Source organism: Streptomyces sp. NPDC046925, from assembly GCF_040644915.1.
Classification (GTDB): Bacteria; Actinomycetota; Actinomycetes; order Streptomycetales; family Streptomycetaceae; genus Streptomyces.
The window spans coordinates 229,926-287,596 of sequence record NZ_JBEYWZ010000001.1 but is presented as its reverse complement, the minus strand read 5'-3'; the positions used below and the strand labels follow the sequence as shown (position 1 = coordinate 287,596).

General features: G+C 69.1%; 43 protein-coding genes (2 of these 43 cut by a window edge). 19 read left to right on the top strand and 24 right to left on the bottom strand.

From position 1 onward, the window contains the following. Positions 1-1,798: the 5' portion of a bifunctional salicylyl-CoA 5-hydroxylase/oxidoreductase gene (locus ABZ906_RS01130; protein WP_361375912.1), read on the bottom strand. 506 nt of this gene lie to the left of the window's left edge; the window shows 1,798 of its 2,304 coding nt (coding positions 1-1,798); it begins with the start codon at positions 1,796-1,798; the stop codon falls past the left edge of the window. A gap of 2 nt (positions 1,799-1,800) precedes the next feature. Then, positions 1,801-2,628 (bottom strand): enoyl-CoA hydratase family protein, encoded by an 828-nt coding sequence (locus tag ABZ906_RS01125; protein WP_361194949.1) that lies wholly within the window; start codon positions 2,626-2,628, stop codon positions 1,801-1,803. Positions 2,629-2,912: 284 nt separating this feature from the next. On the opposite strand from ABZ906_RS01125, the gene ABZ906_RS01120 reads away from it, so the two are divergent. Continuing rightward, positions 2,913-3,329, top strand: a complete 417-nt coding sequence (locus ABZ906_RS01120; protein ID WP_361375909.1) for an ATP-binding protein — start codon at positions 2,913-2,915, stop codon at positions 3,327-3,329. On the opposite strand, the gene ABZ906_RS01115 is transcribed toward ABZ906_RS01120, so the two are convergent. The 6 genes from ABZ906_RS01115 to ABZ906_RS01090 all read right to left on the bottom strand — a co-directional run bounded on the left by ABZ906_RS01115 (position 3,310) and on the right by ABZ906_RS01090 (position 12,004). Then, complete coding sequence (locus tag ABZ906_RS01115; RefSeq protein WP_361194953.1) at positions 3,310-4,755, bottom strand: amino acid permease; 1,446 nt, start codon at positions 4,753-4,755, stop codon at positions 3,310-3,312. The genes ABZ906_RS01120 and ABZ906_RS01115 overlap by 20 nt on opposite strands. 102 nt (positions 4,756-4,857) lie before the next feature. Next, positions 4,858-5,856, bottom strand: coding sequence for an ornithine carbamoyltransferase (gene argF / locus ABZ906_RS01110; protein ID WP_361375907.1), 999 nt, complete (start codon positions 5,854-5,856; stop codon positions 4,858-4,860). 148 nt (positions 5,857-6,004) lie between these two features. After that, entirely contained in the window at positions 6,005-7,231 is a 1,227-nt protein-coding gene (locus tag ABZ906_RS01105) for an arginine deiminase (protein WP_361194957.1), read from the bottom strand. A gap of 44 nt (positions 7,232-7,275) precedes the next feature. Beyond that, entirely contained in the window at positions 7,276-9,864 is a 2,589-nt protein-coding gene (locus ABZ906_RS01100; RefSeq protein ID WP_361375904.1) for a polynucleotide kinase-phosphatase, read from the bottom strand. Then, positions 9,861-11,381 carry a 3' terminal RNA ribose 2'-O-methyltransferase Hen1 gene (locus ABZ906_RS01095; protein WP_361375901.1) on the bottom strand — a complete coding sequence of 507 codons (1,521 nt, stop codon included), beginning with the start codon at positions 11,379-11,381 and terminating at the stop codon, positions 9,861-9,863. Before ABZ906_RS01095 ends, ABZ906_RS01100 begins: the two co-directional genes overlap by 4 nt. A gap of 179 nt (positions 11,382-11,560) precedes the next feature. Further along, on the bottom strand, positions 11,561-12,004 hold the full coding sequence (locus tag ABZ906_RS01090) for a cold shock domain-containing protein (protein WP_361375898.1): 444 nt from the start codon (positions 12,002-12,004) through the stop codon (positions 11,561-11,563). A gap of 121 nt (positions 12,005-12,125) precedes the next feature. Between ABZ906_RS01090 and ABZ906_RS01085 the strand changes: the two genes are divergently transcribed. Both ABZ906_RS01085 and ABZ906_RS01080 read left to right on the top strand, forming a co-directional pair. Next, positions 12,126-13,049, top strand: coding sequence for an LLM class F420-dependent oxidoreductase (locus ABZ906_RS01085; RefSeq protein ID WP_361375895.1), 924 nt, complete (start codon positions 12,126-12,128; stop codon positions 13,047-13,049). Between the two features lie 204 nt (positions 13,050-13,253). After that, on the top strand, positions 13,254-13,475 hold the full coding sequence (locus ABZ906_RS01080) for a hypothetical protein (protein ID WP_361194966.1): 222 nt from the start codon (positions 13,254-13,256) through the stop codon (positions 13,473-13,475). Between the two features lie 65 nt (positions 13,476-13,540). Here the strand turns inward: ABZ906_RS01080 and ABZ906_RS01075 are convergent, their stop codons facing one another. The 6 genes from ABZ906_RS01075 to ABZ906_RS01050 form a co-directional block, all read right to left on the bottom strand. Continuing rightward, positions 13,541-14,029 carry a DUF6099 family protein gene (locus ABZ906_RS01075; protein ID WP_361195031.1) on the bottom strand — a complete coding sequence of 163 codons (489 nt, stop codon included), beginning with the start codon at positions 14,027-14,029 and terminating at the stop codon, positions 13,541-13,543. A 205-nt stretch (positions 14,030-14,234) separates the two neighbouring features. Continuing rightward, positions 14,235-14,558: a nucleotide pyrophosphohydrolase gene (locus ABZ906_RS01070; RefSeq protein ID WP_361375892.1), complete on the bottom strand. Its 324-nt coding sequence runs from the start codon at positions 14,556-14,558 to the stop codon at positions 14,235-14,237. Then, positions 14,555-15,721, bottom strand: coding sequence for an ATP-binding protein (locus ABZ906_RS01065; protein ID WP_361194970.1), 1,167 nt, complete (start codon positions 15,719-15,721; stop codon positions 14,555-14,557). Before ABZ906_RS01065 ends, ABZ906_RS01070 begins: the two co-directional genes overlap by 4 nt. Before the next feature lie 162 nt (positions 15,722-15,883). Further along, the gene (locus ABZ906_RS01060; RefSeq protein ID WP_361194972.1) at positions 15,884-16,264 is read right to left on the bottom strand and encodes a cell division protein SepF; all 381 of its coding nucleotides are present in this window, start codon (positions 16,262-16,264) and stop codon (positions 15,884-15,886) included. A 118-nt stretch (positions 16,265-16,382) separates the two neighbouring features. Further along, on the bottom strand, positions 16,383-17,648 hold the full coding sequence (gene fes, locus ABZ906_RS01055; RefSeq protein ID WP_361375889.1) for an enterochelin esterase: 1,266 nt from the start codon (positions 17,646-17,648) through the stop codon (positions 16,383-16,385). Between the two features lie 114 nt (positions 17,649-17,762). Continuing rightward, positions 17,763-18,989, bottom strand: coding sequence for an epoxide hydrolase family protein (locus ABZ906_RS01050; protein WP_361375886.1), 1,227 nt, complete (start codon positions 18,987-18,989; stop codon positions 17,763-17,765). Positions 18,990-19,085: 96 nt separating this feature from the next. On the opposite strand from ABZ906_RS01050, the gene ABZ906_RS01045 reads away from it, so the two are divergent. The 6 genes from ABZ906_RS01045 to ABZ906_RS01020 all read left to right on the top strand — a co-directional run bounded on the left by ABZ906_RS01045 (position 19,086) and on the right by ABZ906_RS01020 (position 25,081). Beyond that, entirely contained in the window at positions 19,086-19,892 is an 807-nt protein-coding gene (locus tag ABZ906_RS01045) for an arylamine N-acetyltransferase (RefSeq protein ID WP_361375883.1), read from the top strand. 127 nt (positions 19,893-20,019) lie between these two features. Further along, positions 20,020-20,427: a helix-turn-helix transcriptional regulator gene (locus ABZ906_RS01040; protein WP_361194979.1), complete on the top strand. Its 408-nt coding sequence runs from the start codon at positions 20,020-20,022 to the stop codon at positions 20,425-20,427. 78 nt (positions 20,428-20,505) lie between these two features. Further along, positions 20,506-21,321: a molybdate ABC transporter substrate-binding protein gene (gene modA, locus ABZ906_RS01035; RefSeq protein ID WP_361375880.1), complete on the top strand. Its 816-nt coding sequence runs from the start codon at positions 20,506-20,508 to the stop codon at positions 21,319-21,321. Between the two features lie 172 nt (positions 21,322-21,493). Next, entirely contained in the window at positions 21,494-23,533 is a 2,040-nt protein-coding gene (locus tag ABZ906_RS01030) for an ABC transporter permease (protein ID WP_361375877.1), read from the top strand. A 182-nt stretch (positions 23,534-23,715) separates the two neighbouring features. Further along, positions 23,716-24,579: an MEDS domain-containing protein gene (locus ABZ906_RS01025; RefSeq protein ID WP_361375874.1), complete on the top strand. Its 864-nt coding sequence runs from the start codon at positions 23,716-23,718 to the stop codon at positions 24,577-24,579. Between the two features lies 1 nt (position 24,580). Then, positions 24,581-25,081, top strand: coding sequence for an ATP-binding protein (locus ABZ906_RS01020; protein ID WP_361375871.1), 501 nt, complete (start codon positions 24,581-24,583; stop codon positions 25,079-25,081). Positions 25,082-25,132: 51 nt separating this feature from the next. On the opposite strand, the gene ABZ906_RS01015 is transcribed toward ABZ906_RS01020, so the two are convergent. After that, positions 25,133-26,185 carry a LacI family DNA-binding transcriptional regulator gene (locus ABZ906_RS01015; protein WP_361375868.1) on the bottom strand — a complete coding sequence of 351 codons (1,053 nt, stop codon included), beginning with the start codon at positions 26,183-26,185 and terminating at the stop codon, positions 25,133-25,135. A gap of 383 nt (positions 26,186-26,568) precedes the next feature. Between ABZ906_RS01015 and ABZ906_RS01010 the strand changes: the two genes are divergently transcribed. The 4 genes from ABZ906_RS01010 to ABZ906_RS00995 all read left to right on the top strand — a co-directional run bounded on the left by ABZ906_RS01010 (position 26,569) and on the right by ABZ906_RS00995 (position 32,082). Then, positions 26,569-28,383, top strand: coding sequence for a coagulation factor 5/8 type domain-containing protein (locus ABZ906_RS01010; RefSeq protein WP_361375865.1), 1,815 nt, complete (start codon positions 26,569-26,571; stop codon positions 28,381-28,383). 46 nt (positions 28,384-28,429) lie between these two features. Next, positions 28,430-30,340, top strand: coding sequence for a discoidin domain-containing protein (locus tag ABZ906_RS01005; protein WP_361375862.1), 1,911 nt, complete (start codon positions 28,430-28,432; stop codon positions 30,338-30,340). Between the two features lie 127 nt (positions 30,341-30,467). Then, entirely contained in the window at positions 30,468-31,388 is a 921-nt protein-coding gene (locus tag ABZ906_RS01000) for a DUF1996 domain-containing protein (protein ID WP_361375859.1), read from the top strand. 109 nt (positions 31,389-31,497) lie between these two features. Next, complete coding sequence (locus ABZ906_RS00995; RefSeq protein ID WP_361375856.1) at positions 31,498-32,082, top strand: DUF305 domain-containing protein; 585 nt, start codon at positions 31,498-31,500, stop codon at positions 32,080-32,082. Positions 32,083-32,671: 589 nt separating this feature from the next. On the opposite strand, the gene ABZ906_RS00990 is transcribed toward ABZ906_RS00995, so the two are convergent. The 7 genes from ABZ906_RS00990 to ABZ906_RS00960 all read right to left on the bottom strand — a co-directional run bounded on the left by ABZ906_RS00990 (position 32,672) and on the right by ABZ906_RS00960 (position 41,802). Beyond that, complete coding sequence (locus ABZ906_RS00990) at positions 32,672-34,792, bottom strand: hypothetical protein (RefSeq protein WP_361375853.1); 2,121 nt, start codon at positions 34,790-34,792, stop codon at positions 32,672-32,674. Between the two features lie 62 nt (positions 34,793-34,854). Beyond that, positions 34,855-35,682 carry a hypothetical protein gene (locus tag ABZ906_RS00985; RefSeq protein WP_361375850.1) on the bottom strand — a complete coding sequence of 276 codons (828 nt, stop codon included), beginning with the start codon at positions 35,680-35,682 and terminating at the stop codon, positions 34,855-34,857. 17 nt (positions 35,683-35,699) lie between these two features. Then, positions 35,700-36,536, bottom strand: a complete 837-nt coding sequence (locus tag ABZ906_RS00980; protein WP_361375847.1) for a vWA domain-containing protein — start codon at positions 36,534-36,536, stop codon at positions 35,700-35,702. Positions 36,537-36,724: 188 nt separating this feature from the next. Further along, positions 36,725-40,423: an AAA domain-containing protein gene (locus ABZ906_RS00975; protein WP_361375844.1), complete on the bottom strand. Its 3,699-nt coding sequence runs from the start codon at positions 40,421-40,423 to the stop codon at positions 36,725-36,727. Then, positions 40,420-40,827 carry a hypothetical protein gene (locus tag ABZ906_RS00970; RefSeq protein ID WP_361375841.1) on the bottom strand — a complete coding sequence of 136 codons (408 nt, stop codon included), beginning with the start codon at positions 40,825-40,827 and terminating at the stop codon, positions 40,420-40,422. Before ABZ906_RS00970 ends, ABZ906_RS00975 begins: the two co-directional genes overlap by 4 nt. A gap of 88 nt (positions 40,828-40,915) precedes the next feature. Next, positions 40,916-41,467 carry a restriction endonuclease gene (locus tag ABZ906_RS00965; protein ID WP_361375838.1) on the bottom strand — a complete coding sequence of 184 codons (552 nt, stop codon included), beginning with the start codon at positions 41,465-41,467 and terminating at the stop codon, positions 40,916-40,918. Positions 41,468-41,580: 113 nt separating this feature from the next. Beyond that, positions 41,581-41,802 carry a hypothetical protein gene (locus tag ABZ906_RS00960; RefSeq protein WP_361375835.1) on the bottom strand — a complete coding sequence of 74 codons (222 nt, stop codon included), beginning with the start codon at positions 41,800-41,802 and terminating at the stop codon, positions 41,581-41,583. A 294-nt stretch (positions 41,803-42,096) separates the two neighbouring features. Here ABZ906_RS00960 and pglW point away from each other — a divergent pair, with 294 nt between their 5' ends. Further along, entirely contained in the window at positions 42,097-46,824 is a 4,728-nt protein-coding gene (gene pglW, locus ABZ906_RS00955) for a BREX system serine/threonine kinase PglW (RefSeq protein WP_361375832.1), read from the top strand. Beyond that, positions 46,796-50,428: a BREX-2 system adenine-specific DNA-methyltransferase PglX gene (gene pglX / locus ABZ906_RS00950; protein ID WP_361375829.1), complete on the top strand. Its 3,633-nt coding sequence runs from the start codon at positions 46,796-46,798 to the stop codon at positions 50,426-50,428. The genes pglW and pglX overlap by 29 nt, the downstream gene beginning before the upstream one ends. A gap of 64 nt (positions 50,429-50,492) precedes the next feature. Here the strand turns inward: pglX and ABZ906_RS00945 are convergent, their stop codons facing one another. After that, complete coding sequence (locus ABZ906_RS00945) at positions 50,493-50,702, bottom strand: DUF397 domain-containing protein (RefSeq protein WP_361375826.1); 210 nt, start codon at positions 50,700-50,702, stop codon at positions 50,493-50,495. Continuing rightward, complete coding sequence (locus ABZ906_RS00940; RefSeq protein WP_361375823.1) at positions 50,684-51,526, bottom strand: helix-turn-helix transcriptional regulator; 843 nt, start codon at positions 51,524-51,526, stop codon at positions 50,684-50,686. The genes ABZ906_RS00945 and ABZ906_RS00940 overlap by 19 nt, the downstream gene beginning before the upstream one ends. A gap of 209 nt (positions 51,527-51,735) precedes the next feature. Between ABZ906_RS00940 and ABZ906_RS00935 the strand changes: the two genes are divergently transcribed. The 4 genes from ABZ906_RS00935 to ABZ906_RS00920 form a co-directional block, all read left to right on the top strand. Then, complete coding sequence (locus ABZ906_RS00935; RefSeq protein WP_361375820.1) at positions 51,736-52,032, top strand: hypothetical protein; 297 nt, start codon at positions 51,736-51,738, stop codon at positions 52,030-52,032. Next, positions 52,029-52,292 carry a hypothetical protein gene (locus ABZ906_RS00930; protein ID WP_361375817.1) on the top strand — a complete coding sequence of 88 codons (264 nt, stop codon included), beginning with the start codon at positions 52,029-52,031 and terminating at the stop codon, positions 52,290-52,292. Before ABZ906_RS00935 ends, ABZ906_RS00930 begins: the two co-directional genes overlap by 4 nt. Positions 52,293-52,448: 156 nt before the next feature. Continuing rightward, on the top strand, positions 52,449-54,389 hold the full coding sequence (locus tag ABZ906_RS00925) for a DUF2075 domain-containing protein (RefSeq protein WP_361375814.1): 1,941 nt from the start codon (positions 52,449-52,451) through the stop codon (positions 54,387-54,389). A 94-nt stretch (positions 54,390-54,483) separates the two neighbouring features. Continuing rightward, positions 54,484-57,671 carry the 5' portion of a DUF6079 family protein gene (locus ABZ906_RS00920; RefSeq protein WP_361375812.1) on the top strand. Its footprint extends 700 nt past the window's final position, so 3,188 of the gene's 3,888 nt are visible here — the first part of the coding sequence; it begins with the start codon at positions 54,484-54,486; its stop codon lies beyond the right edge, outside the window.

Below are 57,671 nucleotides of genomic sequence, written 5' to 3'. Positions count from 1 at the left end.
AGCGCAGGCGGTTCTCCGGGGAGCCGCCGTACTCGTCCGTCCGGTGGTTGGTCAGCGGCGAGAGGAAACCGGAGAGCAGATAGCCGTGCGCGCAGTGCAGTTCCAGGAGGTCGAATCCGCTGCGCTCGGCCCGGCGTGCCGCCTCGGTGAACTGCTCGCGGATCTCGGTGAGCCCGGCGCGGTCAAGCTCGTGCGGGCGCTGGCTGTTCGCCTTGTACGGGAGGGGCGAAGGGGCGACCAGCGGCCAGTTGCCCTCGTCGAGGGGTTCGTCGATGCCCTCCCACATCAGCTTCGTCGAACCCTTGCGGCCCGAGTGCCCGAGCTGGACGCCGATCGCGGTGCCGGGTGCCTGCGCGTGCGCGAAGTCCGTGACGCGGCGCCAGGCGTCGGCCTGCTCGTCGGTGTAGAGCCCGGCGCAGCCCGGCGTGATGCGGCCGCGCTCGCTGACGCACACCATCTCCGTCATGACCAGGCCCGCGCCGCCGAGTGCCCGCGCACCCAGGTGGACGAGGTGGAAGTCACCGGGGACGCCGTCCGTCGCGGAGTACATGTCCATGGGCGACACGACCACGCGGTTGCGCAGGGTGAGGTCGCGAAGCCGGAAGGGCGTGAACATCGGCGGCGTGCCGTCCGGGCAGCCGAAGTCCCGCTCGACGGACTCGGTGAAGCGGGCGTCGCGCAGGCGTAGGTTGTCGTGCGTGACGCGGCGGCTGCGGGTGAGGAGATTGAAGGCGAACTGGCGCGGCGGCTGGCCGAGATAGTCGGGCAGACGCTCGAACCACTCCAGGCTGGCGCGGGCCGCGCGCTGCGTGGACTCGACGACGGGGCGGCGCTCCGTCTCGTACGCGGCGAGGGCCTCGGGGATGCCGGGCTGCTCCTGGAGGCAGGCGGCGAGCGCGAGGGCGTCCTCGACGGCGAGCTTGGTGCCGGAGCCGATGGAGAAGTGCGCGGTGTGGGCGGCGTCGCCGAGCAGCACGGTGTTGCCGTGCGACCAGCGTTCGTTGACGACCGTGCGGAAGTTGATCCAGGAGGACTTGTTGCCGCGCAGGGCCCGGCCGCCGAGCGCGTCGGCGAAGATCTTCGCGCAGCGTTCGGTCGACTCCTCCTCGTCGAGCTCCGCGAATCCGGCCGCCTCCCACACCTCTTCGCGCATCTCGACGATGACCGTGGACTCGCCGGTCCCTGCGGTCGAGAACGGATAGCCGTGCAGCTGCATCACGCCGTGCTCGGTCTTGGCGATCTCGAAGCGGAAGGCGTCGAAGGCGAAGTCGGCGGCGAGCCAGATGTAGCGGCAGCGGTGCGTCTCGACGCTCGGCCCGAAGGCCCCGGCCTGCGCCTCGCGCGTGAGGCTGTGCACGCCGTCCGCCGCGATCACCAGGTCGTACGAGGCGGAGAGCTCGGCGGCGGGCGGCGCCTCGGCGCTGAAGCGCAGGTCGACGCCGAGCTCCCGGCACCGCTCGTGCAGGATGCCGAGCAGCCTGCGCCGGCCGAGCGCCGCGAAGCCGTGTCCGCCCGAGGTGTGGCGGCTCCCCCGGTGCACGATGTCGATGTCGTCCCAGCGCACGAACTCCGCCTGGAGCGCGGCATAGACGACGGGGTCGGCGTGCTCGATGCCGCCGAGTGTCTCGTCCGAGAGGACGACCCCGAAGCCGAACGTGTCGTCCGGAGCGTTGCGCTCCCAGACGGTGATCTCGCGCTCCGGGTCGAGCCGCTTGAGGAGGGCGGCGGCGTACAGCCCGCCGGGTCCGCCGCCGATGACGGCGACGCGGTGTGCGGAGTCGTGCCTGGAGGCCGTCATGGTCAGCGCCCCTGCCACTTCGGCGGGCGCTTGTCCGTGAACGCCGCGTGGAATTCCTTGTAGTCCTCGCCGGTCATGAGCAGGGCCTGCGTCGCCGCGTCCAGCTCGACGGCGGCGGCGAGCGGCATGTCCAGTTCGGAGGTCAGCAGCGCCTTGGTCTGCGCGTACGCGAGAGCGGGGCCGTCCGCGAGGCGGCGCGCGAGGGCCCTGGCGGACTCGTGGGCCTTGCCCTCGTCCGTCAGCTCGCTGATCAGGCCGATCCGTTCGGCCTCGGGGGCGCGGACCGGGTCGCCCAGCATCAGGATGCGGGTGGCGTGGCCGAGGCCGACGACGCGGGGCAGGAGGTAGGCGGCGCCCATGTCGCCGCCCGAGAGGCCGACCCGCGTGAAGAGGAAGGCGAACCGCGCCGAGGGGTCCGCCACCCGGAAGTCCGCGGCGAGGGCGAGCACGGCTCCCGCGCCCGCGGCCACCCCGTGCACCGCGGCGATCACCGGGAAGGGGCACTCCCGGATGGCCCGTACGACCTGCCCCGTCATGCGGTTGAAGTCGAGCAGCTGGGAGGTGTCCATGCCGAGGGTCGCGCCGATGATCTCGTCGACGTCACCGCCCGAGCAGAAGCCGCGCCCTTCTCCGCCGAGCACCAGGGCGCGCACGGATTTGTCGCGGGACAGCTCGGCCAGGAGGTCGCGCAGGTCGGCGTAGGCGCCGAAGGTGAGCGCGTTCAGCTTGTCGGGGCGGTCGAGGGTGACCGTGGCGACGCCCTCGGCCACTTCCAGGCGGATGTGCTGCCATGCGGGGGTGCGGGGGGCGGAGCCGGTGAAGGGACTCATGACGACGTGCGGCCTCCTCGGTAGGGGCGGCGGCGGTCTGCGTACCGGTGGTGTCTCTGCCCTTCGAAGTTATCACTCGTCCGTGACCGTCGTCACGAGTACGCGATAAACCCCGTGGGTAGAGAGCTCCGAGGAGAACCAAAATCCTGATATGCACGTCTTGTCACCCACACCGCCCAAGGGCCGGACGTCCCGGAAATGCCCGACCGTCGACCCTGTCGACATAGCGCTTAAGATTCGTACGGTTGAAAGCAGGACCTCCTGCTGCCCTGAACGGACCCGCCTTGCACGAACCTCCCGCTCCCGCCTCGTGGCGCATCGCGCTGCCGCACACCGCTGCGGCCGTTCCGATCGCCCGTGCGCTGGTGCGTACCGCGCTCGCGGAGATCGAGTCGCCCGCCGACAGCGATACCGCCGAGCTGCTCACGGCCGAGCTGGTGGCGAACGCGGTGGAGCACACCTCCGGGCAGGACCCGATAGAGCTCGTCATAGAGCTTCTGCCGACCGGCTGCCAGGTGGAGGTCCACGACTCGAACCCGCAGCCGCCCGGCGACCTCAGCGATCCCGGGCCGATGTGCGAGCCGGACCCCTGGCAGGAGCACGGGCGCGGCCTGCTCCTGATCCGCACCCTCAGCTCGTCCTGCGGTCACCGCCCGACCGACTCCGGCAAGGCGGTCTGGTTCACGCTCCCCGCGGCGTGACGGCATCGGCCTCCGCGGCCTTGCCGAGCCGTGAGTGACGGCGGCCGTACAGCGCGTACACCAACGCGCCCACGACCAGGAACACGGCGAACTGCACCCACGTCGTCCAGCCCGTGCCCCAGATCAGGTAGAGGCAGAAGCCCACGCCCAGGATCGGGCTCACGGGATACAGCGGCACCCGGAAGGTGCGCTTCAGCTCAGGCGCCGAGCGGCGCAGCGCGAGCACCGCGACATTCACCACGACCATGATCCCCAGCGTGCCGATCGTCGTCAGGTTGACCACCGCGTCGAGCGACGAGAAGGCGGCGGGGACGGCGAAGACCGCCGCGACGATCCAGGTGTTGGCGACCGGCGTCGAGGTCTTCGGCGAGACGCGCTCGAAGACGCGCGGGATGAGCCCGTCACGGGACATCGACATCAGGATGCGGGTCTGCCCGTACATCACGGCGAGCACGACGGACGCGATGGCCACGACCGCGCCGAAGGCGATGATCCCGCCGCCGACCGCCGAGTCGGTGACCTCGTTGACGACCAGCGAGAGGGCCGCGGGCTTGTCGGCGACCGCGTCGGCGCCCAGTGCGCCGATCGCGCCGAGTGCGACGGCGACGTACAGCAGGGTGACGACGCCGATGCAGACCAGGATGGCGATCGGGATGTTGCGCCGGGGGTTCTTGACCTCTTCGCCCGCCGTGGTGATGGCGTCGAAGCCGATGAAGGAGAAGAACGCGAGCGAGGCGCCCGCGGTGATGCCGGAGGCCCCGGCGCCCGCGAAGGGCGTGAGATTGCCGGCCTTGAACGCGGTGAACGCGATCGCCAGGAAGAGCAGCAGGATGCCGATCTTGAGCACGGCCATGGCGGCGGTCGCCCGCGCGCTCTCGCGGATGCCGCGCACGAGCAGCACCGCGGCGAGGAGGATCACGATCACGGCGGGCAGGTTCACGGCGCCGCCCTCGCCGGGTCCGGCACTGAGCGCGTCGGGCAGGTGCCAGCCGGTGAGGCTTTCGAGCAGCTCGTTCAGGTACTGGCTCCAGCCGACCGCCACGGCGGAGACGGAGACGCCGTACTCCAGGAGCAGGCACCAGCCGACGAGGAACGCGGTGCGCTCGCCGAGCGAGGCGTACGCGAAGGAGTACGAGCTGCCGGAGACCGGGATCGCGCCGCCCAGCTCGGCGAACGAGAAGGCCGTGAAGATGCAGGTCACGGCGGCCAGGAAGTACGAGACGGCGACCGCGGGGCCCGCCTCGGCGACGCTGTCGGAGAGGCCGACGAAGATGCCGGTGCCGACGATCGCGCCGACGCCGAAGCACACCAGCTGGAACAGGCCCATGGTGCGCTTGAGGCCGTGGCCTTCGAGGTCGGCGCCCGATTCGGCGACGAGGAGTTCGGGGGACTTGATGCGGAGTCCTGCCGGACCGGTCGAGCGCATGCGGTGGTTCTCATTTCGGTGGTGCGGGGAGCGGCTGGGGTGTGCCGCGAAAAAGCGGGGCCGGGGGAAGGTGTTCCCCGGCCCCACCAGTGTGTGCGTCGGTCAGGCGAGTGTCGCGACGAGGATCGCCTTGATCGTGTGCAGGCGGTTCTCCGCCTCGTCGAAGACGACGGAGTGCGCCGACTCGAAGACCTCGTCGGTGACCTCGAGAGAGCTTAGACCGTACTGGGCGTGGATCTCGCGGCCGACCTTCGTGCCCAGGTCGTGGAAGGCCGGGAGGCAGTGCAGGAACTTCACGTCGGCGTTGCCCGTGGCGCGCAGGACGTCCATCGTCACGGCGTACGGCGCGAGGGCCTCGATGCGCTCGGCCCAGATCTCCTTGGGCTCGCCCATGGAGACCCAGACGTCGGTCACGACGAAGTCGGCGCCCGCGACGCCCCCTGCGACGTCCTCGCTGAGCGTGATCCGGGCACCGCTGCTCTCGGCGAGCTCGCGCGCCCTGGCGACGATCTCCTCGGCGGGCCAGTAGGCCTTCGGCGCCACGATGCGTACGTCCATGCCGAGCAGTGCGGCGGTGATGAGGTACGAGTTGCCCATGTTGAAGCGGGCGTCACCGAGATAGGCGAAGGCGATTTCGGTGAGGGGCTTGGCGCTGTGCTCGGTCATCGTGAGGACGTCGGCGAGCATCTGGGTGGGGTGCCAGTCGTCGGTCAGGCCGTTGTAGACGGGCACGCCCGCGTAGGCGCCGAGCTCCTCGACGGTCGACTGGGCGTCGCCGCGGAACTGGATGGCGTCGAACATCCGCCCGAGGACCCGCGCGGTGTCCTTCGGGGACTCCTTGTGCCCTATCTGCGAACCCGCGGGGTCGAGATACGTGGTGGAGGCGCCCTGGTCCGCCGCGGCGACCTCGAAGGCGCAGCGTGTACGCGTCGAGGTCTTCTCGAAGATCAGCGCGATGTTCTTGCCGCGCAGCGCCTGCACCTCGGTCCCCGCCTTCCTGGCCGCCTTCAGCTCGGCGGCAAGGTCGATCAGGCCGCGGAACTCCTCGGCGGTGAAGTCCAGCTCCTTGAGGAAGTGGCGGCCGGTGAGGTCGATGGCCATGATGGCGCTCCAGGGGTACGCGTACGGGACTATTGGAAGTCTATACGATGCTCCACATTTCTATACAGGCGCGTGTTCTGGCAGGCCGGGCCGAACGGGCTCCTGCCCCGGCGGGCTCGTGCTCCCGCGAGCTCTTGCTCCGGCGGGCTCAGTCGACGGGATCACGCTGCACCGGGCAGCTCATGCACCGCGGACCGCCCCGGCCGCGCCCCAGCTCGCTCCCCAGGATCTCGATCACCTCGATGCCCTCCTTGCGCAGGTACGTGTTCGTCGTCGAGTTCCTTTCGTACGCGACGACCACGCCCGGCTCGACCGCGAGGACGTTGCAGCCGTCGTCCCACTGCTCGCGCGCGGCGGCGTGCACGTCCTGGGTGGCCGTGAGGACCCGGATGCCGCTCAGGCCGAGCGCCGCGGCTATCGCCCGGTGCATGTGCTCGGGCGGATGGTCGGTGACCTTCAGCTCGCGGCCGTCGACACCCGGCTCGATGGTGTACGAGCGGAGCATGCCCAGGCCCGCGTACTGCGTGAAGGTGTCCCTGTCGATCATCGTCATCACCGTGTCGAGATGCATGAACGCGCGCCCCTTCGGCATGTCCAGGGCCACGATCGTCTGCGCGGAGCCCGCGGCGAAGAGCTTGTGCGCCAGCATCTCGACGGCCTGCGGGGTGGTGCGCTCGCTCATGCCGATCAGGACCGCGCCCCGGCCGATCACCAGGACGTCACCGCCCTCGATGGTGGAGGGGTAGTCCGACTGCCCGCGGGACCAGACGTGGAAGTCCTCGGCCCGGAAGAGCGGGTGGTGGCGGTAGATCGCCTCGAAGTGCACGGTCTCGCGCTGCCGGGCGGGCCAGCGCATGGCGTTGATGGAGACGCCGTCGTATATCCAGGCCGAGGTGTCGCGCGTGAAGAGGTGGTTGGGCAGCGGGCCGAGCAGGAAGTCGTCCAGGTCCATGCAGTGGAAGCGCACGGACGTCGGCTCCGGGTGGCGCTCCAGGAACTCCCGCTTCGTCATCCCGCCGATCAGCGCCTCGGCGAGCTCGGCGGAGGGCAACGTCTCGAACGCGGAGCGCAGATGGTCCGTCGCGAGCGGCCCGTACTCCTTCTCGTCGAAGACCCGGTCAAGGACGAGGAGGCGGGCGCCGGGCTCGTCCAGCGTCTCGGTCAGCAGATCGCCGAAGAGGTGGACGGCCACCCCGCGGTCGCGCAGCACGTCGGCGAATCCGTCATGCTCCTGGCGGGCTCTGCGCACCCACAGGACGTCGTCGAAGAGCAACGCGTCCTTGTTGGTCGGGGTGAGCCGCTTGAGCTCCAGATCAGGGCGGTGCAGGATCACGCGGCGCAGCCGCCCGGCCTCGGAGTCGACATGGAATCCCATGGAGTCCATCTTTCCCCGGCCGGGCGGCAGTTGCCCCCGGTTGGCTAAAGCCGCGGGTCCACCGGCTCCGACTCCAGCGCGAGGACCGCGAACACGGCCTCGTGCACCCGCCAGAGCGGCTCGCCCGCCGCGAGACGGTCGAGGGCTTCGAGCCCGAGCGCGTACTCACGGATCGCGAGCGAGCGCTTGTGGCCGAGGAAGCGGCCGCGCAGCTTGTCGAGGTGGTCGGGGCGGGTGTACTCCGGGCCGTAGATGATCCGGAGGTACTCCCGTCCGCGGCACTTGATGCCGGGCTGGACGATCCGGCCCTTCCCGTCGCGGACCAGCGCCTCGACCGGCTTGACGACCATGCCCTCGCCGCCGCGGCTGGTCATCTCCAGCCACCAGTCGATGCCCGCCTGGACGGACGCCTCGTCGCCGGTCTCCACATAGAGCCGCCGGGTGGTCTGCAGGAGGCCGGTGCCGTCGTGCTCCACCATGCGGTCGATCAGGGCCAACTGCTCGTCGTGCGGGAGCGCGGCGAGGCTGCGGCCCTGGACGGCCAGGATCTGGAACGGCGCCAGACGCACGCCCTCCAGGCCTTCGGTCGGCCAGCAGTAGCGGCGGTAGGCGTCCGTGAACGCCGCCGCGTCCACGGCCCGTTCGCGCTGCCTGGCCAGGAGCTCTCCGGTGTCGACGCCCCGTGCCGTCGCCGCTTCCAGGGCGGCTATCGCGCCGGGGAAGACGGCACCGGAGGCGGCGCCCACGGCTGCGTACTGCGTGCGGAGCAGGCCGGACGCCTTGAGCGACCAGGGCATCAGCTCCGCGTCGAGCAGCAGCCAGTCCGTGTCGAGCTCCTGCCACAGGCCCGCTTCGGTGACGGCCGTGCGCACGCGGCCGAGTATCTCCTCGGTCATCTCCGTGCCCGCGGCGGAGCCGCTGATGGACTGCGTGAAGAAGGGGCGGCCCGTGCGGGTGCAGAGGGAGCCGGTCGGTCCGTCCACGCCGAAGCGCTCGCGGGCCACGTCCGCGTCGCGGCACACCAGGGCCACGGCGCGCGAGCCCATGTGCTTCTCCTCGCACACGACCCGGGCGACCCCGTCCTGCGCGTACGACGCGAAGGCCTCGGCCGGGTGCTCAAGGAAGCCCTCGCGCTGCGACGTGGCGGTCGGGGCCATCGTCGGCGGGAGGTAGGGAAGGAGCCGTGGGTCGACGGCGAAACGGCTCATGACCTCCAGGGCCGCCGCCGCGTTCTCCTCGCGCACGGAGACGCGTCCCGCCTGCCCGGTCTCGACGACCCGGCGACCGTGCACGTCGTTCAGGTCGAGCGGCCGGCCGTCGTGACCGCCCGGGGCCTCCGTACCGAGCGGCTTCGCCGGCTCGTACCAGACCTGCTCCGCCGGTACGTCGACGAGCTCGCGCTCCGGCCAGCGCAGCGCGGTGAGCTTGCCGCCGAACACGGCGCCGGTGTCCAGGCAGATGGTGTTGTTGAGCCAGGTCGCGGTGGGCACGGGGGTGTGGCCGTAGACCACGGCGGCGCTGCCGCGGTAGTCCTCCGCCCACGGGTAGCGCACGGGCAGGCCGAACTCGTCGGTCTCGCCGGTCGTGTCTCCGTAGAGCGCGTGGGAGCGCACCCGGCCCGACGTACGCCCGTGGTACTTCTCGGGCAGGCCCGCGTGGCAGACGACGAGCTTGCCGCCGTCGAGGACGTAGTGCGAGACGAGCCCGTCCACGAACTCCCGCACGCTCGCGCGGAACTCCTCGCTCTCCGCGTCCAGCTGCTCGATGGTCTCGGCGAGTCCGTGGGTGTGCTGGACCTTGCGGCCCTTGAGGTGGCGGCCGAGCTTGTTCTCGTGGTTGCCCGGTACGCAGAGGGCGGTGCCGTCGCCGACCATCGACATCACGCGGCGCAGCACGCCCGGGGAGTCCGGGCCGCGGTCGACGAGGTCGCCGACGAAAACGGCGGTACGGCCCTCGGGGTGGGCGCCGTCCGCATAACCGAGCTTGCCGAGCAGGGTCTCCAGCTCGGCGGCGCAGCCGTGGATGTCGCCGATGATGTCGAAGGGGCCCGTGAGGTGGGAGAGGTCGTTGTAACGCTTCTCGGTGACGATGGTGGCGCCGTCGATCTCCTCCACTCCCCTGAGGACGTGGACCTTCCGGAACCCCTCGCGCTCCAGGTGCTTGAGGGAGCGGCGCAGCTCGCGCTGGTGGCGCTGGATGACGCGGCGCGGCATGCCGGCCCGGTCGGCGCGCTCGGCGTTGCGCGCGGCGCAGACCTCCTCGGGCACGTCAAGGACGATGGCGATGGGCAGCACGTCGTGCTCCCTGGCCAGCTGGATCAGCTGCTTGCGGCTCTCGCTCTGCACGTTGGTCGCGTCGACGACGGTGCGGCGGCCCGCGGCGAGGCGCTTGCCCGCGATGTAGTGCAGCACGTCGAAGGCGTCACGGCTCGCGCCCTGGTCGTTCTCGTCGTCGGCGACCAGGCCGCGGCAGAAGTCGCTGGAGAGCACCTCGGTGGGCTTGAAGTGCGTGCGCCCGAAGGTGGACTTGCCGGAGCCGGTGGCGCCGACGAGCACGACGAGGGAGAGGTCGGTGACGGGCAGCACGCGCCCGGCGGGAGTGGCTTCGGTACTGGTGCCGGTCTCCTTGATCATGCTGCCCGCACCTCCTTCACGTTCTTGTCGTTCTTGTTGTTCTTGTTGCTCGCGTCGCTCTTGCTGCTCGTGTCGTTCTGCGTGAACACGGCCATCTGGGTCGGCGGTCCCACCTCGGGGTCGTCGTCGCCGACGGGCACGAAGTCCACGTCGTAGCCATGTCGTCCGGCGACCTGGCGGGCCCAGGCGCGGAACTCCTCGCGCGTCCACTCGAACCGGTGGTCACCGTGCCGGACGTGCCCGGCGGGGAGGGTCTCCCAGCGGACGTTGTACTCGACGTTCGGTGTCGTCACGAGCACCGTGCGCGGCCGCGCGGAGCCGAACACCGCGTACTCCAGGGCGGGCAGCCGCTCCTCGTCGAGGTGCTCGATGACCTCGCTGAGCACGGCGGCGTCATACCCCTTGAGCCGCTTGTCGGTGTAGGCGAGCGAGCCCTGGAAGAGCTTGACGCGCTCGGCCTGCCGCTCGCCCATACGGTCGAGCTTGAGCCGCCGTGACGCGATGGTCAGCGCGCGCATCGACACATCGACACCGGCTATCTCGGTGAAGCGCGTGTCCTTCAGGAGCGCCTGCACCAACTGCCCCTGTCCGCAGCCGAGATCCAGCACGCGCCCGGCACCGGCGCCGGTCAGCGCCGCCAGGATCGCCTCGCGCCGCAGCACGGCAAGCGGCACGGGCTTCTCCTCCGTGTCGGTCTCGTCGTCGACCGCGTTGTCGAGGTCGTCGACGTCCGTGTCGTCCGCGTCGGCGAGCCGCACCAGTTCGAGCCGCTGCATGGCCTCGCTGGTCAGCGACCAGCGCCGCGACAGATAGCGGCTGGAGATGACCTTCTGCTCCGGGTGGTCCGCGAGCCAGCCCTCACCGGCGCGGAGAAGCTTGTCGACCTCGTCCGCCGATACCCAGTAGTGCTTGGCGTCGTCGAGCACGGGGAACAGGACATAGAGGTGCCGAAGCGCCTCGCCCAGGGTCAGCCTGCCGTCCGGCACTTCGAGCACGAGATGGACGTACCGCGAGTCGCCCCACTGCGGGAACTGCTCGTCGAGCGGAATCCGTGTCACCGTGACCGTCCAGCCCAGCGGCTCGAACAGCTTGTGCACCAGCTCCGCCCCGCCGCGCGCGGGCAGCGCGGGCACCTCGATCCGCAGCGGCAGCGGCTGCCCGGCACGCTCGGGCCTGGCCTTGCACACACCGCGCATCGCGCTGGAGAACACCGCGCTCAGCGCCACGGCGAGCAGCGACGAGGCGGCGTAGGGCCGGTCGTTCACGTACTGGGCGAGTGCCGCGTCGGGCGCCCCTCCGCGCCCCTTGCCCTTGCCGCGCCGCACCAGCGCCACGGGGTCGACCTCGAGCAGCAGCGCGGCGGTGCAGCGCTCCGCGGTCGCCTCGGGGTAGAGGACATGCGCGGTGCCGTAGGACGTGGAGAATCCCTGGGCTTTGTCGGGATGCTTGTGCAGCAGGAACCCGAGGTCGGTCGCGGGGTTCTCGGGGGTACCGGAGGTACTGATCGTCAGGAACACGGGTTTGCCTCGAAACGCAATCTGAACTGCGGAAACTTACGGCTGCGGCTCCAGCGCGCCTCTAGACCGTACAGCGAACACCTCTGCCACACTCAGGGGTTTTCGCCGCCCCTGATTCCCTTGATCCCCCGGGAGGACCGGCCCCGGCCGCGGTCGGGGAGACCGGCCCCGGCCCGCTCTCAGCCTTCCGCCCAGCCGTGGCTCTTGCCGTGCTGCACCAGTTGCTCGCGGAGCTGCTTGATCTGCTCGCCGGTCATCCACGGAGCGGTGCTGAGCAGCAGCTCGGTCAGCTCGAAGGAGTACTCCGCGACGCTGAGCACATCGCAGGTGGGCTCCTCGCCGTCGTCGAACCCCGCGGCGGCGGCCTGGATCGACGGCGGCATCTGTGCCCTGCTCCCGTACGGCGCCGAAGCCTGCTCCCCCTTGGGGAGGCGGACGGACGAGGCCTTGGGGCCGCGCTCGCCCTCCTCGATCTCGAACTCGACCCGCGCCCCCGCGTGCACCAAAGGCTCCGGGATCAGGAGGTCGTTGGCGTGCAGGAACACGTCTTCCCCGCCGTGCTCCGGGGCGATGAAGCCATATCCCCGCGCGCCGTCGAACCGGACAACTCTGCCAGCGACCATCTCGACCCCAACCCCCGCACCATCTCCGGGCCCCTTGCCCGGACCGACCAGTGCCGAAGCCTAACCGCCCGGCAACGGCGCGGCACTGAAACTGGATCCGGCGTCCGGGCAAGATAGCTGTATGGACCTTCGAATCTTCACCGAACCGCAGCAGGGCGCGACCTACGAGACGCTTCTGCGCGTCGCCAAGGCCACCGAGGACCTCGGCTACAGCGCCTTCTTCCGCTCCGACCACTATCTCGTGATGGGCTCCTCCGACGGCCTTCCCGGCCCCACGGACGCCTGGATCACGCTGGCGGGACTCGCCCGTGAGACCCGGCGGATCCGGCTCGGCACCCTGATGACCGCGGGTACGTTCCGACTGCCGGGCGTCCTCGCGATCCAGGTCGCTCAGGTCGACCAGATGTCGGGCGGCCGCATCGAGCTCGGCCTCGGCTCGGGGTGGTACGAGGCGGAGCACTCCGCGTACGGAATTCCCTTCCCCAAGGAGAAGTTCGGGCGTCTGGAAGAGCAACTCGCCATTGTCACGGGCCTGTGGGAGACCCCGGTGGGCGAGCGCTTCTCCTACGACGGCACCTACTACCAGCTCTCCGATTCGCCCGCCCTTCCCAAGCCCGCGCAGTCCAAGGTGCCCGTCCTCATCGGCGGTCACGGCGCCAAGAAGACGCCTGCCCTCGCGGCCCGCTATGCGAGCGAGTTCAACATTCCCTTTGCCTCTCTTGCCGATACCGAGCAGCAGTTCAAGCGCGTGCGGGCCGCCGCCGACGAGCACGGGCGCCCTGCGGATGACCTCACCTACTCCAACGCTCTGGTGGCCTGCGTCGGCAAGACGGACGCGGAGGTGAAGCGCCGCGCCGACTCGATCGGGCGCGAGGTGGAGGACCTGAAGGCGAACGGTCTCGCCGGTTCCCCGGCGGAGGTCGTCGAGCGGATCGCCGCTTACCAGGCCGTGGGTTCGCAGCGCATGTACCTCCAGATCCTCGACCTGGACGACCTGGACCACCTGGAGCTGATCTCCTCGCAGGTCATGCCGCAGCTGAGCTGAGCTCGGCACGACCGGCCCCCGGCCGGGTGAAATTCCGTCAACCCCGCATCCGGTACGGCTCCGCCCCAGTGACCCGTCGGCGCGGGTGGTCGTTGGCTCGTGCGGAGCCGGACCGCCCGGCACCCGCGCCGGCGGTCGCTGCTGGTGCGTCGCTTGCATCAGCTGCCCTCCGCCACCCGGAGGGCGAGGGCCGAGGAGGCCGTCATGTCCCAGGAAGCCGTACCCGAGCAGGAGGCCGCGCGCGAACCGTCCGCGCCGGAGCAGGGTCCACCCAAGGGCTTGCTGCAGCAGATGGATGAGCTGATGGCCGCGCTCAACGCGGATCTGACGCAGCTCGACGCCGATCTGCAGCAGTCCGCGCCGGAAGGCGACACCGCGCCGCCCGCGCCTCGTCCGCCCGTCGGCGACGAGCCCACCCGCTTCTGAGGGAACCGGTACTTCCCCGGCGTTCGTACCACCCGGCCGTCCGCGGTCCGTGTGACGGCGCCGGTTCATGCTGACCCCGCCGCCGAGTCGGGTTCGGGCAGGTGCTGTTCGCGCACCGCGAGCCTGCGCAGCATTTCGAGCACACGGTCCCTCGACTCGTCGGCGGCGTCGATCGCTTCCATGCACTGCCAGTACGCCCCCTCGCCGTCCGCGCCCATGGCCACGCCGACGAGCGCGATGCCCACCTCGCCGAGCAGTTCGTCGAGCCCTTGCAGGACGTCATACGCCTCGCCGATGCCGGTGAGCCGCGCCGCCCGTATCCCCTCGGTGCCGAGGCCGGGGCCGGGGCCGTCCAGGACGCCCCAGCATCTGCCGCCGACTTCGCTCAGGCCGAGCGCCTCGCCCCGTAACTCCGGCGGTCCCGCGATCGCGAGCCGGCTGCCGATCGCCTGCGCGAGGGTCTGGGACTGCCATACCTCGGTCACGATGTCCGACGAATCCTGGCTCCGCGCCAGGGCGTGTCTGCTCACCTCGATGAGCCGCATCGCCTCCATGAGCACCCCCACCCGTCCCGTGCGCAACCGCCGCACGTTCGCCTCAACCCCTCGGTCCACTACCCACAGTGAGGGCCAGCGGGGCGAAAAGCCAGAGTAACCCGGAAATCTGTGGACAAGTTGTCGACTGTGGACAACTTGTCCACTCCGGAGAGTGACGAATCTAGAGACTATGGATGGACATGGAGGGCCGGGAACGGCGAACTCACGTCGCGGGAAAGCGCAGTTCGTTCCGGTCGATCTTCGCGGCGAGCGCCGCGAGCGCGTCGATGCCGAGCACTTCGCAGAACTGCAGGAGATAGGCGAGCACGTCGGCGACCTCGTCCGTCACCCGGTGCGCCGATTCCGGTTCGTCCATCACCCGTGCCGATTCGTCGGGCGTCAACCACTGGAAGATCTCGACCAGTTCGGACGCTTCCACGCTGAGCGCGGCGACCAGATTCTTCGGCGTGTGGTACTGCTCCCAGTCCCGCTTCGCCGCGAAGTCGGCCAGCCTGCGCTGCAATCCCGCTACATCAAGTTCCGTCACGGCTTCAGGTCTACCACCGCGGCCCCGCCCGCCTGCGCGGCCCACGACGCGTCGCTCGCCGTCCCGACGAGACGGATGTGCCCGCGCTCGCAGGTGCGCGCCGCGAGATCGGCGAGCGCGCGCTTCTGCCGCAGGTCCAGGAAGTGATCGAGGCCGTCGGCGAGCACGGTGAGGCTCTGGTACGCCGACGGCACCTCGCTCACCGGATCCACCTCGAGCACTCCGGGTCCGGTGAGCAGCACCAGGGCGAGCGCCAGATATCGCAGCTCGCCGTCCCCCAACTGGCCGACGGGCGACCTGATCCCGCCGCCCCGGTCGACGTACGCCTGCACCGACCCGTCGTCGGCCACCTCCGCGAACACGTCGGCCACCGGGCCCGCACACCCTGCCCGGACCGCGGCCACCAGCCGCGCGTGACGACTGCCGCACTCCTCCCTCGTACGGAGAAGGACCTCGGCGAGGTTGTCGCAGCCGGTCAACAGGCGGCCCGCACCGAGCAGTCCGGGCGGCACGGGTAACCGCATGGCCCCGGGCCGGGGAGCGCACGGGAACACCGAGCGCAGCGCGACCACCACCTGCTCGGCCGCCGCGAGCACCAGACGCTGCCCGGCGGTCTTGCCCGCCACCCGCAAGGGAAGCAGCGCCGTGCCGAGCCGGTCGTCCGGCAAGGGGGCGCGCGTCACCGGCGTCATGCCTGCCGTATGCCACGCCGCCTGCACCGCGCGCCGCCCCGGATCACGCAGCGCCGTCTCCAGGAGAGTGAGCCCGCCCCTGGTCAGCCGCTCGCCCACCATGCGCAGTTCGGGCTCGGCCTGTACGGCGACGTCGAGCCGCACCGCCCCGACGGGACCGTCGACCGTGCAGCCGATCCGGAATCCGCGCCGGTGCTGCCCGTCGCCCCGCGCCCGGTCGGGCACGCAGGCCACGGGATCGGCGAAGACGTCGATGAGTTCCTCGCCCGCCCCGAGCCGCGCCAGCGCTCCGCAGGCGGCGAGCGCGGTGGACTTGCCACTGCCGCTGGGCCCCGTGACGACGGTCAGCGGGCCGAGCGGGAGCACGGCGCCCCGGTGCGAGGCGAAAGCCGAGAGCCGCAGTTCGGTGACGCGGCTCCGGTCCGGGCCCGACGGCGGTTCGGCGTCCGTCTCCGGGAGGTGCACAGTCATGCCCGGACGGTAGGTGGCGACGGCACTGGTGAACCGTTACGCCCAGGTGACCTTCCTACGGATGAGGGATTCGTCCGGGATTCCCGGCAGAACGACCAAAAGGCGGCTCCAAGCGGCTGTGAGTCCGTCCTCAGCCGCTCCGAGCCGCCTCGATGCCGGGTACTACGACTGCGCCGCCGCGACGAGCCCCTGCACCTCGGTGCCGGGAGGGGCGAGCAGGAAGACGTTCTTGTCGACCCGGTGCATCCCGCAGCCGAGCCCGAGGACCACGCCGCTGCTGAAGTCCAGGACGCGCTTGGCGACTTCCGTCTCGGCTCCCGTCAGGTCGAGCAGGACCGGTATCTGCGCCATCACGGTCTCGGCGACCTCGCGGGCATCGGCGAAGATGTTCACCCGCATCACCACAAAACGCCGCCGCGCCTCGGTCTCCGCGTCGGGCAGCGCGCGGTGTCCGGGCCACGAGGGCCATTCGTTGCGGCTGCGCAGCGGTACGACCTGGGCGAGCCCTTCCCACTGTTCATCGGTGACGTCGTGGCTGTTCAACGCTCCACCCCGTCCTGGCTCGCACTCGATATCTGCACCGGCTCATTCTTACGCGACCTCACCCGTTCGGCCCAACAGCGACACGAGGCGGGCGAACCAGTCTGCCAGGCCCGGCGGGTCAGTGTCCCAGGAGTCGCACAAGCCCTTCGGTGAGGCATGATCCCCAACTGGCCCAGTCGTGACCGCCGTTGTACTCGCCCAGGGTCACGGGGCAGCCGCGCGAGCTCAGGCTCCCGTACAGATCGCGGTGGTGATCAATAATTCCGGCCTCGCGCAGTCCTACGTCGAGGCGCACGGCGACGGGCCGGGTCGTGCCGCCGCCGGGGCGCGAGAGGCCCTCGGCGACGGTCGCGCAGACGGGTGCGGTGAGCGGCGCGGACTGGGCCAGGACGTTGCCGAAGCGCTCCGGCCGCAGCAAGCCCGCGTACAGGGCGGCGAGTCCGCCGAGGCCCTGGCCCGCGACGAGGGTGCGCGCGGGGTCGGTGGCCAGGGGCCAGCGGCCCGCCGCCCACGGCAGCAGTTCGTCGGCGAGGAACCTCACATGGCTTTCGTGCTCGCCCAGTTCCCTGCGGCGCGTGGCCCGGTCGACGGCGTCCGGGGCGAGGACGGCGAGCGGCGGCAGGGCGCCGTCGGCGATGAGGGCGTCCAGCGCGTCCTGGAAGGCGATCCGCCCGAACCACATGTCGCCGTCACCCAGGACGAGCACCGGCAGTCCGGCCGCCGGACCACCGGGAGGCAGGTACGCCCAGACGTCCCGCTCGGCGCCGAGCACTCCCGCGGGCAGCCGGTGCCGTTCGACCCTTCCCCGCGGCGCCCCGGCGGGCGGCTCGGCCCCCGGTCCCGCGGGCGCCTGCGGGAGTTCGAAGACGGAGGTGGCGCGGTCCGGCCACCTGCCCGGCATCCGGCGGGGGTTGAGCGGGTCGGGCGCGGCGTACGCGGACAGGGAGAGCAGCCGCTGCTGGAGGAGCGCGGCGGACGCGGGCGGTTCGCCGGGCGAGATGTCGGCGGCCATGCGGTACGAGGCGCGGTGGTCGGCGCGCAGCCGGTAGGTGAGGTGCCAGATGTCGGTGCCGGGCAGCGGGCTCAGGAGGGCCGCCGCGAGGTCGGTGCGGTCCGCGATGCCCTCGGCGAGCAGCAGGACCTGCCGTGTGGCGCGGTGGCCGCGCCACAGGAACGTCACGTCACGCTGGGCGGGCTCGCCCTCGACGGCTTCGACCAGGGGGGTGCCGCGACGTGCGGCGTCGGCCCAGAACTCCTCCAGGGCGGCGGCCCGCGCGGCGTCGGAGGCGTCCAGGGCTTCGGCGACGCGCCGGACGCAGGGCGCCGGGTCCGCGAGCCGGCGGGGAGTCGCGTCGGCCGCGGACACCCCCGTGGTCACCGTCACCCGCACACGAAGAGGACCCGCATCGTTCCCCGCCTTCCTGGTCCAGTACAGCGCAATATCAACTTAGCTAAGCCTAACCTAAGTCGCCATCGATTGCGGTGTACCGCCTCCGGCTCAGCCCCGCAGCGGCCGGAAGAACGTCCGCAGCTCCCGTGCCACCTGCTCCGGCTCCTCGTGCGCCATGAAGTGCCCGCCCCGCTCCGGGGTGCTCCAGTGGCGCAGGTCGGTGAGCGTGCGCTCGGCCATGCTCCTCGGGAAGCCCGCGAACGCCGGCTCATGGCTGAGGGTGATGGCGGCGGGGACGGTGATGGGCGGCACCGGCTTGTTCCGGGGGTAGTCGTAGTACTGCCGGAAGGACGAGCCGATGCAGCCGGTGGCCCAGTACAGGGTCGCGACCGTGAGCAGGGTGTCCTTGTCCCAGCGGGTCTCCAGATCGCCGCCGCAGTCGCTCCAGTCGCGGTACTTGTCGGCGATCCAGGCGACCAGCCCGGCCGGGGAGTCCGTCAGGGCCGCGGCGATCGTGTCCGGGCGGGTGCACATGATCTCGCTGTAGCCCTGGTCGCCCGCGTCGTAGGCGGCAAGCGCGTCGAGGAACGTCTGCTCCGCGGGGGTCGGCGGCTCCCCCTCGAACTGCTCCGTGATCACCGCGGAGGTGAGGTGCACCCCGGCCACGTCCCGCGGATAGAGCGCGCCGAGCCACTGCGTCACACCGCCCCCGATGTCCCCGCCGAACGCCCCGAAGCGCTCGTAACCCAGCGTCCCGGTCATCAGCTCGTGCCAGATCTCCGCGACGCCCCTGCGGGTGAACGGCTCGCGCGGCAGCTCGGAGTGGACGAAGCCGGGCAGCGAGGGGATCACCACGTCGAAGGCGTCGGCGGGGTCGCCGCCGTGCGCGGCGGGATCGGCGAGGAGTTCGCCGACCCGCAGCATCTCCACGAAGCTGCTCGGCCAGCCATGGCTCAGGACCAGCGGCAGCGGCGCGGGCGCGCCCTGTGGCCGTCGGCCCCGCAGATGCACGAAGTGCACGCGCCGTCCGGCGACTTCGGCGACGTACTGGGGATGGGCGTTGAGCGTGCTCTCCGCGGCCCGCCAGTCGAAACCGTCGGCCCAGTGGGCGACGAGTTCGCGCAGATAGCCGGGGTCGACGCCCGCCGCCCAGTACGCGGAGTCGGACGGCTGGGCGAAGAGGGTGCGGCGCAGGCGCGTACGCAGGTCGTCCAACACGTCGTCGGACACGGCCGTACGGAAGGGGGCGGGTTCGGGCGTACGGGAGGGGGCGGACCCGGCCGTACGAGAAGGGGCGGGTTCGGGCGTGCGGAAACCGGCGGATTCGGCTGTCATGGTTCCTTCGGTGCAGGAGGCAGAGGCGCCGCGGCACCGGGATCACGGCTCCGCGACGGGCAGGCCCATGATGCGCCGACGCGCAAGAATCTGCCCATGGATTTTGACCAGACGGATGCTTACCTGCGCCGCATCGGCGCCGAGCGCCCCGCCGCTCCCACCACGCGGGCCCTGCACGATCTGCATCTCGCGCATTTGCGTGCCGTCCCCTTCGAGAATCTCTCCATCCACCTCGACGAGGACATCGAACTCACCGAGGAGTCCCTGGTCGCGAAGGTGGTCGGCGCCCACCGCGGCGGCTTCTGCTACGAACTCAACGGCGCCTTCGCCGCACTGCTCACCGCCCTCGGCTTCCAGGTCACCCTGATGCAAGCGCGCGTGTACGACGCCTCCGGGCAGCCCGGAATCCCCTACGACCACCTGGCGTTGCGCGTACGCACGTCCGACGGGGGCGACTGGCTCGCGGACATCGGCTTCGGCACCCACAGCCACTTCCCGCTGGTCTTCGGCGACCGCGGCGACCAGTCCGATCCCGGCGGCACCTTCTGCGTCACCGAGACCCCCGAGGGCGATCTGGACGTCAGCAGGGACGGCAAGCTCCAGTACGTGGCCGACCGGCGCCCGCGTGCCCTCGGCGACTTCACGGCCGGCGCCTGGTGGCACCGCACCTCGCCCCGGTCGCACTTCACGCAGTCACTGGTCTGCTCGCTGCTCACCGGGACCGGCCGGATCACCCTCAGCGGGCGCACCCTCACCACCACGACGGACGGTGAGCGCCATGTCGTCGAGCTGGCCACGGACTCCGAGGTGCTCGACGCGTACGCCACGCACTTCGGCATCGTCCTGAAGCAGGTGCCACAGGTGAAGGCGACCACGCGCCCCGGTGACGGCGCTCCCTCTTGAGTACTCCCTCTTGAGCATTCCTGTTGAGCGTCCCTTTTGAGCATTCCTCCAAGGAGGGTGGCATCTGCCATGGACAATCACCTATGCATGTTGTAGATGCCAGGTAGAGCGGCTTATCGTGTCGCGCATGCAGTCCTACACGATCGGACAGGCGGCGCGTCTGCTCGGCGTCAGCCCCGATACCGCGCGCCGCTGGGCGGACGCCGGACGGGTCACGACCCACCGGGACGAGGGCGGCCGTCGGCTCATCGACGGCCGCGACCTCGCCGCGTTCTCCGTCGAGATCGCGCAGGTGCAGCCACAAGGGGGCAACGGCGACGACGACGTCCCCTACACCTCGGCCCGCAACGCCTTTCCCGGCATCGTCACCTCCGTGAAGCTCGGCGATGTCGCGGCCCAGGTCGAGATCCAGGCAGGTCCGCACCGGCTCGTCTCGCTCCTGACCAGGGAGGCCGTGGAGGAGCTCGGTCTGGAGGTCGGCATGCGGGCGACCGCCCGCGTGAAGTCCACCAGCGTGCACATCGACCGCACCTGACCCCCGGTCCGCACCCCGGGATCCGCAACCACGGGCCGGACCGCGCCGCCGGCCTCGTCCCCAAGGAGTTCCACGCTCATGTCCGTTGCTCTCAGCGCTCTCGGCCCCGCCGGGCGCCGCACCGCCGCCGCCGTGCTCACGGCCGCCCTGCTCGTCCCGCTCGCCGCCTGCGGCAACGACGACGACAAGGGCGACAGCTCCAAGAAGTCCGCGGGCGACTCCGCCCCGAAGGCCGACCTGACGGTGCTCGCCGCCTCCTCGCTCACCGACGTCTTCGAGACGGCCGGCGCCGCGTACGAGAAGGAGAACCCGGGAACGAAGGTCAACTTCTCCTTCGCCGGTTCCCAGGAACTCGCCGCCCAGGTCAAGCAGGGCGCCCCCGCCGACGCCCTGGTCACCGCCGACACCAAGACCATGGACGGCTTGAAGTCCGACACCGGAACTCCGTCGGTGATCGCCAAGAACCGCCTGGTCATCGCGGTCGGCGAGGGCAACCCGAAGAAGGTCGCCGAGCTGAAGGACCTCTCCGACAGCAAGCTGAAGGTCGTGCTCGCCGCGTCCGAGGTGCCGGTCGGCCGCTACAGCAAGCAGATCCTCGACGACCAGAAGATCGACGTGAAGCCGGTCTCGCAGGAACCCAACGTCCGCGCGGTCCTGAGCAAGGTCGAACTGGGCGAGGCGGACGCCGGGCTCGTCTACAAGACGGACGCCGCCACCGCCACCGGCAAGGTCGACGCGATCAAGATTCCCGACGCCGAGAACGCGATCGCCGAGTACCCCGCGGCCACACTGAAGACCTCGAAGCACGAGGAAGCCGCGACGGCGTTCGTGAAGTGGTTGTCCACGCCCGCCGCACAGAAGATCCTGAAGGACGCGGGCTTCGAGAAGCCGTAGCAGTACCAGCAGGAGTCACACCCGTGGCCACCGCTTCGAGAAGCGGTGGCCGCACCAGCCGGGGTGAGGGGGCCGACCGCCTCCCCGGTCGGGGCAGCCGGGCCGTCCCCCGGCACACCCCTGACGCCCCCTCACCTCGCGACACCGCACCGAGCGCACCCCAGGGACCACGATGAAACGCCCGCGCGGCCGGACCTCCGGCCCCCGCACCCCGATCGCCCTGGCGATTCCCGCGCTGCTCGCCATCGCGTTCCTGATGCTGCCGCTGCTCGGGATCCTCGTCCGTACCGAGTGGGGTGAGCTCGGCGCCCATCTGACCAGCGAGGGAACGACAGAGGCGCTGAAGCTGTCCCTCGTCGTCTCCCTCTGGGCGCTCGGCCTGTCCCTGCTGCTCGGGGTGCCGCTGGCCTGGCTCCTCGCCCGCGTCGACTTTCCCGGCAAGGCGGTCGTACGGTCCCTCGTCCTGCTCCCGATGGTGCTTCCGCCCACCGTGGGCGGAGTCGCCCTGCTGCTCGCCTTCGGGCGGCGCGGACTGCTCGGCCCCTGGCTCGAGGACACGTTCGGGATCACCCTGCCGTTCCACATGTCGGGCGCGGTGATCGCGGCGACCTTCGTCGCGATGCCGTTCCTCGTCATCAGCCTCGAAGGCGCGCTCGGCGGACTGCGCCCCCGCTACGAGGAAACAGCGGCGTCCCTGGGAGCCTCGCCGGTACGGGTCTTCTGCACCGTCACGCTGCCCATGGTCGCCCCCGGGCTCATCGCCGGAGCCGCCCTGACCTGGGCGCGCGCCCTGGGTGAGTTCGGCGCGACCATCACCTTCGCGGGCAACCTGCCCGGCAGCACCCAGACCCTGCCCCTACAGGTGTATCTGCTGCTCCAGGACTCCCCCGAGGCCGCGACGTCCGTGTCGCTGCTGCTGCTCGCCATCGCCATGGCGGTGCTCGTGGCGCTGCGCGGGCGCTGGATGAGCACGCCCGGCGACCGGCGGGGCGGGCGGTCGGGGGGAACGGGGCGGGCAGGGCGATCAGGGGGGTCCGAGCAGGTGCCGGACGACGCGGGCGCGCCCGCGTTTCCGGGGGACGCCGGGTCCGGGGCTGTCGCGTCCGGGGCTGTCGCGTCCGGTGCTGTCGCGTCCGGTGCTGTCGTGACCGAGCCCGCGCCGCCCGCCCCGGAGGAGCGCTGGCCCCTGCGCGCCGAGGTCACCGGCTTCAACCGGCTCTCCCTGGACGCCGAACCGGGGACCACCATCGCCGTCGTCGGACCCAACGGCGCGGGCAAGACCACGCTGCTGCGCGCGCTCCTGGGACTCACCCCGCGCGCCCACGCCGACCTCCGCCTCGGCGACACCGACGTCACCAAGCTTCCGCCGCACCGCCGTCACGTCGCCTGGGTCCCGCAGGACGGCGCCCTGTTCCCGCACATGAGTGCCCTCGCGAACACGGCGTACGGGCCCCGCGCGCTCGGCGTCCCGCGCGCCGAGGCCCGGCGGCGCGCGCAGGAGTGGCTCGACCGGCTCGGCGTCGGTCACCTCGCGCACCGCAAGCCCGCCCAGGTCTCCGGCGGTCAGGCCCAACGGGTCGCGCTGGCCAGGGCGTTGGCGGCCCGGCCCCGGCTGCTTCTGCTCGACGAACCGCTCGCCGCGCTCGACCAGACGACCCGCGCCCATGTGCGCCACACCCTGCGCACGCACCTCGACACCTTCGGCGGTGTCTGCCTGATCGTCACCCATGACCCCGTCGAGGCGGTGTCCCTCGCCGACCGTGTTCTCGTACTCGACCAGGGGCTCGCCCTCCAGGACGAGACGCCCGCCGAGGTGACCCGGCACCCGCGCTCCCCGTGGGTGGCCAGGATGCTGGGCCGCAACGCCTGGCCCGGCACCGCGGGACCCGATGGCCTCGCCCTGCCCGGCGGGGGCACCCTCGTGACCGCAGACCCGCTCCCGGCGGGCACCGAGGCCCTGGCGATCATCGCCCCGGAGGCGGTCTCGGTGCACCGCGACAAACCCACCGGCAGTCCCCGCAACGTCTGGCCCGGCACCATCCGCGAGATCACCACGAGCGGCAGCCGCCTGCGCCTCCTGATCACCTCGTCCGAGGCCCCCGACCTCGTGGCCGAGATCACCCCGCAGGCCGCGACGGAACTCGGCCTCACGGACGGCACACCGGTGTGGACCAGCGTAAAGGCGACGGAGACGACGGTCGTACCGACGTAGAACCTCCGCGCCCGCCCACGGCCGCCCGCGCCCGTCGGGAGGTGTCGGAACCATGCCGCGATCATCACCTTCACCGATCGCTCGCCGTAACGAACTATCGAGTTGTCCAGCGATTGGAACGACTTCAGTCAACAGTGATCACGGGGACCGTGCCGCCGCGCGCCGCCCCTAAGGTCTGCCCCATGGGCGCCAGTTCTGTGACCAGGACGGTCTCCGTCACCCGTATGAACCCCGGGGATCACGCATGCCTCGGATTCGACGACGACGAATCCCGCTGGGAACTCCGCGCCGCGTACGCCGACATCGGCCTCTCGCGCGGCGAGCAAGTGATCTTCTTCACCGACCGCGCGACCACCCCCGCGCTCGCGGCCGAGCAGCTGAGCGGCTGCGGCTTCCGGCTGGGCCCCGCGCTCATGGACGGACGCCTGGTCGTGGTCGACGAGGTGCCCGGGTACGACCCGGCGACCGGTTTCGATCCCGTCGAACGGGCCCAGATGTGGGTGGAGCTGACCGACAAGGCCCGCCACGGCGGATTCTCGGGACTCCGGATCGTCGGCGACATGGGCTGGGCCGCGGAACCGGGCGTCGACCACGATCTCCTGGTCGAGTACGAGGCGAGCCTCTCGCCGCTCTTCGCGGAGATCGGGTTCACCGCCGTCTGCGAGTACGACCTGCGGAAGTTCGACGAGGGCGTCCTGGGCCGGATACACCGCGCGCATCCCAAACGGGTCCTGCGCCGCCTCGGCGCGCTGGAGGTGACGCGGACCGGAACCGAGCTGCGGATCGCCGGAGACGTCGACATCGCGACGCACGCGGAGTTCGACTCGGCGCTCGCGCACGCCCTGGCCGCCCCCGGACTCCCCCGCGTGCTCGACCTGTCCGAGCTGTGCTTCATGGACATACGCGGCGCATCGACTCTGCTGCGTCTCGCGAGCAGGCTGCCCCGTGACCACCGCCTCGCGGTCCGCTGCTCACCCGCGCAGGGCAAAGTGTTACGGCTCTGCGGAGCCGCCGAAACATCTCAACTCGTCCTGGGCGAAGGGTGAAGTGATCCGTTCAGTGATCCTCAACCGCGGCATCGGCAACGACGACAACGGCGGTGACCCGGCCCTGCACCGGGAGCACGTCAACGACACCCTCGCCCTGCCCTCCGCAAGGGCCACCCTTCTCGAACTTCCCTTCGGCATGACCGACCTGGCCCGCCTGCGTCTGCTCGTCACCCGTCGTGCCGAGGACGCGGGCCTGTGCGAACCCCGGCTCAGCGACTTCGTGCTCGCCGTGCACGAGGTCGCGAGCAACGCCGTCGTGCACGGCGGCGGCAAGGGGCGGATCCATCTCGCCCGCACGGACGCGGGGTTGCGCTGCTCCGTCGCGGACGGCGGGCCGGGCCTGAACTGCCCGGAGCCGTGCGAGTCGGCCTCCCTCCCCGAGGCGGACGAGGCCGAGAACGGCCGGGGCCTGTGGCTGGCCCACGCCCTCACGGACGACTGCGAGGTCACGGTCGGCCAGAGCGGGACGACGGTGACGCTGGTGGCGTTCCTGTCCTGAGCGGGGGCGCAACGGGGTCCCTGTCGTGAGCGACGATGCCCGGCAGGGCGGTCACGCGGAGGCCCGCTCCACCAGCGTCGGGCGGAACACCATCGACAGCGGCGCGTCGCCCGGCTGTTTGATCCGGCCGAGGAGCAGCCGGGCCATCTCGCCGGCCATCTCCTCCACCGGCTGCCGGACCGTGGTCAGCGCGGGCTCGCAGGACCGGGCGGCCTCGCTGTCGTCGAAGCCGACCACCGCGACGTCCCCCGGCAGCCGTCTGCCCGCCCGCAGCAGCGTCTGGAGCACGCCCTGCGCCATCAGGTCCGAGGCGACGAACACGCCGTCCAGGTCCGGGTGATCGGCCAGGAGATGCCGCATCGCTTCGGCGCCGCCCACCCGGGTGAAGTCCGCCTCCGCCCACGGCGCCCCGGTCACGCCGTGCGCGGCCAGCGCGTCGCGGAAGCCCTCGAGGCGCTCCCGGGCGGCCGGCATGTCCTGCGGCCCCGCGATGGTGCCGATCCTGCGGCGCCCCCCGGAGACAAGCCGGTCGACGGCCATCCGCGCCCCCGCGCGCTGGTCCACCTCCACGTACGGCAGCGGCACCGTCCCCGCCGGGCGTCCGGCAAGGACGGCGGGCAGCCCGGTCTCCGCGATCAGCCGGGGAAGCGGATCGGAGGCGTGCGAGGAGACAAGCACCGTTCCGTCCACATGCCCCTGCCGCAGATACGAAAGCAGTTGCCGGCGCGAGGTGTCGTCGTCCACCAGCATCAGGACCATCTGCACCCCGGCCGGGCGCAGTACGTCCAGGAGCCCGCCGACCACCCGCCCGAAGTGGGGGTCGGTGAACATCCGGCCGACGAAGGGAGCCGCCACCGGCCGCCGCTCCTGCTCGGAGACCACCAGGGCGATGGAGTCGGTCCGCTGGGTCACCAGGGAACGGGCCGCCTGGTTGGGCACGTATCCGGTGGCCTCGACGGCCTCCTCCACCTTGCGGCGCAGCTCCGGGTCGACGGTGGGCGCGCCGTTCACCACCCGGGAGACGGTGGCGCGTGACACCCCCGCCGTCCGGGCCACGTCCTCCAACGTCACGGGGCGGGCGGGGCGCAGGGCATCGGGAGTCACGGTGTCTTTATAGCAATCAAGGAGAGGGCTGTTCGGAACTCTTTGCCTGATGAGGCATCAAGTGCGGGGCAGCAAAGGCCGGTTGGCCCGCGCCCCACACCGGCGGACAATTCCCCCACGTACGAGCTATTGGCGCCAACTTGCCCACACGGGCACCTAGTTGACTTCTCTCCACCGAGTCAGCGCGACATCGTGCGCACCCCCTTGACGCTTCTTGTCTCAGACACAACTATCCAACGCGAGAGAGCGCTCTCTCAGAGATCAACGTTCATGTTCTGAACTCAAACCGAACACTTACGGCACCGCTCTGCCCACCCACCCCGGAGCTGTGCCGCCCCCCTCCGGAGCAGTGCCCCCACCCCCTGCTGACAGGAAGACTCGCCATGTCTGAGCACAAGCCCACGCCCGCCGCCGGATCGTCCCTCTCCCGCCGCACGGCACTCGCCGCGGCCCTCGCGGTTCCGGCCACCGGGATGCTCGCCTCCCACGCGGTCGCCGCTCCCGACGCGCCACCGGCGCAGGCCCCCGCAGCCCGTGGCCCCCGGCCCGCGAACGCCGCCGCTCCGGACTTCGGGCCGAACGTCATCATCTTCGACCCCTCCACCGGGGGCATCCAGGCGAAGCTGGACGAGGTCTTCAAGAAGCAGGAGTCAGCGCAGTTCGGCAAGGCCCGCTACGCCCTGCTGTTCAAGCCCGGCACCTACGGCGGCCTCAACGCCCAGATCGGCTTCTACACCTCGATCATGGGCCTGGGCCTGTCCCCCGACGACACGCACTTCAACGGCGACGTGACCGTCGACGCGGGCTGGTTCAACGGCAACGCCACGCAGAACTTCTGGCGTTCGGCGGAGAACCTCTCCCTCTCCCCGGTCAGCGGCGGTAACCGCTGGGCCGTCTCGCAGGCCGCGCCGTTCCGCCGCATGCACGTACGCGGCGACCTGAACCTCGCGCCCAACGGCTACGGCTGGGCCAGCGGCGGCTACATCGCCGACAGCCGCATCGACGGCACCGTACAGCCGTACTCGCAGCAGCAGTGGTACACACGGGACAGCTCGATCGGCGGCTGGCTGAACGCGGTGTGGAACATGGTCTTCTCCGGCGTGGAGGGCGCCCCCGGCGACACCTTCCCCAACCCGCCCTACACGACCCTGAACAACACCCCGTACTCCCGCGAGAAGCCCTTCCTCTACCTCGACGGCGGCGAGTACAAGGTCTTCCTGCCCGCCCTGCGCACCAACGCCCGCGGCACCAGCTGGGGCAACGGCACCCCGAAGGGCCAGTCCCTCTCCCTCTCCGCCTTCTACGTAGCCAAGGAGGGCGACAGCGCGGCCACCCTGAACGCCGCGCTCGACAAGGGGCTCCACCTCCTGCTCACCCCCGGCATCTACCACCTGGACCGGCCGATCGAGGTCAAGAAGGCCAACAGCGTGGTCCTCGGCATCGGCTACGCCACCCTCATCCCGGACAACGGAGTGACCGCGGTGAAGACCGCCGACGTGGACGGGGTGCGCCTGGCCGGGTTCCTCGTCGACGCCGGGCCGCAGAACTCCAAGACCCTCGTCGAGGTCGGTCCCGCGGGCGCCACGGGCTCGCACGTCGGCAACCCGACCACCGTCCAGGACGTGTTCATCCGTATCGGCGGTGCGGGCGCGGGCAAGGCCACCACCAGCATGGTCGTCAACAGCCGGCACACCATCGTCGACCACACCTGGGTCTGGCGCGCCGATCACGGCGACGGCGTCGGCTGGGAGACCAACCGGGCCGACTACGGCGTGGTCGTGAACGGCGCCGACGTCCTGGCCACCGGCCTGTTCGTGGAGCACTTCAACAAGTACGACGTGCAGTGGAACGGCGAGCGCGGGCGCACGATCTTCTACCAGAACGAGAAGGCGTACGACGCCCCCAACCAGGCCGCCATCCAGAACGGCAGCATCCGGGGCTACGCCGCGTACAAGGTCGCCGACTCCGTCAACACGCACGAGGGCTGGGGTCTGGGCAGCTACTGCTACTACAACGTCGCTCCGTCCATCGTGCAGGAGCACGGTTTCCAGGCCCCGAACAAGTCCGGCGTGAAGTTCCACCACCTGCTCGTCGTCTCGCTGGGCGGCAAGGGCCAATACGCGCACGTCATCAACTCGACGGGCAACCCCACGTCGGGCTCCGACACGGTGCCGTCCCAGGTGGTCCAGTACCCCTGACCCGCCTCCCCCACCGGCCAGTCCACCCACCCGCAAGGAGAGCAGCATGCACTCCGGCACCTCCCGAAGAGAGAGACCCGCCCTCAGACTCACCCCCGTCGTCGCGCTGGCGACGGCCTGCGTCCTGACCCTGCTCACCGGCCTCGCCTCCGCCGCGCCCGCGGACAACCCCGGCGCGGTGGCGGCCGCGGCCTGGGACACCGACCGCGCGGCCGAGGCGTACGCCGCGAACCCGGCGTCGGCGACCGCGTCCGGCAACGAGGCGGGCAGCGCGGGACCCGGCGCCGCCTTCGACGGCAACGCCTCGACCCGCTGGTCGAGCCAGTTCGCCGACGACGCGTGGATACGCCTCGACCTCGGCACCACCCTGCGCATCGACCGCGTCGTACTGGACTGGGAGGCCGCCTACGGCAAGAAGTACGTCCTGGAGGTGTCGAAGAACGGCACCGACTGGACCCCCTTCTACACCGAGACGGCAGGCACGGGCGGCTCCGTCACCGCCCACACGTATCCCCAGGAAGTGACGGGCCGCTACGTCAGGATGCGCGGCGTCGAACGCGCCACACCGTGGGGTTACTCGCTGCACGCCTTCAAGGTCTACGGCGGCGCGCCCGCCCCGGCCTCGACGACCCGCTCGAACCTCGCCCTGAACCACCCCGCCTACTCCAACCGCTATCAGCACGCCGGCAATTCACCGTCCTTCGTGACCGACGGCGGCTGGCCGGCCGACCTCAAGGCCGATCAGACCCGCTGGTCGAGCGACTGGAACGCCAACCGCTGGGTCTCGGTCGACCTGGGCGCGCGCTCGACCATCGACACCGTGGACCTGTACTGGGAGGCGGCCTACGCGGTCGACTACGAACTCCAGGTCTCCGACGACAACCAGTCCTGGCGCACCGTGCACAAGCCGTCGGCGTCGGAGGTCGCCGCGCGGCGGGCGAACGTCAAGTCGCCGGGTGACGCGGTGGGGCTGCACGACAGCGTCAAGCTCTCGCAGCCCGCGACAGGGCGCTATGTGCGGATGCTCGGCAAGGAACGCCGTTCCTTCTACAACCCGGCTCCCTCCACCGCCCAATTCGGCTATTCGCTCTACGAGTTCCAGGTGTGGGGCACGGGCGGCAGCGCGTCGGCGGCCTATCCGGCCCTGCCGGGCGACCAGTCGGGGGCGTACCGGACGACGTTCTTCGACGACTTCACCGGCGCGAGCCTGGACCGCTCCAAGTGGCGTGTCGTCAGGACCGGTCAGGAGATGGGTTCGGTCAACGGCGAGTCGCAGGCGTACGTCGACTCCACGAACAACATCCGTACACAGAACGGCAGTCTGTCCCTGGAGGCGAAGTACTGCGACAACTGCACCACCGCGGGCGGCGGCACCTATGACTTCACCTCGGGCCGCATCGACACCAACACCAAGTTCGACTTCACATACGGCAAGGTCAGCGCCCGTATGAAGCTGCCGGTCGGCGACGGGTTCTGGCCCGCCTTCTGGATGCTGGGCAGCAACGTCGACGACCCGAACGTCTCGTGGCCCGCCTCCGGCGAGACCGACATCATGGAGAACATCGGCTACGGGGACTGGACGAGTTCCGCCCTGCACGGCCCCGGCTACTCGGCGGACGGCAACATCGGCGCCCGCCAGACCTATCCGGGCGGCGGCACCGCCGACCAGTGGCACACGTACGCGGTGGAGTGGACACCGACGGGCATGCGCTTCTACGTCGACGACCGCCTCGTCCAGGAGACGACGCGCAACAAGCTGGAGTCCACTCGCGGCGAATGGGTCTTCGACCACGACCAGTACGTCATCCTCAACCTCGCCCTGGGCGGCGCCTATCCGGCGGGCTGGAACAAGGTCACCCAGCCGTACTGGGGCCTGCCGCAGTCCAGCGTCGACAGGATCGCCGCGGGCGGGGTCAAGGCGGAGATCGACTGGGTGCGGGTCGAGCAGAAGGGTTAGGGCTCTTGGGGCTCCGGGGCCTTCGGGCTCCGGAGCCTTCGGGGTATTTGTCTGCCCTTTTGCTGCGATCCCCCCTCACGCGCACGTTCCGCACATCCACGCTCACACCGAACCGATCGGAGTCCCCATGTCCGGACACCCCGCTCCCCCGAAGCCGGAACCACCCCGCTCCCACCGCCGGCGCCGGCTGCCGCTGCCCGTGGCGCTGCTTGCCCTGGCCTTACCCCTGCTCGGCGTCACGCTCCCCGAGAGCGGCGCGCAGGCGGCCACCCCGCCCAAGGCGGACGTCGTACGCGTGGCCGAGTTCCTGGCCGAGTGTCCCGCCAGTCACCGCGCACCGGACGACCCGATCATCTTCCCCGGGCTCCCCGGCGCCTCCCACATGCACAGCTTCTTCGGCAACAAGTCGACCAACGCCCACTCCAGCATGGGCAGCCTCGACGGCTCCGCGAGCACCTGTTCGCCCGACACCGATCTCTCCGCCTACTGGGTGCCGACCCTGTACAAGGGCAACACCCCGGTGGAGCCGACGGGCACCACGTTCTACTACCTCGGCGAGGGGGTCAGGGACGACATCATCGCCAAGACACAGCCCATCCCCCGCGGCCTGCGCATCGTGGCGGGCAACGCCAAGGCCACCGGGCCGAACGACAACACCATCTCCCGCTGGTCCTGCCTGCACCACGGCGAGGTCGGCTCCTCGCACGACTTCGTCAACTGCCCGGCGGGGTCGATGCTGGAGTCCTACCTCGACTTCCCGCAGTGCTGGAACGGCAAGGACCTCGACTCCGCGGACCACAAGAGCCACATGTCCTACCCGGTGAACGGCGCCTGCCCCGGCACCCACCCGGTTCCGGTGCCCAAGCTCCGTCAGGTCCTGCGCTACCCCGTCAACGGCAACCCCGCCGACCTGCGGCTCGCCTCGGGGGCGGGGTACACGATGCACGGCGACTTCATCAACGTATGGCCCGAGGACGAGATGAAGCGCCGGGTGCGTGACTGCATCAACCCCATCATCAAGTGCGGGGCCGACGGGCGTCCTTCCTGACCCGCGCGCCTCACTCCCGTACCTCCAACCCTTACCTCCAACCCCTCACACCCCGTGGCCGGCCGGGCTCTCCTCCGGCCGGGCACGGGCCCGCCCACCGGAAGCCCTCATGAAACCGGTAACCGCCCTCCGTCTCGCTCCCGCGCTCGCGCTGTCCCTGCCCCTCGCCGTGCTCCTGACGGGCTGCTCGACGCCGTCCGCACGGCCTGTCTCGTCCGCGCCTTCGGTGTCAGCGGCCGCTCCCTCCCTCCCCGGAGCCACCGCCACCGACACCGGCTGGATACAGCTCCTGATCCCGATGGACGATCAGGCCGAAGAGCTGCTCGCTCTCGCCGCCGACCGCGGCTCCTCACCGGCCGTGGCGACGTGGGCGACAGGTCTCGCCAAGGCACACCGCTCCGAACTCGCCACGCTGCGGCCGCTGTTGCACCGCATGGGCCTGCCCGACACCAATGTGCACCAGGGCCATGACATGCCCGGCATGGTGACCGAGAGCGATCTCACCCGCGGCCGTCGGCTCACCGGCGCCGCGTTCGACCGCTTCGTCCTCAGGGAGCTCCGCGACCACCTCGGCCATTCGCGGCGCGTCTCGCGCTCCGCGGCTCGCTCGGCCGGCAGCAGCGAGGTCCGACGTCTGGCGTCCGGCATCGCCGACACACGCGCCGACCAGCTGAAATCGCTGCCCGGCCGATGAGGCTCACACGCACGGGGTGCGACGCTTCGTACCAACTGCGCGGGTGTGCGGACGGTGCGGCGAAGGCGGAGTAACGTCGTGACTGCGCGTTCGAAGCGGCCGGTTGACGGCGGCCGCCGCGCGTGGGGCGGCGACGGCCGCCCGGGCGCGAGGAACGAGGCTCCCCCCTCGTCGCTTCCTCGCGCGGTGCCCTCCATGGGTGAGATGCGGGATTTCCCACCACGAAGGGCTCTGGCGGGAGCCGCCTCGTCGGTGATGCGGCTCCTGCCGGCCAGCGGGGAGTCCTCGCTCGTCAGCCGAGGATAGGACTTCCGCTCGCATGACCGAAGCAGCCATCGAACGGCCCCGAAACGGACGATCAGGTCGACGCACAGATCGCGCCCGTCATCAGGAAATTCTTGCCACGAGCAGGATCACGCATGGCCCGCTGAGCCTTGCGGCGGCACCGAGGCGAACACATCGGCCACGAACAGCCCCAACGCAGCTCGCGCAAACGATCTATTTCATGCGCGTCCACACTGCCAACGTGCTCACGATCGGCATCAACGGAAAGACTTAACGAAGCGCTGTCAGGCGGACGAGCGCGATGTCACCGACGGAAGTAGAGGAACCCCAAATAGCACACGAACGACAGTTCACGCTGCCGGAGTTTGGCAGCCTCGACGGAGTCGCTCAGTGTCCCGTGGAGCGCGCTGTTCTGCTGGAGCCCGACCGTGCGCCGACTGAACTCCTCCCGCTGCTGCCGGGCCTGATCGCCCGCGACAGAGTTGGCTCGGGTGAGTCGGTCCTGTCCGTCCACCATCTGCTTCCGTGCCTTCACTCGCAAAGCATCGGTCTCGGATTCCACATCCTTGCGCTGTGCGGTGAACCGGGCCCGCCGACTGGCGACGCCTTGCTCGATAGGCCGTCGCTCTGACGCACTGAGGGAGGTCGGTTGCCGTGCTTCAGCAGAGGCGACCAAGCGTTTACGCCAGATATCGAGGGCGATGGCCTTGGTCTCGCCGATGCCGTGAACGTCGATGACCCGGCCGTTGCTCAACACGAGTACGGCGCCAGTGCTGTTGTAGTGGGTGTTCTGCACCGGCCGATAGCCCGTGAAGTCAGCCGCTGTTCGGATTCCCGCCGCTGCCAGACGGGAGGCGAGTTTCGGCCCGATGCCCGTCGGCGGGGACTGGGCAATCAGCCGTCGGCTGAGCTGATCCCGCACGTACGCCGACTGCTTCTCGGAGAGTGCCTTGGCCAGGGCTCTGCTCAATTCCCCCGCAAGCCCGTCGATTTTCTTGTCCATGTCGCGCTGCTTGCGGACCTTGCGCTTCTCGGCCTCCTTGAGCTCGCCGTGGTACTGAGCCGTGAGCTTGTCCAGGGCTCGTGGGAAGGCCGCGGTCCGCTTCGCCTCCGCCGCATCGAACTTCGCCCGGTCCTTACGTAGCTTCTCCGCTGCCTTGACCGGGTCATCGAGCTGGCCCAGTTCATTGGTCAGCTTGGCGAGAGCCGCCCTTACCTGTGTTCGCTCCGAACGACGGCTCCATGCGAACGCTGTGAATGCGAGCGCAGCGAGAACCGGTATTCCTGGCCCGACCGGTGATGCCGAGAACCCCGCGACAACCATCAGGACGGTTGCGATCAGCATGGGCGGAAGGAGCACGGCAGAGGCAACATCCAGCCACGTCCGGGTGCGGAAACCGACCGGGGCCATGCCCGATGGCTCAGTCGGCGTCGGCGCAGACTGCGGAGGGACATGCCCAGCCATCCAACCGGGCAGTCCGCCTGTACCTGGAGCAGCGGCCTTGGCGCCACCAACCGATGCCGTTGAGTTCGTCGCGGCGACTCTTTGCCCGGGGACGGCCAGGGCGAGCGGGGGCAGCACGTCCAACGGCTGGAAGGCCAAGGACCGTACTTGGTCGGCGAGTCCGCTCACCGTCCGGTCGGGGTGGGTCAGCAGCGTCTGCAGTCTGGTGGAGCCACCCGGATTCTTGAAGTCATCTTCGGTGAGCAGCAGGAACTCGCCACTCGGCTCGTGCAGCCGATTCCACAGAGCAGGATCGGAAGCGATCGCCTTGAGCGACAAGAAGATGACCCAGGCGGAGAACCGGTCCAGCGCCACCCCGAAGTCATCATTCCCGCGCATGGGTGACTGATAGTTGCGGTGTCCTCGCTCAGTACCGCCCATTCCGTCCAGTGCGGGGACGTACATGCCGTCGTAGTCGACCAGCCGTAACGTGTCATCGCCCGCGACGAGCAGGTTGCCGTGCTGAAGGTCGCCGTGGGCTATCTCGTGGGCGGCCAGATCACGGGTCAGGGCCTCGAACCGTTCTGCCATACGGTCGACGGCGAACCCGTGGGCATGATTGTCGTCGAGCCAGGATGACAGCGTGACGGCCTCCGCCCATTCCATCTTCAGGACCGGGTAGCGATCCCGCCCGACGCTGATGGCAGAGGGAAGGTACTCGAATCCAAGGTTCCAGGGCTGCGAGAGTTCGGCCGGGTTCAGCCGCGCGAGTCGGGAGCTGATGGCCTGATAGCGACGTTCCTGGTCCGGAACGTGGCGGGTGAAGCACTTGATCGCGTACCGCTGGCCTGAGGTGTCCGAGGTCAGCGAGAAGACACTCGCGAAGGCGCCGGAGATGGCGCGAGGCAGTCCTAGCTTGGTCAGTTCCGGACGGGCGCCTTTGAGTTCTGGATGCTGGAAGCACAACTGCGTGTGCTGCAAAGCCTCCGCGTAGTCGGCACCGCTCGGGAATTGCCGCTGGGGACCAGTGGCCGGGCCCACGTTCACCGCCCCTCGAAATCGATCCGTACGAAAGCCACGTCGTCGTTGCGCAATTGCCTACGGTCCCGGAGATCAGCCAGCCAGTTCTCGAACTGGTTCAGGTCGTCAGGCCCGGCGTACTCCAGCAACTGGTGTACGGCGTCTTCCTGGTCGGAGGCTGACAAGAGCCACGCGGCCAGGGCATCCGTCATCAGGAGCAGCCGGTCCCCGGGGCCGCACCTGCCTTCGGTGAAGAACGTGCGGCGGGCCAGCAGTTCCACGTCGTGGTTGCGGCTGCCGAACAGGTCAGGATTTGTGCCGAATTCTTCGGCGGTCGCCACAGGGAACGCCCGTACCAGCCGGTTGTTGTGCAGGTGAAACAGGCAGCTGTCCCCGAGCGCGGCAGCACGCCATCGCCAGGCCGGTTCAGCCGTGTCGGACTCGGCAGCGGCGTCCGGGTCGATACGCACAGTGAGCAGTGTCGCGTAGGCACCCTCGGCGATCTTGGTGTGCTCATACCACTTCAGCGGGCGCCCTTCCTCCTGGCGCGCCTGCGTGTACCGCCCGAGCCAGGGCTCCCACTGAGACACCGCCGACGATGCGAATTCCTCGAAAGCGGTGCCTCCTCCCAGCAGGTCCGGCCGTTCCATTGCCTGTTCGGCCGCCGTGCGGGACAGCAGCCTGGCCCAGTCCTTGGCCAGGGCACTCTCCGTCGCACCGTCGCAAACGCCCGCGGTCAGCGGCTCCTGGAGCTCACAGTCGTGTGGACGGCCGGGAAGCACTGCAACGGCGTCTTCGCATTCCGCCTCCGTGCTCCCGTGCTTTGGGGCCACGAATTGCGTGACGTACACGCATGATGTGGAAGTCGTCACCGCAGTTCAGTGGCCCGGGTGCCGATGTCGAGGAACTGCACGACCGTGGTGATGTCCGCGTTGTAGACGAATCCGCGGGTGGTCTCGCTGACCCGCTGCCCCTGTGACGCTGCGTACGACCGCATGTGGCTGGGCAGCGGGCTCGACATGGCGAACAGTGTCCGGGCATAGCTGTCGGGGAGACCGTTGTCCGTGTCCGGGAAGGCGGTGGGGGTGCCGCCCGCGGCGGACACGTGCAGGTTGAACAGCAGCGCGGCTCCATCGGCGGTGGCGTGCGAGGTGACGGCCTCGGCAGCCGCGGTGGGGTCGCCGTCTGTAGACTCTCCGTCCGTCAGGTTGATGACGATGGGCGGGAAACTGGCCGGGTAGCGCTCGGTCCACCCCGCGACAAGACTTTCGGCGTATTGAAGTGCGCGGTTCATCGGAGTTCCGCCGCGAGCGGTCGGGTCCATCCACAGCGGGAAGCTGACCGCCGTTTCGACCAGGCCGCCGGCACCGTCGGGCACCTTCTTGCTTCGCTCGTCGACGCGGGCCGGATTGTCCGCCACCTCGCTGAGGGGGACGATGTCTCGGCCCGCCAGCGATCCCGCGAACGCTGAGCCCACGGTGGCTCCGTAGCCGATGACCGCGACGTGGAAGTAGTCGCGCACGCCTTCTTCTTTTGCGCACTTGACCGAGAGTTCCGTGAGCAGCCGGTTGATGGCGTCGGCAACGACGTCAGCCTTCTGCTGGGGAACTTCACCGCCGATGGGATCGCTCATAGAGGTCGATTGGTCGACCAGGAAGATGATGCTCGTCGGATTACTGCGGCTGATCTCTGCCGTGTACGGCACATTGAGCTCCTGGCGGGCTGCGAAGAAGTCGGTCGTCGGAGAGGCTCGAACGACATGCTGATGAGGTGCCGGTGACGGCCGTCGTCGCGCAGGTCAAGTCAGTGAGATGCCCCCAACTCCAGTGTAGTGAGCAGACATTGGCGTGGGGCATATTCAGGTTTATCTCGACGAAATTCCGGGCTTCGCCCTCACCCGCCGCTGAGCCGCCGTGTAACACGCTCCGCTCGACCGGCCCACACGTGCCAGGCCGGCAGTCGCACGCCGTTGGGAAGCAGGGCGGCATGGCTGAGGGCGAGCCTCAGATGTCGTGCGTCCTCCATCTCGGCGGATGCCCCGTGGTCCAGCTGGACCTGGGCCACGGCCGAGCCCCGGCGGACATCGAAATCGTAGGGATAGCCGTCGGCCGTGACGTTCCGGTCAAGCTGGATTCCGGAGATCTGACCCGCCAGGAGGTGTTGAAGCCGGTCTCCGACAAACTCGTGGCCCTGCCCGGACTCACCTCCGGGCAAGGTCTGTTCGGCTTTGGCCTCAGCCGCGTCCAGCAGCGCACGCGGCATCCCCGCACGGACCGACCAGAAGTCACGGTCACCGAACACGATGAGATGCGAACGAGCGCGCGTGATGGCCACGTTCCACAGGTTGATCTCGCGACAGAGCCAGCCGACCGCGCTGGGACGCATTCTCTCGCCCGCGACGAGTGACAGCAGAATCACGTCCTGCTGCCCTCCCTGGAACGTGTGCACCGTACCGACCCGCACGCGCGGCTCGTGCCCCCAACGCTTGGCGATCAAGTCCTTCTGAGCGCGGAACGGGGTGACGACTCCTACCGTCGAGCCGTCAGGCAGCCGCTTCAGCAATCGCTCCACCGAGATGTGGACGCGATCTGCCTCTTCCTGATTCATCCAGGACCCGTTGTCGCCTCTGCGCGCCGTTCCCTCTACGTCGAGCCACTGAACCGCGTCGACCCCTTCGAGACGCCGGAGCGACCCGGGCTCGGTGAGAACGGTCAGCCGGTCGCCGTAACAATGCCGGTTGGAGATGCCGACGATGTCCGGGTGGCAGCGGAAGTGCTCGTCCAGCAGCAGAGTCGTCCCGGCCGCGTGGGCAGCCGCATGGAACGCGGAGTACCGACGGTGCTCGAGCCGGTGCTCATCGAGCCAACTCGCCCGCAGCCCCGCCCCACGGTGCGCCTCGGCCTCCTGCCGGGGCTGAAGCGTGGTGATGTGCTGCAACTGCATGGGGTCGCCGATCACGAGAGCCCGGCGTGCGCGAAAGAGCAGAGGCAGCACGTCCGGCGTGGAGCACTGGCTCGCCTCGTCGACGATGACCAGGTCGAAGAGGGCCGCCCGATCCCGGAACCGCCGTGGGGATCTCGCGGTGACGGCCCAGCCCGAAACCTGCGGCAGGATGCGCTCCAGGGACGACCATTGCCGCGGCGACCGTGATTTCACGGCTTCGATGCGGTCGTGGATGGCCGCACGAACGGTCGTTGCCTGCTCCGCCACCGAAGCCTGCAGCAGTGCCGCCGCCGTCTCCCGGACCCGTCGATCGGTCCCCCGAAGCGTCGTCAGCAGTTGGGTGTCGTCCGGAGCCGCATCAGCTTCAGCGCCCGTCCGCCGCCAAGCAGCCTCTGCTTTCGCGAAGCGCACCAACTCGTCGAACTCTTGACGCCCCGCGGCCTGCGCGGACAGCGGGGCGAGACCGCGCAGGCACCGCCTTCGCAGCCACCCACCCAGGATCCCGAGGCGCACCGCCGTGCGAGCCCGGCGCAGCCACCGGCTGAGGGAGGCATCGTCGCCGAGCGCCGCTGCGAGTGTCTGCGGGTCCCCATGATGTTGCTCGGCGTAGGAGAAACGGAGTCGGCCGAGGTCGGCCAGTTCCCGCTCCCGACCGGCGACCTCCGCGAGTTGTCGGCGCAGCGCCTGCTGCTCACGAAGATGGTTCCGCAGTTCGCCCCCATGCATCTGGGAAGACTGGTCGGGCCGGACGCTGCGAGTCAGCTTCTCCAGCGTCCGCAGCTCTTCTTCGACGGCTGTCTGGTTGCCCGTACGTACGAGGAGGCCCGGAGCCAGGGCTTCGCAGCGCTCCCAGACCTCGTCCACCGCCTTGTTGTTGGTCGAGGCGACGAGCACGGTCTGGCCGGCCGCTCTGGCCGTGGCGACCGCGTTGACGATGAGCTGGCTCTTCCCGGTGCCGGGCGGGCCGGTCGCGACGGTGAGCGGACGGACCATGGCGGCCCGGATGACCGCCTCCTGCCCCTCGTTCAGCTCCAACGGAGCGACTACCTGCACCTCACGCTCGGCGCTTTCGTCCACGCCTTGGCCCGCCCCCGCGGTGAGTGCCCCGAGCGCGGTGCCTGAGAACTGCCCGACGCTCTTCTGCAGCGTTTTGTAGTCCTTCATCAGCTGTGCGGTGGCCGCCGAGTCCGACCGTGCGGCGAAGACGATCGCCACATTGCGGGCACCTTCATGCGCGGCGTACAGCGAACTGCCGTCGCCGAGCGATCCGGGATCGAGGTGCTCGGTGTCGGGCAGTCCCAGTTCCTGCAGCAGGCTGCGCAGGTCACGGACCATGTCTTCGCGGAATCCCGGACGCCAGTTGGGCTGGTAGGCCGCGAGTAACTCGTTGCCTTCGTCCTTGCCCAACCGGTCGAGAACAAGTTTGGGGTGCAGGACGATCGGCCCTGTGGGCGTCACCACGCTGTGTCCCTGTGGACTGCGTTCGACCTCGACCTGCCGCATCGCGAGCGGCGCGCACACCTGCCGCTTGCCGTCGTAGAGGACGGCGACTGGGTATCCGTACCAGAGGTCTGCGCTGTCCTTCTGCGCACGCTCGGCCAGGTCCACGACGCGTTCTGGCGCTTGTACCGTGGCTTCCGTACCGGAGAGCAGGACCTCCTCCCCTGCGGGCCAGACCGCGCGTGGCGGTTCGCTGCCGACCAGCGGCAGCAGTTCGCCGGTGGAGTTCTCCGCCTCCAGGCAGTGCTGGTAGTACGCCAGCAGCCGAGTCCAGTCGGCGTCGGTGAAGGCGGAGTCGTCGTGCACCGCCTCGGCAGCCTTGACCGGTGCCGGTGTCACCCCTCCCGTTCCATCGGTGACTGCGGTGAGCCCGGCGGGCAACGGCTTGAGGGCGGGAATCTGACGGCCGGTGGACGCAGTGGCGAGATAGATGTCGCCGGTCACCTGAAGACTGGACTGCGTCGGTGTCTGTCGCCGTCCATCAGGTGCTTTCCGCAGGTCACGGCTGATGTACCGGAACAGGTCGTTCGCCGAGACCTTCCCATCACCGTCCAGGTCCGCTTGTCCCGAGTGCAGGCCGTCGACCATCGCCTTGGTGAACTGCGAGGGCTGGTCCGCATCGGTGGTGAAGGCCTGCTCCCAATGCTGCGATGCGGTGATGACGTACACGCCGCTGGCCTCGACCACCGGTGCGGTGGTCGAGTGCGAGGCCCCTTTGCTGCGAAAGCCCTGCACCGCACTGCCGCTGAAGCAGCAGTCGAGCAGCAGGACCTTGCGCCGCGCGGCACACTTCTCCAACTGGTCTGTCACGTACGAGGCTTCGAGCGCGGTCTGCTGGAGCCGGTCCGCCTCGGTGTCCGTCGTGACGTAGTAGAGCTGGCCGTCCTCACGGTCGTACGCCCCGTGGCCGCTGAGATAGAGCACGACCAGTTCGTCCGGCTCGCGGTCCCGGAGAAACTGCTCGACGGCCTGCTTGATTGCCGCCTTCGACGAGTCCTCGACCCGTACGCATTTCTCGTACCTGCCCACGGCAGGCATCTCCAGGATCTGGCTCAAGTAGTGGACGTCCGCGCGTACAGAGGGCAGGGCGGGAAAGTGCACGTCCTCATAGACAGCGGTGCCTACGAGCAAGGCGTGCTGACGGCTCATCGCTCGTCTCCCGGACCGGCGGCGCCCGGCCTGTCGCTCCGTCCGTCCTGGCCGTCACGCAGCGCCTTCACCTCACGCCCGGAGACTCCGCCCTGGAACTCCGTGACCGTGCCGTCGGAGTGCACGACACGCACCTTGCGGCTCTTGCGGACGTCGACCCACGCCTTGATGGCCGTCCTCGCCAGCGCGAAGGTGCCCGTGGTGAGGATGAGCACGACCTCAGGGGTCAGCAGCTCCGCCCCCTTCGCACCCTCCCTGCTTCCCGTCGCTTCGGGCAGGGCGAAGCGCACCTGGGCGCCGTCCAGTTGGTGCAGCACCTCTCGGAGCTCTCGTGCCTCGACCTCCGCATGCCGCGGGTCGGCACCGAAAACCTGGATCTGCGCGGACTCGATCTCGTCGGACATGTTCTCCCTCGTACGGCCAACTCGTGTGTCTGCGAGCAGGGTTACCCGCGCCGCTGATGAGCCGTCAGCCTATTGATCGCTCTCGTCGTCATGTTCCGGTCGCCCAGCGCCTGCGTCGTGTGTCCACGTCCGGAATCCGCAGGATCCTGTACAGCGGCTCGCCTACGTCCGCCCACCTCTCCAGCACGTCCCGGTCCACCAGGTGGATCCCATAGCGTGGACCGCTGGCTCTCGCGGCTGCCGTGAAACCTCCGGTGGTGACGATCACCGCGAAGTCGGCACCGTGGTCGTGGCGGTACGTGCCGTTGACGCGCTGTACGTCCTGGTCCCCGACCCGTCGATCCGGTCGCAGCCGCTTGCACTGCACGACGACCCGTCGCCGCGAACGGTCGACGACGAGCACGTCGGCGCCCTTGTCCCCGGCTCTGCCGACATGCTCCGCGGCGAGTCCGTCCCGACGCAGCAAGGAACAGACCGCCAGCTCGAACGCCCGGGGATCCAGGGCATCGAGATGCGCCAGCGAATACCGCACGGGCCCGGCGGAAAGCGCCGAGGGCCCGCTCCATCTCCGTAGGGCCAGCCGCCCCGGCTCCAGGCCCAGTCCGACCGTCGCGGCGGCCAGCACGACGCCCGTCCACACCGGCCACTGCTCGGCCGCCTGCCACAGACCGCTGCCCCCGGCCAGGACGCCTATCCCCCACGCCCACCAAGGAATTGCCGCCCACCCTCCTTGGCTCCGCCTGCGCCGCCGCATCAAACGGCCGGGCCGAAGAGTGCAAACATGCCGCCGGCCAGCCCGAACAGCGCGAGGCCCGCCAGATCGGTGATCGTGACCAAGGTGAAGGTGTGGTCGCGGCAGCGCGCGAACAGCCCCTTGCGCCTGCGGCGACACGGCCGATGGAAGGCGGTCGGACCGCCGCAACGCGACACCAACGCAGTGCCACCGATCACCAGTAGTGCCATGGCGAGCAGCATCAGATCCCCCGTCCCCCGCCTATGCCTCACGAGTATTCGGGAAAGCCCTCCGCCCCGACCAGTACTTCTTCGGCCGAGCTGGCCGAAATGGGGGCGCGCGGGAGCGTCGGCGACGTTCTTCCCGCGCGTGTCCCTTGCGCGCGCCCCCGAGATCGCCGCATGCGATCGAACGTACGACTTACCCACCTCCGTCGGCCACGGCTAGGATTCACGGGGTCCGTGACGTGGTGGAACGGCACGTGAAGACACGAACGGGCAGTAGCTGGGGACAGATTCAAGGGGCGGGGACAGCGCATGCGGCAAGGCCGGTGGACCACGGTCACCGAGTCGGAGTTCGACCATGAACACCGTGGCCTGGAAGCCATCCGGGAGAGGCTGGCGGACGCCGATCCCTGGCGCGCGTGGTCGAACTTCACCTTCACCGCCCACACCGGACACGTCCGCGAAGTCGACCTCCTCGTCGTCGCCCCCGGCGGCGTCTACATGATCGAACTCAAGGACTGGCACGGCTCCGTGACCAGCGAGAACGGCACCTGGGTGCAGACCACCCCCGGTGGCCACCGCCGCCCGCACGGCAACCCGCTCCACCTCGTCAACAAGAAGGCGAAGGAACTGGCCACGCTGCTCGGCCAGAACGGCAGGCGGGTGTGGGTCGGCGAAGCTGTCTGCTTCACCGACGGCGGCTTACGTGTTCGGCTGCCCGCCCACGATCAGAACGGCGTCCACACGGTCGACGAGCTGGTCACCATGTTGAAGCAGCCGCCGCGCGACGAGCGGCGCCGTATCAACGCCGTCGAGTCCCGTGAGATCAAGACCAAGCTCGAACGGATCGGCATCCGGCGCAGTGATGCCGAGTACAAGGTCGGCCCGTATCAGCTGGACCGCAAGTCCTTCGATTCCGGTCCGACTTGGTCCGACTACAAGGCGAGCCACAGCGAGCTGCCCGAAGTGGCCCGGGTCCGCGTCTACCTCAGCGAGCGCGGTTCGGACACGTCGATCCGGCGGTCGGTGGAGAACGCGGCCCGCCGTGAAGCGGCCGTACTACAGCGCTTCAAGCACCCCGGCGCGGTACAGCTCAAGCAGTACTACCCGTCCGGGCACTCCGCGGGCCCTTCCCTGATCTTCGACTACGACCCGCGCACGCTACGCCTGGACGAGTACCTGCTCCAGCACGGCAAGGGTCTCGACATCCTCGGCCGCATGGCGCTGGTCCGCCAGCTCGCCGAGACGATACGTTCCGCGCACTCGGCCCGCATCCATCACCGGGCGCTGGCCGCCCGCGCCGTGCACGTGATCCCCCGGGACCGGGGCCGCCGTGGTCGCGCGGTCGGGGAGGACGCCGCCTGGCTCACCCCCCGCCTGGAGATCTCGGACTGGCAGATCGCCACCCAGCGCGCCTCCGGCACGGACGGCGACAACGCGCAGGGCATGACCCGCTTCGCGCCGACCGCACTCTCGGCCATGCACCTGGCGGAGGCCTCCGACCCGTACTTCGCCCCGGAGTTGACCGCCCTCAAGCCCGACCCGGTCTACCTGGACGTGTACGGCCTAGGCGTCCTCACGTACCTCCTCGTCACGGGCAGGGCCCCGGCGGCGAGCCAGGCCGAGCTCCGTGCACGGCTCGAGGCGGGCGAGGGCCTGCGCCCCAGCTCGTTGGTGGACGACCTCTCCGAGGACATCGATTTCCTGGTGCAGGCGGCGACCGCCTACCGGCCCGGCCAACGCCTTTCCTCGGTGGACGAGTTCCTGGAGATGCTGGAGATCGTCGAGGACGGTCTGACCGCCCCGACCTCGCCGCCCGAGCCCGAACCGGCCGAGGACCCCGAGAAGGACCCGCTCGACGCGGTGGCCGGCGATGTGCTCGGCGGGCGCTGGGAAGTACGGCGCCGTCTCGGGACCGGCTCCACCAGCCGGGCCTTCCTCGTGCGCGACCTGGAGGCCGAGGCACGAAAGACTCGGCCACTTGCCGTGCTGAAGGTGGCCCTCTCGGACAGCAGGGGCCAAGTCCTGGTGCACGAGGCCGAGGTGATGAACCGGCTGCGGCCCGACTCCCGCGTGATCCGGCTCGTCGAGCCTGAGCCCCTGCACATCGGCTCGCGTACCGTCCTCGCCCTGGAGTACGTGGGCGACGAGCGCGAGGCCACCGAGCCGGACGCCGGAACCGCCAAATCCGGCACTGGCACCAGCACCAACACGCGCACCCGCCGCCGTGAGGAGACGGTCGCGCGACAACTGCGTGAGCACGGCCGGTTGAAGATGGACCAGTTGGAGGCGTACGGCGACTACCTGTTCGGTGCCGTGGACTTCCTGGAGGGCGAGAGCGTCTGGCACCGCGACATCAAGCCGGACAACATCGCCATACGCATCCGCCCCAACCGCACCCGCGAACTGGTTCTCATAGACTTCTCCCTGGCTGGCTACCCGGCGAAGGACTACGAGGCCGGCACCGAGGGATACCTCGACCCGTTCATCGGCAGCCTGACCCGTACCGCGTACGACTCGCACGCCGAGCGGTACGCGATAGCCGTCACCTTGCACCAGATGGCCTCGGGCGAGCTGCCCAAGTGGGGCGATGGATCGCTCCCGCCGGGGATGACAGACGCGAAGGACTTCCCGTTCCCGACCGTCCAGGCCGACGCCTTCGAGCCCGCCGTGCGGGACAGCCTGGTCGCCTTCTTCCGCAAGGCCCTCCACCGGGACGCGACGAAGCGCTTCGCCGAGCTGAAGCCGATGCGCGACGCCTGGCGGAAGATCTTCCTCGACGCCACGCAAACGGTGCCGTCCAGCCACCGTTCCCGCAACCCCGAGCCCGCACCGCAGGACACCGCGGAGGGCGAGCACGCGGCGGCGATCGCGGACGCCGAGCCGCTCACCGCGGACGAACAGCGTGAGCGTCTGGCGGCGGCGGTCACCCGCGACACCCACTTGTCCGCGGCCGGTCTCACCCCGGCCGCGGAGTCCTTCCTCTACGGCCTCGACATCACGACCGTCGGCGGCCTCCTCGAATACAGCCGCAGCAAGCTCCTCAACGCGCCGGGTCTCGGCACCAAGACCCGCACCGAGGTGCAGCGCCGCCAGCGCCAGTGGGGCAGGCTGCTGCGCGAGGCTCAGCTCTCCCCTCTCACCCCGAAGGGCCGCGCGGAGGCGAAGGAGGAGCTCGCTCAGCTCAGCGCCACCGGGTCGGCGGTGGCCGGAGCCCTGGCCACGGAGGAGGGAGCGGCGCGCCTGACGGAGTCCGTCCTGCGCGCGGTGAGCCTGGACACCCTTGCCACGCTCTTCGTTCCGGAGCTGAACAACAACCGCTCCAACAGCAACAAGGTCGAGATGGTACGGCTGTTGCTGCGCCTTCCCGACGAGCGCGGAGAGCTGCCCGGCATCGGTGTCTGGCCCAAGCAGAAGGACGTCGCCGAAGCGCTCGGCCTGTCCGCGGGGCGCATTCCCCAGATGCTGAAGGAGGAGCGCAAGCGCTGGAAGAAGCACCCTGCGGTCCAGGCCCTGCGGGACGAGATCGTCGGCCTCCTTGTGGGTCTCGGCCGGGTCGCTCCCGCCGTGGAGATCGCCGATGCACTTGCCGTACGACGCGGTACGCAGCTGCCGGGACGTGAGCAGCGACGCGCGCTGGCTCTGGCGGCGGTGCGGGCCGTCGTGGAGGTGGAGCAGCTCCAGCCGGAAGAGGCGGAGTTCCAGCACCAGGCCAACCGGCGGGCGACGGAGGATGTACTGGCGGCGGGTCTGCTCGCGCTGGACGTGCGTGAGGTCGATGCTCCGGACACACCGACGGCTCCGGGACTCCTCGACTACGCGACCCGCCTGGGCAAGACAGCCGACCGCCTGACCCGTCTGGACACCTTGCCGACGGCCACGACAGTCCTGAGCGAGCTGGGCGCGCTGACCCCGCCGCCCGGTGTCGTGGACTGGGATGAGCGGCGACTGGTTGTACTGGCCGCTGCGGCGTCCGTGAACGCGGCGGCCACGCCCCGTCTGGAGATCTATGCGCGCGACCTGCCCCTGGTACGGGCCCTGCGCCTCACCCAGGCCGGTCTGGTGCGGCTGATCCCTGGCGTACCGGAAGCCCGGCAGCCCGGTCTGACGGGCGAGGACGTCAATGATCGAGTGCGGGCGCGCTTCCCTGAGCTGGTCATCAAGGACGCCCGTGGCACGAGCACGCATGAACTGCCGACCGGAGGCCCGCTGACCAAGGCGCTGCGCGACGCCGGTTTCGACCTCACGCTGTCGACACGCGAGGACACAAGGACGCTCCGTTACCTCCCGACGCGGATGGACAGCGCGTCCACCTATCTGACGGTCGCGGACTGGCGGCAGTCGACGGAGGCGGGTGCGGTGACGCGCTACTCCGACGACCCGCTGGTCGCGGGCGGCGTCCGCGCCGACGAGCGCCTCCTTGCCTCGGCTCGACGGGACGGCTACCGGGTCCTGACCGTGCATCACGCCCGTACAGTCGAGGCCATACGGAGGCTGGCGGGCCACCGCATCGGTGCGCAGGCGGTCTCCGTGACCGAACTCTTCCTGTCGTCCATGCACGCGCTGGTCCCTCCGGGCACGAAGCCGACGTGGGAGACGCTGCTGAAGGCGGACGTGGCCGAGCCGGGCTCGCGGGGCGCGCTGAAGTTCAGCGAGTACGCGCGGACCGCGTGGGGTTCGGTGGAACCGCAGGTGCGGGAGCTGTTGGCGCCTGGCGCTGGTTCGGGCCCGGTTCTGTTGACCGAGGCCGCTGTGTTCGCCCGGTACGACGGCATGGGCGTCCTCGACCGGCTCGCGGAAGCGGCTCGGCAGGGCGGGCGCGGGCTGTGGTTGCTGGTTCCGCAGGCGGACCCGGCGCGGGAGCCGAAGCTGGGGCACACGGCGGTGGCGTACCAGGCCGGCCTGGGCGAATGGATTGATCTTCCGGACTCGTGGGTGAAGAAGGACTACCTGTCCGGGACGTCGGGGGACGTGGGTGTCGTGGACGTGAACGCAACGAGGGGGACGACAAGTGATCGACCGCAAGGCGCTGCTGAATGATCTTAAGCAGCAGGTCAAGTTAGTCGAGGCCGACCTCGGCAAGCAGGTCAAGGTGGTTGCCGAGGGGGAGAAGCTGCGCGCCGAATACGAGCGCGCACGCAAGTTGGGCCGTACGGCGGCCACGTGGAATTCGTGGTTGGACGACCGGGTCACGCAGGTCGCGGTGGCGTGGGTGCTGGGTACGGTCTTCGTCCGGTTCTGTGAGGACAACGGGCTGATACCGGAGCCGTATCTGACGGCGCCGGAGCCTGATCGGCGGGACTTGGCGCTGGCCCGATTCGAGGAGTACGTCGCGGGCTCTGAGGACCCGACGTACCGAGGCTGGCTTGAGCAGGCGTTCGCGGAACTGGGTGCGGGGCAGGCGGGGCGGCTGCTGTTCGATCGGCGGCACAATCCGTTGTTCCACATACCGATATCGCACGACGGTGCGCGGGAGTTGGTGGACTTCTGGCGGGGGCGGGATGAGGACGGTTTCCTCGTCCACGACTTCACGGACCCGCTGAATGTAGATAGCTACGGTACGCGGGGCTGGGATACGCGGTTCCTCGGTGATCTATATCAAGACCTGAGTGAGGCAGCGCGGAAAACGTTTGCACTACTGCAAACACCGGAGTTCGTGGAGGAGTTCATCCTGGATCGGACTATGAATCCGGCGGTCCGGGAGTTCGGCTACCAGGGCCTGAAGATGATTGACCCCACATGTGGCTCGGGACACTTCGTATTGGGTGCCTTTCGGCGGCTGGTGCGACTGTGGGGAAACGGCCACCCGGGAAAAGACCTGCACGAACGAGTGCGGGAGGCGCTGGACTCCGTGCACGGGGTGGACCTGAATCCGTTCGCGGTGGCTATTGCACGTTTTCGGCTACTCGTGGCGGCGATGGCTGCGAGCGGGGTGTGGACACTGGCAGAGGCCGCTAAATATGAGTGGCCGATCCACCTCGCGGTGGGTGACTCACTTATCAAGCATCGACACAAGCAGGGGAACCTGTTCGACGACTCGAATGAAGACGGGGCTGACGAACTAGCCAACTTCAAGTACGAGACCGAGGATGTGCACAAGCATACGGACATATTGAAGCCGGGACGATACCACGTGGTAGCGGGTAACCCGCCATACGTTACGGTGAAAGACAAGAAGCTAGCTGAGCTTTACCGGGGGTCATACGATGCCTGCGAAGGCGCGTATGCACTATCAGTTCCATTCGCTCAACGTTTTTTCGAGCTAGCAAAAGCATCAGACCCTCAGACTAGCCTAGGATTTGGCACAGTAGGACAAATCACGGCGAATTCGTTCATGAAGCGAGAATTCGGAAAGCGACTCATTGAAACTTACTTCGGGCATGATGTAGAACTTACTGAGGTGATTGACACCTCTGGTGCATACATCCCCGGCCACGGAACTCCTACTGTTATTCTCGTTGGTCGACCCCGTAGCGGAAAGTGGCGTTCTGAGACCATTCGTACGGTCCGAAGCATCCGAGGGGAGCCGGCCGCGCCAGACGTGGCAGCGAACGGCAATGTCTGGAAGTCAATCGAAAGTCAGATCGATCACCCTGGGGCAGCCGACCAGTGGACTTCGGTGGAAGACCTGGGGCGTAAACGCTACTTCGGAAAGCAACCTTGGGTGTTGACCGATGGAGGACGCGAGATCATCGAAGAGATTTCGAAGGCAGAACGAGCGACGGTGAGGCACCTGTCGACGAGAGTCGGCTTCTTCGGCGACAGCCACGCCGACGATATCTTCACTCTCCCCTCGAAGGGCCCTTTGGCGCGCCGCGGCAGTAAACTGCACGCCACGCTAAGCCACAGGGGAGACCAGACTCGCGATTGGGGCTTCATCAGTTGTGACCTTACTGCGCTACCTTACGACGCCAGCAAGGAAATCCTCCCGGAAAAGCAGCTCTCAAGCGACTTTAAACGCCACTTCTGGGCATACCGCACTCCGCTATCAAAGCGCACCATGGGAACGGGTAAATCATACGCAACTGGCGGCAAGGCTTGGTGGTCCTGGCATCAACTGCCCAGAGACCTAGATGCAAACCCAATAACACTCGCCTTCGGTGAAGTTTCGACCCATAACCACTGGGTGCTCGATAGAAATTCTCGAGCGTTCAATCGAACCGCCCCCGTCATCAAGTTGAGCAGAGATTGCAGCGAAGAAGACCACATTTCCCTTTTAGGTCTCCTAAATAGCTCGACGGCCTGCCTTTGGCTAAAGCTCAACTGTCACGACAAGGGAATTCGTGGCGAAGGCGGGGGATTCACTAGCTCCGAGTGGGAACGCTTCTACCAATTTAACGGCTCCAACGTTGAACGATTCCCGCTTCCCGACTTCTACCCCACCGCTATTTCCGCCGCCTTGGAAAATCTAGGCCAGCAGCTTACAGACGTGAGCCCATTCGCCATTTCGGCCGAGCTCACGCCGTCCAGCTCCACTCTCCGTGAGGCTCGTGCGAAATGGCATGATATTCGCACACGCATGATCAGCCTTCAGGAAGAATTGGACTGGCAAGTCTACTTCCTCTACGGCCTGTACCCTAAAGATATGCGCGTCTCTGAGGATCCAAAATCCCTCGAAATTCCTGACATAGACCTGGGAGAGCGCGCCTTCGAGATAACGCTCGCGCGTCAGGTCGCCGCAGGTGAGGCCAGTGATGAGTGGTTCAAACGGCATCGGTCCACCCCCATCACGGAGATCCCCTCTCACTGGCCCGCCGCATACCGTGAGGTCGTCCAGCAACGGATCGATGCTATCGAGTCGTCCCGCGCCATCGGGATGGTCGAACGGCCGGAGTACAAGCGGCGTTGGGCAACCGAGGGGTGGGATTCGCTCCAGGAGAAGGCGCTCCGAAGCTGGCTGCTCGACCGGATAGAGGACCGTGCGCACTGGTTCGACGAGAACGGGATGCCCGCCCTCGTCACCCTTTCTCGGCTCACCGACAGCCTCTCCCGTGACGAGGACTTCGTCTCCGTCGCCAAAATCTACGCTCCCCGCAGGGAACTCCCCACCGTCATATCCGAGTTGATGACCGACGAGCACGTCCCGTTCCTCTCCGCCCTGCGCTACAAGCCCGCCGCCCTCAAGAAGCGCGCCGACTGGGAGCACGTCTGGGCCCTCCAGCGCCAGGAGGACGCCGCTCCCGACGAGCCGGCCAAGCGGAAGATCCGGGACAGGATCCCCGTACCGCCGAAGTACACCTCCGCCGACTTCCTACGCCCCTCCTACTGGCGAGCGCGCGGCAAGTTGGACGTGCCCAAGGAGCGGTTCATCTCGTATGCGCGGGCCAACGTAGCCACTCCCGACTTGTACGGCTGGGCAGGCTGGGATCACCGGGAGCAGGCGATCGCCCTCGACACGTACATCGCCACCCACGAGGGTCTGACAACCGAAGAGGTCACCCCACTGCTCGCCGGGCTACTCGAACTCCAGCCGTGGCTGACGCAGTGGCACAACGAGCCCGACTCGCTCTTCGCCCCAACCCCCGCCAAGTTCTTCGAGGGTGACCGGCAGATGGAACAAGGCAAGCACGGCCTCACCGACGACGACCTGCGCGCCTGGCGCCCCGTCGCCGCGACCAGAGGACGCCGTACCACCAAGAAGTAGCCGCCAACGATGGCAACGGCCCCGCGATCCGCCGAGCAGATCGCGGGGCCGTTGCCTTGCCTGGTCAGTCGCTCAACTGTCCGCCTCTGATCGCCGAAACGAAGAGGGCCCAGCCAGTAGCCGGGAACACGAGTACCGGACCATGCGAAACCTTGCTGTCCCGTACCGGGACGGCAGCGGCAAAGCCGTCAGAGACCTCGACGCAAGCCCCACCGTCCTGGTTGCTGTAGCTGCTCTTGCGCCAGGAGGCGGCAGTCAGGTCGATGGATCGCACTTTGCTTCCTCCAAAATCCGCAGGATGAACTCGCGCGACTTAGCCGGGGTTAGCGCCATGTCGCGCACCGCATCGTACGTCTTCTGCAAACGCACAACCGGGCCTGCTTCCTCGATGAGTTCGCCCCGGTATCCATTCTCGGTATACGCGACGGTTCGGCCCTGCGGAAGGAGCAGGTACCACATGTCGGCGCTCACAAGACCGTGTAACCCTGCACTGTGCAGAAGCACATGGACCGTCACATTGGGACGCTCCGCAGCTTCCCCGAGGTACTCCAACTGCCCCCGCCACTCCCCCACATCCCGCAACGGCGTTCGCAGCACCGCCTCCGACAAAATCGTCCGGAACGGCGGCGCATCCTCCCCCGCCAACAGCTCCCGTCGCCCCATCCGAGCCTCAACCTGCTGCTCAAGCTCCTTCCCCTTGAGCCCGCCCGCCGCCAGCACCTCACGCGCATACCCCGGCGTCTGCAACAAGCCCGGCAGCACGCTCACCGCAAAGTGCCACAAGCTCCCCGCCTCCGCCTCCAGCGCCATGTACCGCCGGTACCGCTCCCGGAACTGCGTATGGTCCCCGGCAGCCAGCTCCCACAGCGCCAGCAACAGCCCAGGCGTCCCGTAGTACGTATCCAGCGCCTGGACGACCTCCGGGCTGCCGATCGTCTCGCCCTTTTCCATCTTGCCGAACAACGAGTAGTCCCAGCCGAGCCGTTCGCCGAGCGCCCTCAGGCTGACCCCGCTCGCAGCCCGCAACCTCCGCAACTCCTCTGCGAACCGCTGACGTGGCTCCTGACTGCGGCCGGTGATGACGCGCCGTTGCGACATACCGCTCCCTCCGGGACGTGCGCATGGACGATGTGGAACGTGTGGAACCACCAACACGGGCAGGGGCACCATCTCCCCGTCCACAACGTGGTCGCTCGCCTCCGGGCGCATCCTCGTAACGACCGGACTACTCAGCGTAATTCACGCAGTACAGCCAGGTCATGAAGTCAGCGGAACCCGCAAACTCGACCGCTACGACGAGGACCGACATGACCCCCACACCTCGCACTCCCCGCGCAACCCCTGCTCCCCACGCCCACAACGCCACCAGCACCAGCGCCACCGCCACCGCCAACCCCAAGATCGACGAAGCCCTCGCAGCCCGCGACGCCCTCGCCACCGCCCTCTCCCAGGCCGGCATCCAACTCCCCGCGATGGACATCCGCACTCCATGGGCGGACGACCGCAAAGGCGAAGCCCGATACGCGCTCGTCCACCTGGGCGTGTGCTCGGCCCCCATCGCCCTGATGCTCGCGGACGTGATCACGAAGGGGATCGCCGGGTGACGGGCACCGACGACGAGGTCCCCGCCGTCACACCAACCTTCACCCCCGACGCCGTAACCACCGGCAAGGTCGTCCACGACACCGCCCGCGACCGCCTCGGCCGCGTCATGGGCCACGAAGGCCCCTACATCCAACTCCGCCCACTCGCCGGTGGCCGCGAATGGGACGCCGACCCCGGCCACCTACGCACCCTCACCCCCACCGAGCTACTGAGCGCTCTCCTCGCCGAGGCGAACGCCCGCAGCAGGCAACCCAGATGACGACAGCTGTCGACAGCCGCCGCCCGTCATAACCGGCACCCCACCGATCCCCTCCCCGTGATCAACACCCTCACCTAGGATGGTCAGGACCAATCTCAGCGGCCCGACGGGCTTCCTGATCCGCCTCGCGCAAGCGCACGGCGGACCACGAAGGACATGCCCCCACCCGCACGAGTCTTCTTCGTGCTGCCTGGGGGCATTGCCTTGCTGTTCCGTGAGTCCGCGGCGTCCGTGGCCGCCCGCATCCTCGAAGGGTCCCTGCGCCTGCATCTGACCGAGAACTTCCGTCATCTGCACGGCCGGAGTGCCGGGCAGTCGGAGGTCAGGTCCTGGGAACGCAGTCTCCCGGCGCTTGTGAACGCCCTCATCGAGGCCGGGCTCGACGACGTCGAAGTCCTCATCGAGTACGGCCTGCCCCTCACCAGCAAGCGCGCGGACGCCGTGTTGGCAGGCGTGCATCCCACCACCGGCGAACCGTCGTACGTCATCGTCGAGCTGAAGCAGTGGAGTGCCGCCTACCCGGAAGAGGGCGAGCCGCTGCTGTGCCGGATCGATGCGTATCCGGACGCCGTTCTCAACCCGATCGAGCAGGTCAGGGGCTACTGCGAGTACCTGCTGTCGTTCAACGGCGCCCTTGAGCGGATGCCGAAGTCGCTGGCCGGGGTCGCGTTCCTGCACAACGCCTCCGAATCGCGCATCGCGGGCCTGCGGGGCGTCGACGAGGACCAGCACGGCCGCCTGTACACCGGCGAACAGCGCGGCGCGTTCCTGGACTTCCTGCGCTCACGGCTCGCCCCCAAGCCGGGCGCGCAGGCCGCGGACCTCCTGCTGAGCGGCAAAATCCGGCCGTCGAAGCAGCTGATGGCCCTCGCGGCGGCGGAGATCCGCGACCGCGAGCAGTTCGTGCTGATCGCCGAGCAGCGGGTCGCGTACGAGAAGGTGATGGCCGCCGTCCGCAAGGCCAAACAGTCCAACCACAAGCAGGTCGTTGTGGTGACCGGCGGTCCCGGTTCCGGCAAGAGCGTCGTCGCCCTGTCGCTGCTCGGTGAGCTCTACCGGCGCGGGGTGACCGCGCTGCACGCCACCGGGTCCGCGTCGTTCACCAAGACCATGCGCAAGATTGCCGGGGCGCGGAAGCCCGCCGTGCAGAAGCTGTTCATGTACTTCAACAGCTTCATGGACGCCGAGCCGAACGACCTCGACGTACTGATCTGCGACGAGGCCCACCGCCTTCGCAAGACCTCCGCCAACCGGTACACCAAGGCGGAGTTGCGCACCGGCCGCCTCCAGGTCGCGGAACTGATCGACGCCGCCCGCGTACCCGTCTTCCTGCTCGACCAGCATCAGGTGGTGCGGCCCGGCGAGATGGGCACCAAGGCGGAGATCAAGCGGGCCGCCGCCGCACAGGGCCTGGAGTGCACGGTCGTGGAGCTGGACGGGCAATTCCGATGCGGCGGCAGTGACGCGTACGAGAAGTGGGTCGTCGATCTGCTCGGCCTCGAAGGCGGCACGCCAGGCCCCTGGGAGCCGGACGGCAAGCTGGAGCTGCGGATTGCCGAGAGCCCGCAGGAGTTGGAGGACTTCCTCGTCGCCCGCCGGGCGGACGGCTACGGCGCGCGGATGTCGGCCGGCTACTGCTGGAAGTGGACGACGAAGGTCACTCCGGGCATGACCGAGCTGCCCACCGATGTCGTCATCGGCCAGTGGGAGCGGCCCTGGAACGTGTACGGCGACCGGTCCCTCCTCGGTGCACCGCCCGCGCCCTTGTGGGCCACCGACCCGGACGGCTTCGGACAGGTCGGCTGCGTCTACACCGCGCAGGGCTTCGAGTACGACTGGTCGGGCGTGATCATGGGTCCCGATCTGGTGTGGCGTACGGACCGTTGGGTCGTGGACCGGTCGGCGTCGAAGGACCCGATCTTCACCAAGACGACGCCGGACAGCGAGATCGACCGACTGATCCGCAACACCTACAAGGTGCTGCTGACCCGGGGCATGGTCGGCACGGTCGTCTACTCGACGGACCCCGAGACGCGCGACAAGCTGCGCTCGCTCGTGAGTCCGGCGTCGGGGGCGAAGGCAACCGCCCACGTGTAATCGGGCGGCATATGCGCAAAGAGGTCATCCGATGACCGTAGTAAGTCATACGATCGGAGAACCTGCGCAGCCGCCCGTCGGAGAGTGATCGTTCATGGCCCAACAGCCGCTCCTGCTCCGCGATGTCATTGACATCAAGGAGTCCATTTCCACGTCCGACTTCGTCCTCCAGCTCTCGGAGGCGACGGCCCCGGAGGGCGCCGAGCGCGCTCTGCGAGATTACGTGGTCACGGAACGGCTGTTGGAGAATTTCGACGAGGCGCTCGGGCTCATCCGGGCCGCACTCGACGGACACACGTCGAAGGCGGCCTACCTCCACGGGTCGTTCGGTTCCGGTAAGTCGCACTTCATGGCGGTGCTTCACGCGCTGCTCAGCGGGGCCTCAGCGGCACGCGGTCGGACGGACCTGGACCCCGTACTGACCAAGCACGAGTGGCTCGGCACGGAGGGCAAGCGGTTCCTGCTCGTGCCGTACCACATGCTCGGGGCGAAGGCGCTGGAGCAGCGCATCCTCGGCGGGTACGTGAACCACGTCAAGAAGCTGCACCCCGAGGCTCCGACGCCGCAGGTGTACCGGACGGACGCCCTGTTCGAGGACATCCGCGCGATGCGGTCCCGCATGGGAGACCAGGCGGTGATCGGCGGCCTCACCTCCACTGACGGCGGCGGCAGTGCGGACGAGGAGGACGAGTGGGGCGAGGCGTTCGGCTGGACGCCTCAGCTACTCGACACCGCCCTGGCCGCCGAGGAGATCCACGAGGGCGGCCACGCGCTCAACCTGGTCAGTCCGTCGACACCCGCCGAGCTGCGCGCGCGCCTTGTCCAGGACGCGAGCACGCACCTGCTGCCCGGCTTCGCCAAGAACGCCGCCGAGGACGAGCACGGGTTCGTCTCGCTCGACGCCGGGCTTTCTGTCATCGCCGAGCATGCCAAGGCCCTCGGTTACGACGGGCTGATCCTCTTCATGGACGAGCTGATCCTGTGGCTCGCGACGCTCATCCACGACCAGAAATTCGTGGCCCGGGAAGCCGGAAAAATCACCAACTTCGTGGAGGGCGGCGACGCCCGCCGTGCCGTGCCGGTCATCTCGTTCATCGCCCGTCAGCGCGACCTGCGCGAACTGGTCGGCGAGGAGGTGTCGGGGGCGGCCGAGGCTTCCATCCAGGACACGCTCAACCTGGCATCGGGCCGCTTCGACAAGATCACGCTGGAGGACCGCAACCTTCCGCAGGTCGCGCACGCCCGGCTGCTCAAGCCCAAGGACGACGAAGCCGCCGCCCTCGTCGAGGCGGAGTTCGAGAAGACCCGCAGGATCCGCCAGGAGGTGTGGGACACGCTCCTGGGCTCCGACCGCGGGGCCGACGGCGTAGGCGCGGACGAGGAGAGCTTCAGGCTCACGTACCCCTTCTCGCCCGCGTTCATGGACACCCTTGTGCACGTGTCGTCCGCGCTCCAGCGCAACCGGACCGGCATGAAGCTGATGGGGCAGCTGCTCGCCGAGCACCGGGCGGAATTACGCCTCGGCGACCTGATACCGGTCGGCGACCTGTATCCGCTGATCACGGCAGGCGGCGACAAGCCGTTCACCGACAGCCTGAAGGTGGTCTTCGAGGCGGCCGACAAGCTGTACCGGACGAAGCTGCGGCCCTACCTCATCCTCACGCACACCGTGTCGGAGGAGGTCATCGAGCAGTACACCAACCGGCCCGACAGCATCACCGACCCGGACCTGCTCACCCGTATCAAGCAGTTCATCGGTGACAACCGCATCGTCGGCACGCTGCTGCTCTCGGCGCTCGCCCCGAGTGTCCCGGCCCTGTCCGATCTGACCATCCGCCGCCTGTCCGCGCTCAACTACGGCTCGGTGGCCGCTCCGATCCCGGGCCGCGAGTACGGCATCCTGAAGAACAAGGTTGCCGAGTGGGCGGGCCGCTTCCCCGAGATCAAGGAAACCGGAACCGAGGCCAATCCCGGCGTCCGGCTCGAACTGTCCGGTGTCGACGTCGACTCGGTGATCGCCAACGCCAACGTCAACGACAATCCCGGCAACCGCGAGGCCCTCGCCAAGCGGCTTCTCGTCGAAGACCTCGGCGTCGATCAGGACCAGCTGATCAACGAGCTGCACTTCGCGTGGCGGGGCACAGAGCGCAGTGTCGAGGTGGTGTTCGGCAACGTCGCCGACGTGGACGAGCTGCCGGACCACGACCTCATGCCTCAGCAGGACGGGCACTGGCGGCTCGTGATCGACCTTCCCTTCGACGAGAGCGAGTGGGGCCCACGCGAGGACGCCATCCGGATGCAGCGGCTGCGTGAGCGGCAGGGCGAGCCGTCCCGCAGCGTCGCCTGGCTGCCCACCCACCTCTCCAGCCAGCGGTACGCCGACTTCCGCCGCCTCGTCGTCATCGACAAGGCCCTGTCCGACAGCCAGCGGTTCGACGGCCAGTACGCGAGCCACCTCAGCCCCGACAACCGGGCCCGCGCGAAGGGACTTCTGGAGACCCAGCGGGAATCGCTGCTCAAGAACGTGAAGGCGGCCTTCAAGCAGGCGTACGGCCTCGCCGACAAGAAGGCCACCGATGTGGAACTCGGCTTCGGCGACCATCTGCAGTCGCTGCGCGAGGTCGAGGGTCTCACGCTGTCCTTCGGCCAGTCGCTGCGGGACGGCATCCGGCATATCGCGGGCAAGCTGCTCGCGAGCCAGTACCCGGACCACCCGAACCTGGACCCCGACGGCACCGGCACCGTCGTCAAGCCCGCCGACGCCAAGAAGGTCTTCACGCACGTACAGGCCGCCGCCGAAGCCCGCGACGGACGCGCCGAGGTCCCCGCTCCTGACCGGAACCTGATGCGCCGAGTGGCCGCCCCGCTGCGTCTCGGGCAGCAGAAGGAAGCGTACTTCGAGGTGTCGGAGTACTGGGCCGATCATTTCCGGCAGCTCGCCAGAGGGCAGGGCGTGACCGGAGACCTCAGCCTGATCACCCTCACCGACTGGACGGACCGTCCGACACCGCGCGGTCTGCCGGTGTTCCTCGCCCGCCTGGTCGTGGCCTCGTTCGCCGAGATGGACGACCGGGTGTGGGTTCGTGCGGGCACGCCGCTCGACCCGGCGCCCCAACTGAACGAAATCAAGGACCATGACGCGCTGCGCAGTCAGCCGCTGCCGTCCGAGGAGGACTGGTCGGCTGCCCGCGAGCGTTTCTCCACGGTCTTCGGCGACCCCGCCCCCACGCTGCGGCGTGGCCGCATGGTCAACCAGCTCGCCCGGCAGATCGCCCAGCAGGC

What these genes read in the sequence shown, in the direction of transcription:
- ABZ906_RS01040 (WP_361194979.1), top strand. Translation starts at nt 20,020, where the DNA reads ATGCAGTCCTACACGATCGGACAGGCGGCGCGTCTGCTCGGCGTCAGC.
- ABZ906_RS00995 (WP_361375856.1), top strand. Translation starts at nt 31,498, where the DNA reads ATGAAACCGGTAACCGCCCTCCGTCTCGCTCCCGCGCTCGCGCTGTCC.
- pglW (WP_361375832.1), top strand. Translation starts at nt 42,097, where the DNA reads ATGCGGCAAGGCCGGTGGACCACGGTCACCGAGTCGGAGTTCGACCAT.
- argF (WP_361375907.1), bottom strand. Translation starts at nt 5,856, where the DNA reads ATGGCCATCGACCTCACCGGCCGCCACTTCCTCAAGGAGCTGGACTTC.
- ABZ906_RS01050 (WP_361375886.1), bottom strand. Translation starts at nt 18,989, where the DNA reads ATGACAGCCGAATCCGCCGGTTTCCGCACGCCCGAACCCGCCCCTTCT.
- ABZ906_RS01000 (WP_361375859.1), top strand. Translation starts at nt 30,468, where the DNA reads ATGTCCGGACACCCCGCTCCCCCGAAGCCGGAACCACCCCGCTCCCAC.
- ABZ906_RS00940 (WP_361375823.1), bottom strand. Translation starts at nt 51,526, where the DNA reads ATGTCGCAACGGCGCGTCATCACCGGCCGCAGTCAGGAGCCACGTCAG.
- ABZ906_RS00935 (WP_361375820.1), top strand. Translation starts at nt 51,736, where the DNA reads ATGACCCCCACACCTCGCACTCCCCGCGCAACCCCTGCTCCCCACGCC.
- ABZ906_RS00925 (WP_361375814.1), top strand. Translation starts at nt 52,449, where the DNA reads ATGCCCCCACCCGCACGAGTCTTCTTCGTGCTGCCTGGGGGCATTGCC.
- ABZ906_RS01115 (WP_361194953.1), bottom strand. Translation starts at nt 4,755, where the DNA reads ATGCGCTCGACCGGTCCGGCAGGACTCCGCATCAAGTCCCCCGAACTC.
- ABZ906_RS01090 (WP_361375898.1), bottom strand. Translation starts at nt 12,004, where the DNA reads ATGGTCGCTGGCAGAGTTGTCCGGTTCGACGGCGCGCGGGGATATGGC.
- ABZ906_RS01025 (WP_361375874.1), top strand. Translation starts at nt 23,716, where the DNA reads ATGGGCGCCAGTTCTGTGACCAGGACGGTCTCCGTCACCCGTATGAAC.
- ABZ906_RS01065 (WP_361194970.1), bottom strand. Translation starts at nt 15,721, where the DNA reads ATGACTGTGCACCTCCCGGAGACGGACGCCGAACCGCCGTCGGGCCCG.
- ABZ906_RS01080 (WP_361194966.1), top strand. Translation starts at nt 13,254, where the DNA reads ATGTCCCAGGAAGCCGTACCCGAGCAGGAGGCCGCGCGCGAACCGTCC.
- ABZ906_RS00960 (WP_361375835.1), bottom strand. Translation starts at nt 41,802, where the DNA reads ATGCTGCTCGCCATGGCACTACTGGTGATCGGTGGCACTGCGTTGGTG.
- ABZ906_RS00970 (WP_361375841.1), bottom strand. Translation starts at nt 40,827, where the DNA reads ATGTCCGACGAGATCGAGTCCGCGCAGATCCAGGTTTTCGGTGCCGAC.
- ABZ906_RS01085 (WP_361375895.1), top strand. Translation starts at nt 12,126, where the DNA reads ATGGACCTTCGAATCTTCACCGAACCGCAGCAGGGCGCGACCTACGAG.
- ABZ906_RS01100 (WP_361375904.1), bottom strand. Translation starts at nt 9,864, where the DNA reads ATGATCAAGGAGACCGGCACCAGTACCGAAGCCACTCCCGCCGGGCGC.
- ABZ906_RS01010 (WP_361375865.1), top strand. Translation starts at nt 26,569, where the DNA reads ATGTCTGAGCACAAGCCCACGCCCGCCGCCGGATCGTCCCTCTCCCGC.
- ABZ906_RS01125 (WP_361194949.1), bottom strand. Translation starts at nt 2,628, where the DNA reads ATGAGTCCCTTCACCGGCTCCGCCCCCCGCACCCCCGCATGGCAGCAC.
- ABZ906_RS01030 (WP_361375877.1), top strand. Translation starts at nt 21,494, where the DNA reads ATGAAACGCCCGCGCGGCCGGACCTCCGGCCCCCGCACCCCGATCGCC.
- ABZ906_RS01105 (WP_361194957.1), bottom strand. Translation starts at nt 7,231, where the DNA reads ATGGGATTCCATGTCGACTCCGAGGCCGGGCGGCTGCGCCGCGTGATC.
- ABZ906_RS00975 (WP_361375844.1), bottom strand. Translation starts at nt 40,423, where the DNA reads ATGAGCCGTCAGCACGCCTTGCTCGTAGGCACCGCTGTCTATGAGGAC.
- modA (WP_361375880.1), top strand. Translation starts at nt 20,506, where the DNA reads ATGTCCGTTGCTCTCAGCGCTCTCGGCCCCGCCGGGCGCCGCACCGCC.
- ABZ906_RS01005 (WP_361375862.1), top strand. Translation starts at nt 28,430, where the DNA reads ATGCACTCCGGCACCTCCCGAAGAGAGAGACCCGCCCTCAGACTCACC.
- ABZ906_RS01075 (WP_361195031.1), bottom strand. Translation starts at nt 14,029, where the DNA reads ATGGAGGCGATGCGGCTCATCGAGGTGAGCAGACACGCCCTGGCGCGG.
- ABZ906_RS01045 (WP_361375883.1), top strand. Translation starts at nt 19,086, where the DNA reads ATGGATTTTGACCAGACGGATGCTTACCTGCGCCGCATCGGCGCCGAG.